At 60.0% G+C, this 57671-nt stretch carries 44 protein-coding genes and 16 pseudogenes (1 of these 60 running past the window's edge); 47 read left to right on the top strand and 13 right to left on the bottom strand.

Features of this window, described 5'->3' with window-relative positions; genetic code table 11:
* The coding region (locus NKH13_RS30055; protein ID WP_352916410.1) for an IS110 family RNA-guided transposase at window positions 1-1157 on the bottom strand (1157 nt) is incomplete at its 3' end.
* A gap of 258 nt (window positions 1158-1415) precedes the next feature.
* Between NKH13_RS30055 and NKH13_RS30060 the strand changes: the two are divergent.
* Window positions 1416-1625 (top strand): annotated as a pseudogene (locus NKH13_RS30060) (integrase core domain-containing protein); the annotation flags it as partial.
* 258 nt (window positions 1626-1883) lie between these two features.
* Here NKH13_RS30060 and NKH13_RS30065 read toward each other — a convergent pair.
* A pseudogene (locus NKH13_RS30065) lies at window positions 1884-2210 on the bottom strand (transposase); the annotation flags it as partial.
* A 324-nt stretch (window positions 2211-2534) separates the two neighbouring features.
* Here NKH13_RS30065 and NKH13_RS30070 point away from each other — a divergent pair.
* The 7 genes and pseudogenes from NKH13_RS30070 to NKH13_RS30100 all read left to right on the top strand — a co-directional run bounded on the left by NKH13_RS30070 (window position 2535) and on the right by NKH13_RS30100 (window position 7617).
* Entirely contained in the window at window positions 2535-3530 is a 996-nt protein-coding gene (locus NKH13_RS30070; protein ID WP_352916412.1) for a succinylglutamate desuccinylase/aspartoacylase family protein, read from the top strand.
* A gap of 438 nt (window positions 3531-3968) precedes the next feature.
* Window positions 3969-4403 (top strand): UPF0149 family protein, encoded by a 435-nt coding sequence (locus NKH13_RS30075; RefSeq protein ID WP_352916414.1) that lies wholly within the window; start codon window positions 3969-3971, stop codon window positions 4401-4403.
* Window positions 4404-4576: 173 nt separating this feature from the next.
* Window positions 4577-5250: pseudogene (gene istB, locus NKH13_RS30080) on the top strand (IS21-like element helper ATPase IstB); the annotation flags it as partial.
* Window positions 5251-5654: 404 nt separating this feature from the next.
* On the top strand, window positions 5655-6008 hold the full coding sequence (gene tnpB, locus NKH13_RS30085; RefSeq protein WP_352916416.1) for an IS66 family insertion sequence element accessory protein TnpB: 354 nt from the start codon (window positions 5655-5657) through the stop codon (window positions 6006-6008).
* A gap of 86 nt (window positions 6009-6094) precedes the next feature.
* On the top strand, window positions 6095-6871 hold the full coding sequence (tnpC, locus tag NKH13_RS30090; RefSeq protein ID WP_352916417.1) for an IS66 family transposase: 777 nt from the start codon (window positions 6095-6097) through the stop codon (window positions 6869-6871).
* A gap of 31 nt (window positions 6872-6902) precedes the next feature.
* Window positions 6903-7389, top strand: a pseudogene (locus NKH13_RS30095) (IS66 family transposase); the annotation flags it as partial.
* An 84-nt stretch (window positions 7390-7473) separates the two neighbouring features.
* Window positions 7474-7617, top strand: coding sequence for a transposase domain-containing protein (locus NKH13_RS30100; RefSeq protein WP_352916494.1), 144 nt, complete (start codon window positions 7474-7476; stop codon window positions 7615-7617).
* Between the two features lie 37 nt (window positions 7618-7654).
* Here NKH13_RS30100 and NKH13_RS30105 read toward each other — a convergent pair whose 3' ends face one another.
* Both NKH13_RS30105 and NKH13_RS30110 read right to left on the bottom strand, forming a co-directional pair.
* Window positions 7655-7846, bottom strand: a complete 192-nt coding sequence (locus tag NKH13_RS30105; protein WP_352916419.1) for a hypothetical protein — start codon at window positions 7844-7846, stop codon at window positions 7655-7657.
* A 156-nt stretch (window positions 7847-8002) separates the two neighbouring features.
* On the bottom strand, window positions 8003-8425 hold the full coding sequence (locus tag NKH13_RS30110; protein WP_352916421.1) for a helix-turn-helix domain-containing protein: 423 nt from the start codon (window positions 8423-8425) through the stop codon (window positions 8003-8005).
* Here NKH13_RS30110 and NKH13_RS30115 point away from each other — a divergent pair.
* A complete protein-coding gene (locus NKH13_RS30115; RefSeq protein WP_352916502.1) occupies window positions 8392-8631 on the top strand; it encodes a hypothetical protein in 240 nt (79 codons plus the stop codon). The genes NKH13_RS30110 and NKH13_RS30115 overlap by 34 nt on opposite strands.
* On the opposite strand, the gene NKH13_RS30120 is transcribed toward NKH13_RS30115, so the two are convergent.
* On the bottom strand, window positions 8622-8879 hold the full coding sequence (locus tag NKH13_RS30120) for a hypothetical protein (protein WP_352916504.1): 258 nt from the start codon (window positions 8877-8879) through the stop codon (window positions 8622-8624). The two genes, NKH13_RS30115 and NKH13_RS30120, sit on opposite strands and share 10 nt — an antisense overlap.
* A gap of 102 nt (window positions 8880-8981) precedes the next feature.
* A pseudogene (locus NKH13_RS35775) lies at window positions 8982-9200 on the bottom strand (transposase family protein); the annotation flags it as partial.
* 365 nt (window positions 9201-9565) lie between these two features.
* Between NKH13_RS35775 and NKH13_RS30125 the strand changes: the two are divergent.
* Window positions 9566-9995, top strand: a pseudogene (locus tag NKH13_RS30125) (transposase); the annotation flags it as partial.
* Window positions 9996-10052: 57 nt separating this feature from the next.
* Here NKH13_RS30125 and NKH13_RS30130 read toward each other — a convergent pair.
* Window positions 10053-10769 (bottom strand): SDR family oxidoreductase, encoded by a 717-nt coding sequence (locus NKH13_RS30130; protein WP_352916423.1) that lies wholly within the window; start codon window positions 10767-10769, stop codon window positions 10053-10055.
* Window positions 10769-11590 carry an SDR family NAD(P)-dependent oxidoreductase gene (locus tag NKH13_RS30135; RefSeq protein WP_352916425.1) on the bottom strand — a complete coding sequence of 274 codons (822 nt, stop codon included), beginning with the start codon at window positions 11588-11590 and terminating at the stop codon, window positions 10769-10771. Before NKH13_RS30135 ends, NKH13_RS30130 begins: the two co-directional genes overlap by 1 nt.
* 1771 nt (window positions 11591-13361) lie before the next feature.
* Here NKH13_RS30135 and NKH13_RS35780 point away from each other — a divergent pair.
* The 6 genes and pseudogenes from NKH13_RS35780 to NKH13_RS30170 form a co-directional block, all read left to right on the top strand.
* Window positions 13362-13667, top strand: a complete 306-nt coding sequence (locus NKH13_RS35780; protein WP_502914599.1) for an HNH endonuclease — start codon at window positions 13362-13364, stop codon at window positions 13665-13667.
* A 482-nt stretch (window positions 13668-14149) separates the two neighbouring features.
* A complete protein-coding gene (locus tag NKH13_RS30150; protein ID WP_352916427.1) occupies window positions 14150-15478 on the top strand; it encodes an aspartate aminotransferase family protein in 1329 nt (442 codons plus the stop codon).
* 14 nt (window positions 15479-15492) lie between these two features.
* On the top strand, window positions 15493-16572 hold the full coding sequence (locus tag NKH13_RS30155; RefSeq protein ID WP_352916429.1) for a phosphotransferase: 1080 nt from the start codon (window positions 15493-15495) through the stop codon (window positions 16570-16572).
* A gap of 277 nt (window positions 16573-16849) precedes the next feature.
* Window positions 16850-17122, top strand: coding sequence for an aminopeptidase P family N-terminal domain-containing protein (locus NKH13_RS30160; protein WP_352916431.1), 273 nt, complete (start codon window positions 16850-16852; stop codon window positions 17120-17122).
* Between the two features lie 154 nt (window positions 17123-17276).
* Window positions 17277-17984 carry a M24 family metallopeptidase gene (locus NKH13_RS30165; RefSeq protein WP_352916433.1) on the top strand — a complete coding sequence of 236 codons (708 nt, stop codon included), beginning with the start codon at window positions 17277-17279 and terminating at the stop codon, window positions 17982-17984.
* 205 nt (window positions 17985-18189) lie between these two features.
* Window positions 18190-19108: pseudogene (locus tag NKH13_RS30170) on the top strand (IS110 family transposase); the annotation flags it as partial.
* 183 nt (window positions 19109-19291) lie between these two features.
* On the opposite strand, the gene NKH13_RS30175 reads toward NKH13_RS30170, so the two are convergent.
* Complete coding sequence (locus NKH13_RS30175) at window positions 19292-19594, bottom strand: hypothetical protein (RefSeq protein ID WP_352916437.1); 303 nt, start codon at window positions 19592-19594, stop codon at window positions 19292-19294.
* 308 nt (window positions 19595-19902) lie between these two features.
* Between NKH13_RS30175 and NKH13_RS30180 the strand changes: the two genes are divergently transcribed.
* From NKH13_RS30180 to NKH13_RS30190, 3 genes are all read left to right on the top strand, one after another.
* Window positions 19903-21156: a methylaspartate ammonia-lyase gene (locus tag NKH13_RS30180; RefSeq protein WP_352916439.1), complete on the top strand. Its 1254-nt coding sequence runs from the start codon at window positions 19903-19905 to the stop codon at window positions 21154-21156.
* A 15-nt stretch (window positions 21157-21171) separates the two neighbouring features.
* The gene (locus tag NKH13_RS30185; protein WP_352916441.1) at window positions 21172-22323 is read left to right on the top strand and encodes a CaiB/BaiF CoA transferase family protein; all 1152 of its coding nucleotides are present in this window, start codon (window positions 21172-21174) and stop codon (window positions 22321-22323) included.
* A 133-nt stretch (window positions 22324-22456) separates the two neighbouring features.
* On the top strand, window positions 22457-23359 hold the full coding sequence (locus tag NKH13_RS30190; protein WP_352916443.1) for an HpcH/HpaI aldolase/citrate lyase family protein: 903 nt from the start codon (window positions 22457-22459) through the stop codon (window positions 23357-23359).
* Between the two features lie 48 nt (window positions 23360-23407).
* On the opposite strand, the gene NKH13_RS30195 is transcribed toward NKH13_RS30190, so the two are convergent.
* Entirely contained in the window at window positions 23408-24298 is an 891-nt protein-coding gene (locus tag NKH13_RS30195; protein WP_352916445.1) for an IclR family transcriptional regulator, read from the bottom strand.
* A 113-nt stretch (window positions 24299-24411) separates the two neighbouring features.
* On the opposite strand from NKH13_RS30195, the gene NKH13_RS30200 reads away from it, so the two are divergent.
* From NKH13_RS30200 to NKH13_RS30250, 11 genes and pseudogenes are all read left to right on the top strand, one after another.
* The gene (locus NKH13_RS30200) at window positions 24412-24573 is read left to right on the top strand and encodes a hypothetical protein (protein ID WP_352916447.1); all 162 of its coding nucleotides are present in this window, start codon (window positions 24412-24414) and stop codon (window positions 24571-24573) included.
* A 25-nt stretch (window positions 24574-24598) separates the two neighbouring features.
* The gene (locus NKH13_RS30205) at window positions 24599-25915 is read left to right on the top strand and encodes an aspartate aminotransferase family protein (protein ID WP_352916449.1); all 1317 of its coding nucleotides are present in this window, start codon (window positions 24599-24601) and stop codon (window positions 25913-25915) included.
* Between the two features lie 48 nt (window positions 25916-25963).
* Complete coding sequence (locus NKH13_RS30210; protein ID WP_352916451.1) at window positions 25964-27661, top strand: hydantoinase B/oxoprolinase family protein; 1698 nt, start codon at window positions 25964-25966, stop codon at window positions 27659-27661.
* Window positions 27662-27663: 2 nt separating this feature from the next.
* Window positions 27664-29724, top strand: coding sequence for a hydantoinase/oxoprolinase family protein (locus NKH13_RS30215; protein ID WP_352916453.1), 2061 nt, complete (start codon window positions 27664-27666; stop codon window positions 29722-29724).
* Window positions 29725-29728: 4 nt separating this feature from the next.
* Complete coding sequence (locus NKH13_RS30220; RefSeq protein WP_352916455.1) at window positions 29729-30133, top strand: aldolase/citrate lyase/malate synthase family protein; 405 nt, start codon at window positions 29729-29731, stop codon at window positions 30131-30133.
* A gap of 119 nt (window positions 30134-30252) precedes the next feature.
* Window positions 30253-31179 (top strand): LysR family transcriptional regulator, encoded by a 927-nt coding sequence (locus tag NKH13_RS30225; RefSeq protein ID WP_352916496.1) that lies wholly within the window; start codon window positions 30253-30255, stop codon window positions 31177-31179.
* A gap of 199 nt (window positions 31180-31378) precedes the next feature.
* Window positions 31379-32806, top strand: a complete 1428-nt coding sequence (locus NKH13_RS30230) for an NAD-dependent succinate-semialdehyde dehydrogenase (protein ID WP_352916457.1) — start codon at window positions 31379-31381, stop codon at window positions 32804-32806.
* Window positions 32807-32812: 6 nt separating this feature from the next.
* Window positions 32813-34357 (top strand): fumarate hydratase, encoded by a 1545-nt coding sequence (locus tag NKH13_RS30235; RefSeq protein WP_352916459.1) that lies wholly within the window; start codon window positions 32813-32815, stop codon window positions 34355-34357.
* 220 nt (window positions 34358-34577) lie between these two features.
* Window positions 34578-35075, top strand: a complete 498-nt coding sequence (locus NKH13_RS30240; RefSeq protein WP_352916498.1) for an Lrp/AsnC family transcriptional regulator — start codon at window positions 34578-34580, stop codon at window positions 35073-35075.
* A 165-nt stretch (window positions 35076-35240) separates the two neighbouring features.
* Window positions 35241-36647 carry an aminotransferase gene (locus NKH13_RS30245; protein ID WP_352916461.1) on the top strand — a complete coding sequence of 469 codons (1407 nt, stop codon included), beginning with the start codon at window positions 35241-35243 and terminating at the stop codon, window positions 36645-36647.
* 251 nt (window positions 36648-36898) lie between these two features.
* Window positions 36899-37136 (top strand): annotated as a pseudogene (locus tag NKH13_RS30250) (acetyl-CoA C-acetyltransferase); the annotation flags it as partial.
* A gap of 622 nt (window positions 37137-37758) precedes the next feature.
* Here the strand turns inward: NKH13_RS30250 and NKH13_RS30255 are convergent.
* Entirely contained in the window at window positions 37759-38658 is a 900-nt protein-coding gene (locus NKH13_RS30255; protein WP_352916463.1) for a MurR/RpiR family transcriptional regulator, read from the bottom strand.
* 174 nt (window positions 38659-38832) lie between these two features.
* On the opposite strand from NKH13_RS30255, the gene NKH13_RS30260 reads away from it, so the two are divergent.
* From NKH13_RS30260 to NKH13_RS30300, 9 genes and pseudogenes are all read left to right on the top strand, one after another.
* Window positions 38833-40896, top strand: a complete 2064-nt coding sequence (locus tag NKH13_RS30260; RefSeq protein ID WP_352916465.1) for a hydantoinase/oxoprolinase family protein — start codon at window positions 38833-38835, stop codon at window positions 40894-40896.
* A gap of 5 nt (window positions 40897-40901) precedes the next feature.
* Entirely contained in the window at window positions 40902-42653 is a 1752-nt protein-coding gene (locus tag NKH13_RS30265; protein ID WP_352916467.1) for a hydantoinase B/oxoprolinase family protein, read from the top strand.
* Between the two features lie 299 nt (window positions 42654-42952).
* On the top strand, window positions 42953-44206 hold the full coding sequence (locus tag NKH13_RS30270; protein ID WP_352916469.1) for an aspartate aminotransferase family protein: 1254 nt from the start codon (window positions 42953-42955) through the stop codon (window positions 44204-44206).
* An 85-nt stretch (window positions 44207-44291) separates the two neighbouring features.
* On the top strand, window positions 44292-45662 hold the full coding sequence (locus NKH13_RS30275; protein ID WP_352916471.1) for an aspartate aminotransferase family protein: 1371 nt from the start codon (window positions 44292-44294) through the stop codon (window positions 45660-45662).
* Window positions 45662-47377, top strand: coding sequence for an acetolactate synthase catalytic subunit (locus NKH13_RS30280; protein ID WP_352916473.1), 1716 nt, complete (start codon window positions 45662-45664; stop codon window positions 47375-47377). Before NKH13_RS30275 ends, NKH13_RS30280 begins: the two co-directional genes overlap by 1 nt.
* Window positions 47374-48180, top strand: a complete 807-nt coding sequence (locus tag NKH13_RS30285; RefSeq protein WP_352916474.1) for an SDR family NAD(P)-dependent oxidoreductase — start codon at window positions 47374-47376, stop codon at window positions 48178-48180. The genes NKH13_RS30280 and NKH13_RS30285 overlap by 4 nt, the downstream gene beginning before the upstream one ends.
* 12 nt (window positions 48181-48192) lie before the next feature.
* The gene (locus tag NKH13_RS30290) at window positions 48193-49704 is read left to right on the top strand and encodes an NAD-dependent succinate-semialdehyde dehydrogenase (protein ID WP_502914597.1); all 1512 of its coding nucleotides are present in this window, start codon (window positions 48193-48195) and stop codon (window positions 49702-49704) included.
* Between the two features lie 84 nt (window positions 49705-49788).
* Window positions 49789-50025: a M81 family metallopeptidase gene (locus NKH13_RS30295; protein WP_352916476.1), complete on the top strand. Its 237-nt coding sequence runs from the start codon at window positions 49789-49791 to the stop codon at window positions 50023-50025.
* Window positions 49922-50457, top strand: a pseudogene (locus NKH13_RS30300) (M81 family metallopeptidase). Before NKH13_RS30295 ends, NKH13_RS30300 begins: the two are co-directional and overlap by 104 nt.
* 438 nt (window positions 50458-50895) lie before the next feature.
* Here NKH13_RS30300 and NKH13_RS35785 read toward each other — a convergent pair.
* A complete protein-coding gene (locus NKH13_RS35785; protein ID WP_502914598.1) occupies window positions 50896-51159 on the bottom strand; it encodes an FAD binding domain-containing protein in 264 nt (87 codons plus the stop codon).
* A gap of 25 nt (window positions 51160-51184) precedes the next feature.
* On the opposite strand from NKH13_RS35785, the gene NKH13_RS30310 reads away from it, so the two are divergent.
* The 4 genes and pseudogenes from NKH13_RS30310 (at window position 51185) to NKH13_RS30325 (ending at window position 53589) form a co-directional block, all read left to right on the top strand.
* Window positions 51185-51388 carry an FAD binding domain-containing protein gene (locus NKH13_RS30310; RefSeq protein ID WP_352916478.1) on the top strand — a complete coding sequence of 68 codons (204 nt, stop codon included), beginning with the start codon at window positions 51185-51187 and terminating at the stop codon, window positions 51386-51388.
* 28 nt (window positions 51389-51416) lie between these two features.
* Window positions 51417-51569, top strand: a pseudogene (locus NKH13_RS30315) (2Fe-2S iron-sulfur cluster-binding protein); the annotation flags it as partial.
* Between the two features lie 80 nt (window positions 51570-51649).
* Window positions 51650-53344 (top strand): annotated as a pseudogene (locus NKH13_RS30320) (xanthine dehydrogenase family protein molybdopterin-binding subunit); the annotation flags it as partial.
* A complete protein-coding gene (locus tag NKH13_RS30325; RefSeq protein WP_352916480.1) occupies window positions 53344-53589 on the top strand; it encodes a MoaD/ThiS family protein in 246 nt (81 codons plus the stop codon). The pseudogene NKH13_RS30320 and the gene NKH13_RS30325, both read left to right, overlap by 1 nt.
* A gap of 180 nt (window positions 53590-53769) precedes the next feature.
* Here the strand turns inward: NKH13_RS30325 and NKH13_RS30330 are convergent.
* A pseudogene (locus NKH13_RS30330) lies at window positions 53770-53900 on the bottom strand (IS6 family transposase); the annotation flags it as partial.
* Window positions 53901-53919: 19 nt separating this feature from the next.
* On the opposite strand from NKH13_RS30330, the pseudogene NKH13_RS30335 reads away from it, so the two are divergent.
* The 4 pseudogenes from NKH13_RS30335 to NKH13_RS30360 form a co-directional block, all read left to right on the top strand.
* Window positions 53920-54450, top strand: a pseudogene (locus NKH13_RS30335) (IS6 family transposase); the annotation flags it as partial.
* A 1179-nt stretch (window positions 54451-55629) separates the two neighbouring features.
* Window positions 55630-56123 (top strand): annotated as a pseudogene (locus NKH13_RS30345) (Rossmann-fold NAD(P)-binding domain-containing protein); the annotation flags it as partial.
* A 494-nt stretch (window positions 56124-56617) separates the two neighbouring features.
* Window positions 56618-57034: pseudogene (locus NKH13_RS35790) on the top strand (helix-turn-helix transcriptional regulator); the annotation flags it as partial.
* Between the two features lie 124 nt (window positions 57035-57158).
* Window positions 57159-57671: pseudogene (locus NKH13_RS30360) on the top strand (acyl-homoserine-lactone synthase) (it continues 20 nt past the right edge of the window).

Here is a 57671-nt window from a genome sequence, read left to right on the forward strand (position 1 = left end):
CCCCCTCCGCCCCCCCCCCCCCCCCCCCCCCGCGCGGGCCTGCGGGGGGGGGTGTGCTTCGCGGCGCCCGGCCCCGCCGCCCCGCGCCCCCCCCCCACGGCCTTGCTCCCGGCCTTGAGTTCCACATCGCGCAGCTTCTTGGCATGCAGGGAGGGTCGAGCCCACGCGTAACTCTCGCCCTTCATCAACAGATGCCAGATCACGACAGAGAGTTTGCGTGCGGTTGCCACGGCCGCGACATGCTGCCCGCGCCGGGCTCGCACACGCAGGAAGAAGGCTCGCAACGGTCCGGGAGCACGAGCGGCCGCCCAGGCCGCCTCGACGAGCATGCCGCGCGCATGACCACGGCCCTGCTTGGTGATCCGCCCATGGTAGGCCGGACCTGGCCCGGACTGTCGGACGCTTGGGTTCAACCCGAGATAGCTCACGAGCTTCTGCGGATCGTCGAAGCGCGACACGTCGCCGATCGCCGCCTTCATCGCCAGCGCGACGGTCATGTCGACGCCGGGAATGGTCATCAGCCGCTTCACGCCTTCATCCGCGAGAGCCGAGCGGGCAAGATCGCGTTCGATGACCTGGAGGTCTTCGCCCAATCGGTCGAACTCGCGCAGATGCCGATCGATCGCGAGGCGCTCGTCCTGCGGCACGACCTGCTCGCTCAACCATGACCGGCCCTTAGTGCCGCACAGGTCGGCATGCGGGCAGGACGGGATCAGGTGGCTATGAAGGATCGACTGGATGACGTTCTTCAATCGAGACCTCTGCCGGACAATCTGATTGCGCCGTGTCACCTGTCGACGCAGAGCCTGCGTCGGCTCATCCGGAATCCAGACTTCCGGCAGGAAGCCGCTGGCATAGAGCTGCGCCAGAACGCTGGCATCGATCGTGTCCGTCTTGATCTTGGCATAGGCGATGATGCGCACCTGCTTGGGGTTTGCGATCACCACTTTCTTCACATGCGGCGCGACAACCGCGGCGGCCGAGGACGCGTTGCCCGTCGCCTCGATCACCACGACATCATCCAACGACAGCTTTGCGGCGAAGGCATCCAGCAGATCGCGCCGCATGTCGACACGACCCAGCCGCCTGAGCCTGCCGTCCTCCCAAGCTACCGCCTCGGCGAAGGCGCGATGGATATCCAGTCCGATGATGCGCATGCCCGTTCCTCCTTCTTGGCTCGGTCAAAGACGGGAGCTGGCGGGCAACACGACATCTACTGATCCGCGCTCGCAGCGCATCCGGGAAAGTCGCGAGGGGCGGCCATGTAACGAGCTCGGGCTCTCAGCCCACGGTCTATTGACGGCCTGCCTGCACCTTCGTGCTCCCGGTGCCCCACGTCCCGGATGGGCTCACCATAAGGCCGTTCCAAAACAAGAACAGCAGGACGAAAAGGCACCACAGATCACATACCGGATAACGGCAAGGCCGAGCGCTTCATTCAGACTGCCTTGCGCGAATGGGCCTACGCCAGGGCATACGACACCTCAGACCAACGGGCCGAGCATCTGCCTCACTGGCTTCATCGCTACAATTGGCACCGACCCCATGGTAGCCTCAAAGCGAACACGCCCATCAGCCGACTCGGTCTAACTGAGAACAACCTGTTGAGGCTCAACAACTACTAGCGACCCCGTACAGAAGCAGGCCCCCACAACTGGACGGCCCAAGAAAGGATTGACCTATCGAGGCCCGTTACAGGAGCCCGTCTTATGCACGACGATGGGTCTCTGAGGCTGACGGATGTAGTCGACCTTGAACAATTTGGGCTCTAAAGCGGCGACCGGCTTGGGCCGGGGTTGGAGCAGAGAGATCAAGAGCGACAAAAAACCCTTCAGCCATCTGAACAGGAGGGAGAAGTTATTGCCGGCTGCGGCCAGGATGGCGTTGAGGGCCTCGCGCAGTATCTCGGCTTCCAGCGTCTTGCGGCCGAGCATGCGCTCCAGCTCGCGCACGCGTTCTTCGAGCTTCTTGACTTCGGAGTTGCCGACGACAGGTTCGTCTGAATCCACGGCGGCTGCCCCTCCCTCGCTCAACAATCTGCGCCACCGATAAAGGAGATTTGGCGCAACCCCATGCCGGCGGGCGGTAGACGATACCGTCTCGCCCGCCTCAAAGCTCTCCTCGATGATCTGCAGCTTTTGCTCGGTTGTCCACCGCCTGCGGCGGACGTCGCCCGTTATCACTTCAATGCGTCGATACTCGTTGGACATAAGCTTATCCCCAAGCCTGTGCTTGAGCCTTTCTGCCTATGCCGACTGTCCGGTCTAAATGGGGGGCACTTCAGCCGGGCCGCTCGAAGGAGCGGCATCGAAGAGCGCGGTGGTACAGCGCCACGCGTGACGTGCCTGTCGCAGTGCGTTTGTAAACATCGAGCAGCGGGTAGTTTCACAAAGCTACGCGGCGGCCATCTAAGAACGCGATGGTACCGCGCGGAACATTATATTGGCGTATTGAAGACAGTTCGACGCATATTCATAAAACGGAAAAACGCCCGCCGGCGCCTGGTCGCCTGAGTACTCGCAACAGGATGAACAATGACCGAAGCAGCACATCTCACGTTTAATCTCGACACTCCTGGCGTAAGCACGGGGCACCTTGTTGTGCCCAAAGGCGCGGACTGCGAAGCTCTTTCGCTCCCGGTCTTTAGCTGCAATAGAGGGGAGGGTCCGAGTCTACTTATCACTGGCGGAAACCATGGCAATGAACTGCAGGGGCCGATTCTTGCTCGGCGACTTGTTCAATGGCTTCCCGAAGCGCAGAGGTGCGGAAGGATCATTATCGTGCCAGAGATCAATCCACTTGCCGTGCAAGCCTGGACTCGCAACACGCCAATTGATGGAAAGAATCTCAACCGAGTGTTTCCCGGCCGGTCGGATGGCTCGGTAAGCGAACGGATCGCAGATGCGATTTCGCGTCTATTGCTGCCTATGGTGGACACCGTACTCGACCTGCACAGTTTTGGGCCGACCTGGGATTGTGCACCGTCGATCATCACACACCCTATTGCTGATGTCGATCAGATGGCGAAGACGGTCCGCATTTCAGAGGCATTCAAATTGCCGGTGACGTTGCTCTGGGAGCACAACGAAACGGAGGGAATGTTCGATACTTTGGTACATAGACAAGGCAAGACATTCATTTGCACTGAATTTGGCGGCGGCGTGGTCAGCGCCGACGATCTCAAAATCTACGAAGCTGGGGTGCGCAATGGCCTTATTGCGCTAGGGCTGGTCGAGGGCAAAGCCGAGTATCCAACGTTCCGTCAGCAAAAGTCTGGTCAAACACTAGAAACAAATTCCTCCGACCAGGTGAAATCGCCTTCACCGGGCATCTTTGAACCGCGCTGCTCGGTGATGGATGAAGTGAAGCAGGGAGATGTGATAGGCGTCCTACATCCGATGGATTCGCTGTCCGCTGCGTCCATCGATATCCGCGCGCAATCAAAATCTGTCGTGTACGCCATCCGATCGGCAATGTACGTCCAAGGCAACGAAGAAGTGGCGGTACTCGCGCGCCCCTTAGCTCACTGAGGTCGGATGTTCGTCGTCAACCACCCGAGAGATTAAGAGGAAAACGGTAACATGCCGGGCTGTCAGGCGCGGAAGACCGGGTGTCGTCCACATCATGATCTGTCTTTGTCTCGAAGAGATTGGCACTACGATCACCCGATCGTTACTCCTCACTGAGGATGGATACGAGTGAAACATCGAAAGCCCCCGCGCGAGATGAACTTTAAGGACTGACAATTGCGCGACGTGATACTGCAGGACATCTCCCAAAGCTTTTCCGACACGTATTCAAAGCGCCAGAGGTTCCTCGACTTCGCCAAGTGTCTAAAATCATATAAATCGCCAGCCGGGGAACCGGGTGGCGAGGAATTGTTCACCGATGTCGCTCGGTTCGGCAATCCAGCCCGTCAGCTGCATAGGGTCGAGGGCCTCAGATCTTCAAAGTAGATAGCTTGCGCCTTGAACGACGACATGGCGCTGTCGGACGAGGCGCTGGAGGCCTGGATGGCCGTTAAGACCAACCCCCGCCCGCTGGTGCGGACCGTGTCGGCGCTGGATGGCTTCGTAACGGCGGCGGTCACCGGGCCGCGGTTCGCGGACCCGCAAGACTGGATGTGCCCGCTCATGGGGTTGCCGCGCGACGTCTTGACCAAAGGATCTGCAACCGATCATGCCGTGTTTGCCAGCGTCGCCAGGATCCACAACCGGATCAACGAGACGCTCTTCGACAGATCGCAGGATTATGCGCCCCGTTTCGCCACCAAGCCCAGCGGCGGCATCGACCCCCGGCCATGGTGCCAGGGGTTCTACGCGGCCATAATCTCAACATCAAAAAATGGAAACGGCTACTCGACCTTGACAACCCCAACCACGGCCTGCTGCTGCCGATCCTGATCTACTGCGTCGACAAAAAGGGGCGGCCCGTCCTCGGCAAGCCCAGGCCGGGACCCGAGACCGCGCACTTCATCGAGCACGAGGCGTACAAAGACACCGTCTTGGGCGCGGTCAACGCACCCCGCAGTGGGGATAGACGAGCCCCACGGCGTCTGATCGCTTCTTACCTCCCATGGCATCTGCCGCCCGGAAAGACACTCGACAGCTTCGCCTTCGACGCCGTACCGATGGTCTCCAAGGCGCAGGTCATGGCTATGACCGCCGGCGACAGCTGGCTCGCAAAGGTGCCAATATCAATATCCTGTTGTTTGGCCCGCCCGGCGGCGGAAAGTCGCATCTCGCCGCAGCTATCGGGCTCGCACTCATAGAGAACGGCTGGCGTGTTTTGTTCACCCGAACCACCGACCTCGTTTAGAAGCTTCAGGTCGCGCGGCGTGAGCTGCAACTCGAATCCGCCATCGCAAAGCTCGACAAGTTCGATCTGCTCATCCTCGATGATCTGGCCAACGTCACCAAGGACCAGGCCGAAACGAGCGTGCTCTTCGAACTCATCTCCGCAAGATATGAGCGGCGTTCCATCATGGTCACCGCCAATCAGCCCTTTGGAGAATGGAACAGAGTCTTTCCCGACCCCGCCATGACCCTCGCCGCGGTCGATCGGCTTGTTCATCACGCAACGATCTTCGAGATGAATGTCGAAAGCTACCGGCGCAGATCCGCCATGGAAGCCAAACGCCAGCGCGGCAGGCCGGCATCCTACGCGACAATCAAAAACACGCACGAGCCTGTCGCGGAGCGGCAATCAGAAACCGACGAAAGCCTTGCCAGCGACAATCAGCGGATCTAACGCATATTTGGTGCAGGGGCGTCGTTCCCGTGGTTGCCCCGTCTGTTTGTAAGCGCCACGCCGCTCCCCTCGTGCGGGGCATGAGGTGAATGTGCGAAGAATCCTCCCGATCGCGCCGTCCCAACAGCTGGCTACGCAGGCCGGCTCGAGGTTCTGGAAGGTCCGACGGACGGCGGGTTCGCTCGGAGGCCGAGAGAGCCCGGATTGCGGCCGAGAGCCTGATGCCGGGGGTGCAGGTGGCGGCGGTCGCACGCGTCCAAATCGACGTCCATTTTGCCGTCTGCTCCCACGTAGGCCCTCCGTCTCTCGGCGAAGGTGGAGATCGTGATCGACGACATGGTGATCCGAACGGCGGTTGACCTCGAGCAGCTGTCGCAGGTGATCCGAGCGGTTCGGGCCTCGCGATGATTGCACCGGGCAACGATCTGAAGATCTACGTGGCGACCTGGCCGGTTGACTTCCGGCGCGGCATGGACGGATTGGCATTGGCTGTGCAGGAGATGCTAGGCCTCGACCCGTTCTGTGGGGCAGCCTTCGTCTTCCGGGCCAAAAGGGCTGACAGGATCAAGATTTTGGTGTGGGATCGCACCGGCCTTGTGCTCGTTCACAAGCGGCTCGAGGGCTCGAAGTTCGTCTGGCCGCAGGTTCGCGACGGCGTGATGCGCATGTCGCCGGCGATGTTCGCGGCCTTGTTCGAAGGGCTGGATTGGAGACTGGTTCGCCCCGAGCGGGCACGGCGTCCGCAGCTGGCCGGATGAGTGTGGCACAGTGACTCAGGTGCCTTGTCTCCAATGGCGTTATCGGCACTTTAAATCTGACGGTTCTCCAGGAAGAGAACGAGCGTTTGAAGGCGCTCCTCGCCGAGGCGCAGGCAGCTTTGGCAGAGTCCGAGGAGGCGCGCCGCCGCCTGGAGAGCGTCGTCAGCCAGCTCAACCACGAGAAGTTCGGCGCCAAGTCCGAGAAGCTGCATCCCGATCAATACCACCTGCCGCTCGAAGACGTGGAGATCGCGCAGGGCGTGCTCGATGCCGCGCAGGAAAAGGTGCAGCGGGTCATCCGGGGGTGTTCGGACGGCGCGTCCGGTTCGCGCCAGCGCAATCGTGGCCACTTGCCTGCCCATCTGCCGCGGGTGGAGCGGATCATCGAGCCCAAGAGCACGCTGTGTCCGTGCGGCTGCGGCGAGATGGCCAGGATCGGCGAGGATGTCAGCGAGCGGCTCGACGCAATCCCGGCGCAACTGCGCGTGCTGGTCACGCGCCGCCCGAAATACGCTTGCCGGCGCTGCTCGGGCGCCGTCGTGCAGGCGCATGCGCCCGAGCATGTCGTGCCCGGCGGCCTGCCGACCGAGGCGCTGATCGCCCAGGTCATCATCGCCAAGTTCGGTGATCATTTGCCGTTCTACCGGCAGGCCGAGATCTACGCCCGCCAGGGCATCCAGCTGGATCGGGCGACACTGGGCAACTGGGCAGGCCGGGCCTGCTTCCATCTCAAGCCCATAGCCGACCACATGCGCGGGCATCTGGCTGCGGCCGAGCGCCTGTTCATGGACGAGACCACGGCGCCGGTACTCGATCCCGGACGCGGCAAGGTCAAGAAGGGCTTCTTCTGGGCAATCGCTTGACCGCGGCTATGGTAGCCAAGGCCCGCCCATCGTGCTGTTCCACTATGCGCCGGGACGCGGCGGCGAGCATGCCGAACGCTTCCTTCAAGGCTTCGGCGGACAATTCCTGCAGGTTGACGCCTATGAAGGCTATGACCGGCTGACACGCCTGGAGCGGCCACAAGGACCATGGATGCTCGTCCATTGCTGGAGCCACCTGCGCCGACGTTTTGTGAAGCTGGCGCGCACACCAAGTCCCCGATCGCCGAAGCCGCCGTGCGCCAGATCGCTACGCTCTACGCCGTCGAGGCGACGGTGCGCGGCATGACGCCACAAGCTCGGCTCGCCGCCCGACAGCAGTACTCCACCCCGATCATCGCCGCCTTGAAGCCGTGGTTGACAAGCGATTGTCGATGATCTCCTCGGGCTCAAAGCTGGCCGAAGACATCCGCTATGGTCTTGCCCATTGGGAAGGGCTCACCCGCTTCCTCGGCGACGGCCGGCTCGAGCTCGACACCAACCCGGTCGAAAACGCCGTCCGGCCCGTATGCTTGACCAGAAAAAATGCTCTGTTTGCTGGCCATGAGGTCGGGGCCGAAAACTGGGCGCTGCTCTCATCCGTCGTGGCCACCTGCAGGCTCAAAGACGTCAATCCCGTTGCCTACCTCGCCGAAACCCTCGAGGCCATCATCAACGGCCATCCACAGAGCCAGATCGAGGAACTCATGCCCTGGCGATTCCGGAAAACATCAAGCCCAAACCCATAGGTGATCGGCGAGACGCTTACGTCTGTTTCTACGGTCGTTAGGCGGCTGCCAGCAGCCTGTTTCTCAGCAGCGGGTACCCGGAGCGCCCATACATCTGGCGGTTGATGGTCTTGAGACGGTTGATCTGTCCCTCGACGGGACTGGTGCTCCAGGCTTGGGTGATTGCGGCCCGAACAGCCGCAATGTCACGGCCGAGCTGCAAGGGAAGCCAGTTCGCTGTCCGCGGCATCCTCGATCCATTGCTCGAGGCCGGCATCATCGTCGCCGCGTATCAGTGCGGCGAAACGTCGAGCCAGGTCACCCGCCTTCAAGAGCTCCGGCGCGCAGTCATAGAGATGGCCCAAAAATTGCTCGATCTGCTCATCGAGCAAAGTCGGGTCTTCGCTCAGCAACCATGCACAGTTTCGGCGCGATGATGGCCGCCATCGCGCATTTGGCGGAGCGGTCGATGAGCACTGCTGGCGGGCGGCGGACCACCTGTAGACGGTCGCCCTGCTGTCTGCAAAGCCGCCGCGTCGGCCTTCCTGCCAGCGTCCTTCGAGATACTCATGGAAGGGATCCATGAGAACCGAGCGTGCGGGCGGCGCCGGTGCTCGGGCTCCCCGCCCGCTGCAAGCCAGCGCTCGACCGTTCTCACGCTCATGCCGGTCCGGGGCGCGATCTGTCGCGGCGACATGCCGGTCGTCCGCAAATCAAGGACTTCAGCATAGAGTTCACTGCGCTGGTTGCGGCGCGACCGGCGCAGGCCATCAAGCTTCGGGGAAGTCTCCACTGATGGTTCCGGATTGGCGTCGTCATCGCCACTCATCTCGGCATCATCGCCTTTCCGGCGGCACTGACCGCTTTGCGATGGCGGCCGAGGGCCAGACGCAACGCTTCGCCCAGGTTCTGGAGAAGATGCCAGCGGTCGGCGACCTCCGTTGCATCGGGAGCACCGCGACGGGCGCCGTCAGCACAAGCGCCGGCGCGATCGCGAGCGATGACTTCGATGCCCGGATGACGTTTCAGCCATGACGCGACTTGGCATTTCGGTCCGGCAGCAGATCGAGGACGCGGTTGCGCTCAAGATCGCAAATGATCGTTCCGTAGCGCTGCCCCTTGCGCCAGGCCCAGCCGTCGATGCCGACCACCCGCGGCGCGTCCGGCGGCTCGAACCCGGTTGCGCGGATCATCCGCAGCAGCGTGTCGCCGCTTATCGGCATGGCCAGTTTGCGCGACAGGCGCGAGCCGGGTTCACCGCCGACCGCGAAGCCGATCACCAACTGGCTCTCGCCGAGGCGGGCGGTGCGTCTCGCTTTCGGCTGCACCGTTCCCGGCAATCGTTCCGTAAAGATCCGTTGACGGCATTGCGGATCGGCGCAACGGAACCGCCTGGCGTGAAGCCGGATTTCGACAACCCGTCCCTGCCACAGCAGATCAGCCACCCGGCGCATATAGTGGCTGTGGACGCGGCCGGTTCGACAGCCGCAGGAGGGACAGCACGATTCTGTCGCCTTCGGCCGGGCTACCACCTTGTCGGCTTGTGGGAGAATTTGGACAATCGAAAGCTCGGGTGAGACCAGCGAGCGGAAGGCATGGAGCACGGGGGAATCACCGGCGTCGACTGCGATTCCGACTCTATGGACTCATTCGCACCGCCCGTGAATCCCGGCACCTGCACCAAATATGCGGAAGATCCCAATCAAGGTGAGACTCATCCTGATCGTCGCGCTATACCCGCGCCCGCGGACAACAGCACAATCGCGCCCTGCGCGGCATCGGCGTGCGCTGGACCGAGGGTCTGTGGCGCTGCTGGACCGACCACAGGACCTACCAGCCCCACCGGCACCTCACAACGGTCACCGCCCGACCAAGCAGGGTACCCACGTCCGGGCCGACAGGGCTCCGGGCCGGTCAGCCCTGCCCACGATCCTGCCCGCCGCCACCGTTGGGCCGAACGTCGAGGTTGACAGCGGGAGTCTGCATCATCCGCCTGATCCGCGGCTCGTTCCGGTACGCCTCCCGCCGGTACTGGGACGAGCTAGCCAAGGACCCCAAGCCCATCTACTAGGCGGTCAACGCCGCCGCTGCGGGGCACGCGCTCGACGAGCTCGAGGACAAGTGGGGGCGCGATACCCGGCTGGACTACGGCCTCGAGATCCGGCGGGTGGTCTGCTCGACCAACGCCATCGAGTGCCTCAACGCCCGCTATGGCCGGGCGGTCAAAGCCAGAGTTCACTTCCCGACCGAGCAGGCCGCGACGAAATGCCTCTACCTGGTCACCGGTCGACCTCAATGGCACCTGCTAGACACGATGGGTAGTGCGGTGGAAGCCCGCCCTGAATGCCTTCGCCGTTACCTTCGCCGACCGGATGATGCCGGCCGCCGGAAACCACTAACACGATGAAACGCCACTTACACCGTTGATCTGAAAGATCCTCTGACAGTCGCCTGGATCAAGGCTGAACCATTGGGTGGATGGTGAGGCTGTCGATTCGGAGCATCGGTGGTTGGAGGCAGCACCAGATGACCGCGTCGGCGACTTGTTGTACTGACATCCTTCCGGCCTGGAGTCCGGGCTCGGGGTCGGGTGCGGTTGCGATCCATCCCGGTTGGATGACGACGACCCGGATTCCGTTCTCGCGATGTTCGAGTCCGGTGACCTCGGAAAGGGCAACAAGCGCTCTTTTTGTGGCGCAGTAGACGCCGCCGTTGGCGACGGCGCGATAGGCGAGGTCGGAAGCGATATTGATGATCGTGCCCGACTTGCGATCGATCATTGCGGGTAGCACGGCCTGGGTGAAGGCGAAGGGAGCGGCCAGTTCGACCATCGTCGAGTCGACGAAGGTCTGAACTCTCATCTCAAGGATGGGAGCGAAGGACTGCAGCGCCGCGTTGTTGATCAGGATCGTCGGCGGGCCGATTTCAGCGGTGACAGCCTTAACGACCTCCGTAGCGATGGTTGGGTCGCGGAGGTCGGCGGGAAACGCGGCCGCTTTGTAGCCGCCGTCCTGGAGCGCTGCGGTCGTTGCGTCAAGATCATCAGAGGGTCGGGCGACGAGGGCGATGTTCGCGCCCTGTGCCGCCAGCGCTCGTGAGATCGCAGCGCCGAGGCCGCGGCTTGCTCCGGTGACGAGTGCGATCTCACCGTCGAGTGGTCTGCCAGCGTCCATTACCCGAGCCCCATGCCGCCGTCGACGTGCAGCGTGCTGGCGGTGATGAAGGCAGCATCGTCGCTGGCGAGGAAAGCGACTGCGGCCGCGACCTCTGCCGGCCGACCGAGGCGCCTCATGATGTTGTAGCCCTCGTCGAGTTCCGCGTCTTCGAGTTGACGCTTCGTCGCTGCCGGATCCGAGGCGCTGGCGAAGTGCATTTCGGTCACCATCCCGCCAGGCGCGACCTCATTGACCCGGATGCGGTACTGCCACAATTCTGCTGCGAGCGAGCGGGTGAGTCCACCAATCCCCGCTTTAGTCGTGTCGTAGATAGTTTTTGAGGAACGGGGCCTGAAGCCAGCTTCCGACGAGACGTTGACGATCGCCGCGCCCCGGTCGCGCAGTAACGGCAGCAGCGCCTTTGTGAGCAGCAGCGGTGCGCGCAGGTTGACGGCGACCTGCAGCTCCCAGTCCTCATCGCTGATCTCCTCGAACCGCGCCGGGCGGACGACCCCTGCGTTGTTGACCAGCACATCGAGGCCATCGACAGCTGCGGCAGTTTGTTCTGCGAGTTGGGCGGCCGAGTCGGTGCGACCGAGGTCAGCTTCGAGGAAGACGTGGCCGCCGCCCGCCAACGCTGTCGCCAGCTGCTGTCCTTTGCTCGCGTCGATGTCAGCGACCAGCAGGCGGGCGCCTTCGTGAGCGAGCCGTTTCGCAATCTCCGCGCCCAGGCCCATCGCCGCGCCCGTCACAAGCGCCGTCTTGCCGTCAAACCGCCGCAGCGCCACGGAATCCGTCCGGCTTGTCGTCACTTTTCCATGATGGTTCGTAATGTTCATTCCTAATCTCCATTCGAAAGACGACCCGAATTTCGTCTCCAAGATCACTTGATCAATTCATGTTTGGCTTCCCTACGGCGTTCGCGTCTGCGCGCTGCTGAAGAGCGTTGAAATCTAACGCACTGCGTGTTTCGCGGGCTCAGCGACTAGGAATTCTTTCACGACCGCCGTTTACACCTGAACTTCAACATTCTGCTAGACCAACGACCCACCAAACAACAGTCTGTCCAGCACCGAACCCGCATCGTAAAAGATTTTGTTCATGTCGGCTGCTCAAGAGTTGATCAATGCTTCATCATCTTCGCAATCGTCTTGTGCGATCCCGCTTAGATCGGTAGGCGTCAGTTGTTCTTGGTGGCGCGAATACTGGCCAATATGCGCCACGTGGCGTAGAGTTCGCCAATATAATTTCCCGGACAGTACCATCGTGTTTTCAGATGGCTGGCCACGATACGCTTGGACAAAGCCATCATGTGCAGCCCGTGTGGGGACGACCGGACCGACGGTCCGGATTACGCATCCATTCACCCTCTGAAGGCAAGACGTTCAAGGCGATTAGAACGCTTCCGCCGACGACGCCAGCGAAGAGGAGCTGGCCGATCTCATCCTCGGCATTGATCCGGCATGTATTTGCATCGAGCTGGATTTGAGAAGGAGAATTGCAGGAATGATCAGAAGCAGCCCGATTACCCGGGATCTGGAAGACCGCTGAACGACGGTAGCCAGAAAATCGTCGCGCTGTAGCGAGGCGATGGCCGAGGTTTCCGCCAGCCATCCCGCATGCCACCATGAGCAACAGGTGTGCCAATCCATCGAGAAGACCGGCACCGACGGCGATGCCCGAGCTGCGCGCGGGTGAAACGCCACACTTGGGTATTTCAAAGTCACCGCGGGTAGTCGCCACAAAACGCCGTGGCACGGACAAGCAGCTCCCCTGTCGCGTCGACTCTGTGGAGACCTATGTAGAACAGCGCCAAAGCAAGCCTGCCGATAATGGCGGTGATGACCGAGCGGTTCCGCATACTATCGCGCCAGTCGCCGCTCAGGCCTGACAGAAACCTCGCGCCCTAGAGCACGTCCTGGGATCGATGAATCGATTGTGACGTGACGACGGCCTGAGCTGGTGATTCAACATCCACTTTGAGGTGGATGATGGCAAGAGCATTGAGCGACGATCTTCGATCCCGGGTTTTGAAAGCTTCGGACGAGGGCATGTCGGCACGGCAAGCTGCGGCTGACAGGCATGACCGCGCCTTTCGTCTACGACGGCGCCATGAACGGCAATGTGTTCCTCGCCTATATAGACGGCAGCGGCGAGCCCCAAGCCAGACGGCCAGTCAAAGGTCTACCAAAACAAAATCCACGAAAGCTGAGACGGCGATCGCAATGATGGGGGTGATTGGCGCGACCTGGGCCATTTGTTCGGTATTCAGCGTTTGTCGATTGGCCTCCTGTCTTTACCCCTGCTCGCAGCCGTCGATTCGAAAAGACTGATCGCCGTAATGCAAAAACGACAGGCGAGATGCGCTTTAAATTCCGAATGCCTCCCTGGCCAAGCAGTTCGCCAGTCTCGCTGCCTGATCAGCATCTCGCCAATTCGCGTGCAGGCGTTGCAACATGTCCTTCAAAGAAATTCATAGACTCGTAGTCTAAGGCTCAGAAGGTCAGGATCGGGCAGAGCATTTTTCGTGACGCCCTGATGGAATATTGGAACGGTAGTTGCCCGTTGAGCGGGATATCCAGTCCTGATCTCCTGCGAGCGTCGCATATGATGCCATGGGCTCGCTGCGAGACGGACGGTCAGCGACTCGACGTGCATAACGGACTTCTACTGTCCGCCTTGTGGGATGCCGCATTCGACGCTGGCCTGGTGACATTCGGCGATGATGGACAGGTTTTGGTCTCTTATCGCTTAGAAGGTGCCGCCCAAAAAGCGCTAAGCCTCAGCTCTGCGCCGACGTTGATGCTCCGTAGGGAGCATGGGCCTTACCTCGCATTTCATAGAAACCGCATCTGGCATGAGATTGAATCTACCAAACTAGAGGTCGTGTGCGAACAAGGCCCGATCGATGCCTGATGGGTCGCCCGCATCGTCCTTGAGGCTGTGCAAGACATGCTCTTGCGTCTCGCCTTGCAGATGGCGCGCGACGACTACGAGACCCGGCGGGAACTTCAGCGCCAGGGCATCGAATTGGCGAAACGTGGGGGCAAGTAGGCGGCCGACCTATAGCGCGTCGATCTGGAAGAGACCTGCGCGACTTGTTTGTCGCCGCGCATCCCACGTCATCTCGTCGCGAGAAGACAACAATCTGTAAACTCGATTGGACTGCGGCGGCCGATGGCTTCTATTCTAAATCAAGGGCATGGATTTGATTGCAGCCTACAGGGCACCTCGAATGAGCGAATTTTTTTTTGCAGCAGTTAGCGTAACGATCGCAACATCTCGCGTCGAGGCTGAGCCTGCCGATCTTATGCGAAACGTAGCTCGGATTCACAAGATAGCAGCTGACTCGACGAAAACTGCGGCCATTTTCTTCGATCGTCCGATGTCACACTGAGATGAGCTCGCGCAACCCCAAGCAGATCGATGCGATTGGTGTCAGCCATCTGCCAGAACGACTCCAGCACATCATCCGACGCCGTGACGCAGTGCTCGGTCCTGGCTACCAATTTTCCGAGACGATTCCGGTGGAGTTTGTCTCGGGATTTGGTGCTCACTTAGTAGACATCGACGGCAATGACTATCTCGACGCGTTTAACAACGTGCAGGGCGTCGGCCACGCGCACAAGCATGTTGCGGACGCCGTTTCCCGCCAGATTGCCACAGTCAACACTGATACACGCTACCCCCAGGAAGCGCTGGTCGCCTATGCTGAGCGGCTACTTGCAACATTCCCAGCTGAACTGTCGAGGCTAAGCTTGCCCTGCACTGGATCTGAAGCAAATGACCTTGCAATTCGGGTCGCGAGGTTCCATACGGGCGGCGAGGGTATCATAGTTACTCGCTGGGCGTTTCACGGTCGCACTCGTGAAGTCGCCAGTTTTTCCCCAATGCTAGGCGCAGGATCCCCGCTCGGACCAAACGTCCGACTTATTGCCGCTCCTGACCCCAGGTTCTGCGGACCCGAACAATCCCTCGAGAAATATATGCAGGATCAAGTGCGTGCCGCGATTCTTGATCTCGAGCGGCACGGATACCGGCTAGCAGCCTTGATTGCTGATTCCGCTTTCACCTCCGACGGCATTTTTACTCATCCTGTAGGCTTCATGCAGGCAATGGTCGACGAGGTCCATGCCGCTGGCGGCCTCCACATTGCTGACGAGGTTCAATCGGGGTTCGCTCAGCTCGGGGATTCGATGTGGGGGTTCAGTCGGCACGGCGTGGTTCCTGATATCGTCACAATGGGCAAGGCGATTGGGAACGGTTTTCCCATCTCTGGCGTTGCCTTCCGCCCGGAGGTCTCTGATGAATTCGGACGAAAAGTCAGCTACTTCAACACACTGGGTGGCCGATCGCTTTCGATAGCTGCAGCGTCCGCAGTGCTCGATGTGTTGGAGCAGGAGAATGTGCGCGAACGCGTTGCCGTGAACGGAGCGACCCTGCTGGCAGGGCTTGAAACGCTGACAAGGGATTCTCCTTATGTTGCGGAAACCAGGGGCAGTGGCCTGTACCTTGGCGTTGAGATCGTCAAGGACAGAAGGACGCTCGAGCCCGATCCTATTCGTTGTGAAAGCGTCATCAAGGACCTCCGCGATCGGCGAGTTCTGATCAGCCGGACCGGGCCCGCAGGTAACGTGTTGAAAGTTCGACCTCCAGTCGCTTTCACCGCTGCGGACGTGTCTCGATTCCTTGAGACATTTGCCATCGTAGCGAAACAGCGGCTCTAGAGGGTTCTAGCAACATGAACAAATCACCCGGCCCTGTGTTACAACGGCTCTTGGAGGAGAGCAGCCTTCTTGCATCAACCCAACCTATCGACCCCTTGCTGTTGCAGATCATGCTTGAGACTCACTACGGGCTCAATGGAAGCTTTTCACGATTGGGCAGCGAAAAGGGCCATACGTTCAGGCTTAAGGCCAAAACGAATGAATACCTTGTAAAGGTGTCACCGTCAGACGAGCCTGAACCAATTACGGCGTTGCAAATTCGAGCGATGCGCTATCTTGATGATGTCGCTCACGCCTTGCCCGTCCAGCGGATCAAGCCCACCCTTGACCGAAGGGATAGCGTACCAATCGACGTGGGGGATGGAGCTTGTCGAATACTCAGCGTCTTCTGCTTTGTTGAAGGCCTGCTGTGGGAGCAAATGGAAGCCAACGTCGAGCAGTTGACCAAGGCGGGAGGCATACTCGGGAGCCTAAACGTCGCGCTGCGATCATTTGAGCATCCGGCTGCCATGCGCAGCTTAGTTTACGACATTCGGCACTTTCTCCATTGGGGGGGGCTTGTTGAGTACGTGCCAGACCCGAAGCACCGACTGCTGGCCCAACGGGTCTTCAGGCTGTTCGAAGAAGTCATACAGCCGAGGCTGTCTAGCCTTGAAATGCAAGTGATCCATGGTGACTACGCTCCCAACAATGTTGTGGTGGATCCGCATATGGATGTCTTCGTCATGGCTATCCTTGACTTTGGTGACGCTGTCCATAGCGCCGCGATCTTTGACCCTGCCAATACGGTCGCGCACCTGATCGGCCGCTCTCAGGATCGCCCCTGGGAGGATGCCTTTGCCTTTGTCGCCGGGTACGAGCAGAGCCGGCCGATAAATGAGTCAGAACTTCCACTTTTGCCAGTTGCGGCTCTCGCGCGGCTCACCATGCTCGCTTTGATAAGGTACTGGAAGGCTGAGCGCGCACCTGACCAAAGCGAGGAGCTACTGGCTAGTGCCGAGTATTACTGGGCGAACCTAGAGCGGGCCATGGGCATACCACTGGATGACGTGGTCGCGCAATTCCGCTACCGCGCCGGTGAGCTTGGTGCTTGAGCCCAGCGGTAGGAAGTAGGTGGCGCTTGAGGGAACGTTGCCCACCACCACTATACAATCGAGTACCTCGGCGATCGTATACGATTCTAGATGTTTAGGCCCGACATCCGTGAAGTCCAGAAATGGGGATTCTTATTTGTTCATGATATCTGGACGCAAAAGTGCATCTGGAGCGCATATTGGTTGGCCGACGCATGTCCGTGGCCGTCGAGTAGCGAACGTAGCCCAAGGGCGTATCTCTTCCTTGCCGACTACAACCAAAGATAAGGAGTTATTTATGACTACGGCCGAATCGATTCCCTTCACCGGCGCACCGTTTCCAAAATCGGAGTACGAACGACGGCAGAAGAAGGTGCTTGAAGAGATCGCCCGGTCCGAGCTGGATGCACTCGTGGTCACCGCCCACGGTCATCTCCAGTATCTCAGCGGATACGATGGAACAGGTGCGTACTTCATGCCGTTTCCGTTGATTCGTGCCGGGACGGGCTCCAATATGGGTAGTTCGGGAATACGAGCTCACTGGCGTTCGCGCGGAGAGCTGCATCGATGAGTTGGTTGGTTATACAGAGCAGCCAGATTTTGCCAAAGTGTCTGCGGACGTTTTACGCCGGTTGGGATTGGCCGGCAAGAGGGTAGGTTTCGAGCTGGGCTGCTGGGGCCTCGCGCCGGCCGATGTAATCGCGTTGCAGGCGTACCTCCCGGATATGAAGGTCACCGATGCCTCTCGGCTGGTCTCATCTGTGATGGCCGTGAAGGACGAGCTGGAAATCAAAGCAATGCGCGATGCGATGGCCATGACAGACATGGCCGTGCGGGCATTTCAGCAGTCGCTCCGGGCTGGCGTCACCGAAGCTGAAATGGCGGTGGCCATCAAGAGTGAGGTTACCAACGCCGGCGGCGAGGACGTTAGGCTTGTCTCAGTCGGATTTGGTGAGAGGACGAAGCTACCCCACACGAAACTGACGCGCCATCCAATGGACAACAATGAACCTGCGATGGTGGAAGTCGGCGGCATGAAGCAAGGATACGCCGGGCCGCTAGTCCGCGGCGCCGTGCTTGGCACGCATGCTGAGACCGAAACCTTGCATGCTTTGGCGGAGGAGGCACTTGAAGCCGCCATCGCTGCTATCAAGCCAGGTGTAATGGCTGGAGAGGTGGACGCGGCGGCCCGCAGGGTGATCGAGCGATCTGTTAGACCCAAGGCTCTTAATCATCGAGTTGGATACCAGACCGGGTCCCCATGGGGCGAACGCGGCAATATCAGCCTGGAGCCCAGCGCAATGGACGTCCATATGCCCATTATTCTCATTGGGGAAGGTCGTTACTTGTTTGGCTGCAGCGAGACTGTCTTGGTGACGGAACACGCAGCAGAAATCCTTAGCAGTACACCACACACACTCTATCGCGCGTGATGCGTGGCAGCGACCAAAATCGTCTTTTCTCATGCGGCGTAGCGACACGGGGGCATTGTGGAAGTAGCAGGTCCCGTCAGGTGGTGCAGCTCGGCGGTTACGTAGCTGCTAGCGAGCGCCGGTCATCGGCGCTGTAGATGCTATGGGCGGCGGCGAGCGCGTGGCACCCTCGGCGCTGTTGAGCAGCTATCTAAGGAGCGCCCCCATGTCACCATTCTTTGATGCAAGCAGATCCCTTACCGCCCTTGATCAGGACAGCACGCTAGTCGCAGTGATTGAGATGAGCCAGACAAAGTGGCTCATTGCTGCGACGGTCCCTGGCTTTGAACGTAGTCCTCTCAAGAAGCTCGATGCCGACCCGGATTCGGTGCTCAGGCTGTTGCGCCGCTGGCGCAGCGAAGCCATCCAAGCCGGGCGCGAAGTCCGGCGCATCGTTGTCGCCTATGAGGCTGGACGCGACGGCTTTTGGTTGGCGCGCTGGCTCCAGGCGCGCGCTGTCGAGGCTTATGTCATACATCCATCGAGCGTCGCGGTTTCCCGCGAACATCGGCGCGCCAAGACCGATCGCCTCGATACCGAACTGCTGATGCGCGCCTTTCTTGGCTGGCTGCGGGGCGAGAAGCGCCACTGCAGCATGGCAGCCATCCCAACCATCAATGAGGAGGAGGCTCGCCGTCCGAACCGTGAACGAGACAATCTCGTCCGCGAACGTACACGGATCGTCAATCGCATCAAGGCAATCCTCGCTCGCTTCGGCATTCGCGCCTTCAAACCCAATCTGCGCAAAGCTGCCGAGAAACTGGAGGCTCTGCATACGGCGGAAGGTATGCCCCTACCGGAACGAAGCCGAGCAGAGTTGCGCCGTAATCTCGGACGGCTTCACCTGTTGCGTGAACAAATCCACGAGATCGAACAGGAGCGGTTGCGGCAGCTCTCGGTGGTTCCAGACACGGAGAAGGGTCCGCTCGCAATGGTTCGCCTTCTTTCGCGGATCGTCGGTGTCGGTATCGAGACTGCGGACATGCTGGTGAATGAGATTCTCACGCGGCCTGCGTGATCGGAGAGCCGTCGCTCGCTATGCCGGACTTACCGGGGCGCCGGATGAGAGCGGCCAACGCAGGCGGCGTATGGCTGCATCATGGTTTTTGATCCGCGCGGATCAACCGCATACAAGCTTGCGGCGCATCGGCGGCGAAGCCCCGGGCGGTGGGCCCATTCTACAGCGCGGCGTCGTAAGGCCATGTGAGCGACCGGGATCACCACCACCTCGGATCGTTATCGGCAGACGCTATTGCAGCTGCCAGACTTCAATGCCTCGTCCTGTCGAACGCTCCTCCATGCTCGGCCACTCCCGTCGGGATCTCGCCGGTCGTGACAAGTCGCCAGAATGCAATCAGTAGCTTGCGCGCCAAAGCCACGATCATTGTCTTGCGCGTACCGCCACGGCCATCGCCCTGCGTCCGGTATAAAGCCGAGCTCCCCTCGGGTTGCAATTTATAGACCTCTACAAACAGGGCCACCTGCCGGCTCAATGTAACGCTGCCGCCGTGCTCGTGACCATCAAGGGCAAGTCGCTTCGCGATGGCCCAAAGGACACCCTTGACGGTCACTGCGCGCGGCGCCCCAATGGACCCCTCGGAGCCAAAGCAGGAACAAACGGCCGCCACCGCTGAACAAGGAGACGGAACGACTGAAAGATCACGTTGACAAAGATCACCCCATACAAGCGAGTGAGCGGCGCAAAACAAAAGAGGCGACGGCGGCCCTAAAAATAGGCACTGGCCATCTCAAAACGCGATGGTAGTGCCCGGAACATTATATTGGCGGACCCAATGCCAACTGGCACATACTTCGTAGTTAACGGAACCAACTGCATCCGCCCGTCAACACCGTTCCGGCAGAAATCGAGCGAACTGAAGTGCAGATCAAAGATGTACTCCTCGTGCCAGGAAACGGCGCGTTCTTCTACGACGATCAGGCAGCCATAAGAGCGGGGGCCTCGCAAGAGGGTTTTGTCTATGTGGGCGAACCCTTGACGCCGGACTTCCAATCCATTCGCGTTCCGGCAACTTCGCTAAGTATCGGGCTTGTCCTTGTCGACGAAGCCGTCGTTTGGGGCGATATGATGAGCGTGCAGTATTCTGGTGCCGGTGGACGCGATCCGTTGTTTGAAACTGCTCAAATCTCGGATTTGACGTCGCGGGTTGTGGTGCCTCGGCTCATCGATGTGGATTTATCTCGTTACCTTGATGCCTGCGCGAAGGTTTTCGAGCCCGTCGGGCACAAGCGGTTACCTCTCGCGATTGAGTATGGGGTCAGTCAGGCGCTCCTACGCGCAGCAGCCCACCTTCAACGTACGACAATGGCAGAGATCGTATGCAGTGAATTTGGCCTACCGCTGCCAACCCGCAGGGTTCCGATCTACTGCCAGAGCGGTGATGCTCGGGAGCTTAACGTCGACAAAATGATTTTGAAAGCCGTGGATGTGCTTCCCCACGGTCTGATCAATTCACGGCAGAAATTTGGCGTCGACGGCCAGACCTTCATGGAATTCGTGAAGTGGGTTGCAACGCGTACTCGCCAAATCGGGCGCCCGGGGTATCATCCGGTGCTGCATTTCGATGTGTATGGCTGGATCGGCCAGGAAATCGGCCTGAAGCCGCAAAGCATCGCCGACTTTATCTGCAGAGTTGCAGATACCGTCCCAGATTTCACGCTCAACATCGAGTCCCCAGCGGATTTTGGTTCGACGCAAGCCCAAATTGAGAACTACGCCAAGATCGTATCGATCTTGGACGACCGGGGTTCCAGCGCGCGCATTGTAGTGGATGAGAGATGCAATACACTTGAAGATATTCGGCTGTTTGCCGAAGCCAAGGCCACGCATCTCGTTCAAATCAAGACCCCCGATGTCGGGTCAATTGCCGACACAGCGCGGGCAGTTCTCATCTGCAAGGCGAATAAGGTAGGCGCATATGTCGGGGGAAGCTGTACCGAGACAGATCTCTCCGCCCGAGCTTCTGTCCACGTAGCGGTGGCGACCCAGGCCGATATGATGCTTGCAAAGCCCGGAATGGGTGTCGACGAGGCATTCTCAATTGTTGGGAACGAACAAAACCGGCTGCTGGCTATGCTGAACCGTCGCCGGACCCAAAACGAAAACGTTGGATGAAAAGCACGGTGTCGCATGCAGAACTCTCTTGAGGGGATCACTGTCGTAGCCGTGGAGCAGGCCGTGGCCGCGCCTTATGCATCTTCCCGTCTTGCCGACGCCGGCGCCCGTGTCATCAAGGTCGAGAGGCCCGAAGGGGATTTTGCCCGAAATTACGACAAGTTGGTGCGGGGACAGAGCGCTTACTTCGTCTGGCTCAACCGGGGTAAGGAGTCGGTTTGTCTGGACCTGAGGTTAGAGGCGGATCGCGCCGTCCTGGACACGCTCATCGCTAATGCTGACGTCTTTATCCAGAATCTGAAGCCAGGCAGTATCGAAAAACTGGGCTTCGCGTCTGCTGATCTGCGTCGACGTTTTCCGCGGCTGATTACGTGCGACATCTCTGGTTTCGGGGAGACAGGCCCGTATTCCCATTTGAAGGCTTATGATCTCATCGTCCAGGCCGAAACAGGTCTATGCGCGATCACCGGCAACCAACAAGGGCCCGCGCGTGTAGGTGTTTCCGTTTGCGACATCTCGGCCGGCATGACAGCGCATAGCGCCATTCTTCAGGCGCTGTATCATCGCGAGGTCACCGGCGATGGGACAGGCATCCAGGTGTCACTATTCGATGCCGTCGCTGACTGGATGAACGTGCCTGTTCTGCAAAACGACTACAGCGGCTACCACACGGTACGCGCGGGTGTGAAACACCCGTCGCTGGCGCCGTATGGCGCATATTGTTGCGCCGACGGCAAAGAGGTCATCTTTTCGGTTCAGAATGACCGTGAATGGGTGAATTTCTGCGAGAAGTTCCTGAATCAGCCGGCGCTCACACGCGCACCTGGTTTTGCTGACAACATGGAGCGTCTCGGTCACCGTGCGCAACTTGACGAGATCATTGAACGGCGGTTTTCTGAATTATCCTGCCACAATGCAATGCAGGAGCTCGAGGCGGCCGGCCTAGCATATGGTCGACTGAACGAAGTGGCGGATGTTTCGAAGCATCCACACATTCGAAGGGTCGAGGTTGGAACACCCGAAGGAACCGTCGAGACGATAGCGCCGGCAGCGATTTTCAATTCTGAGCGCCCCTCGCTTCGCCCAGTTCCGGCTCTTGGTGCTCATACGGAGGCTGTCCGCGAGGAGGTTCTGGGGCTTTTGCGCGAAAGAGCCGCGTCAGCGTGAGTGCGCGTCTGAGTAAGGTGAGTGCGGTCGCGAAATACGAAGAGTCTATGTACCTCGGATCGTCCCAGCGCATCGGCCATCCAGCAAGCCTACTGCCGTCACGCTCGCTAAAATCGATCGCAGAGCCAACTCTATGATCAAGGACACATTTCCGGCCGTTGAAAGCGCGATGTCTGTACCCCGCTGGAGATCCCTGCTCTTCGTACCCGCTCACGTTCTGCGCTTTGTGGAGACGGCGCATGAGCGGGATGCAGATGGCGTCATTCTCGACCTCGAAGATTCCGTTCCCCAAGATCAAAAGGGCGAGGCACGGCGGCGGCTTTCCCAATCAGTAGCAAAGGTTGGGCGCAAGGGCGGATCTGTTTTGGTCCGCGTGAATCGTGGTTTGCGCGCCTTGGTGGCCGATCTCGATGCAGCTGTGATGGCGGGCGTTGATGCACTGGTTCTTCCAAAGACGGATTCGGCGGAGTGGGTTTTAGAGATCGCCAAAGCGGTTTCGGAACTTGAGCGGGAAAGAAATCTCCCGCTGGGACGCATCCGGTTCCTTGCCCAGATCGAGACCCCGAGCGCCTTGCAAAAGCTCGCAGCCATTGCGTCGGCACATCCCAGGATGGTCGCAATGGCGCTTGGTCCCGAAGACTTTAGTGCCGCTGTTGGCGGCTCCCCAGAGTTCGACCTTCTGTTGGCGCCGAACCTTTCTGTTCTGTTTGCCGCCCGTGCGGCCGGCTTGCTCCCGCTAGGCTTCATAGGAAGCATTGGCGAATTCTCGGACACGCATAAACTTCGTGAAGCCGCGGTGAGTGCGCGGCGGCTTGGCTTTGCCGGAGCCTTGGCGATCCACCCGACCCAAGTGGCCATATTCAATGAGGCTTTCTCGCCAAGCGCCCGGGAACTTGAGTGGGCCCATCGTGTTGTTGCGGCGGAAAACGATGCCGCCACGCGTGGCCTGTCTGCATTCTCACTGGATGGCAAGATGATTGATCCGCCAGTGGTGCGGCGCGCCCACGAGATCCTGGGTCTCGCTAGCAACAACTGAGCTATGCCTCTGGTCACAGTGCCTCAATTGCGCTCTACAACGATGCAGTCAAGATGCTTCCTCGGCGTCGTCACACCCGGAAGCCAGCGAGGCTCGCCGGCTGCCTAGGGCAAGCTTCGTAGCGAGTAGTGCTGCCGTCGTGGTCAGGGCTGCGATGCGTTGCGATAGCTGGTCGTTGACGATCCGCTGCAGTGGGCCGGTCATGCCCAAGGCATGGAGCACCAACCCGTTCGCCTGGCAAATCGGAACGGCGATTGCTCCCAGGCCCTCGTCGATCTCGCCGATGCAGGTGGCATAGCCGCGTTCCCGCACCAGCGAGAACTCTCGCCTGATCCAACCGTGGTCGTTTCGCGTGTTCACAGTGAGTTTTGGCAAATCAGTCGCAAGCACCTGAAGAATTAGCCTCTCATTCTGATAGGCCATGATTGCCTTGCCGGTTGCTGCCGCATGGGGCGGCATCTCAATTCCAGGTTGAACATAGCTGCGCCAGCGAACTTCTGGCGCTTGTGACACGGCGACAACGACGCGGCTGCCGACGAGCTTGGTAAGATAGCAAGCCTCTCCGGAATCCTCGGCCAACGCGGCGAGAAAGGGCCGAACCAGCGCTTCGAGCCACCCGTCGTCGGCTGTGGCATGGAGAATGCGCGAGAGACGGGGCCCGATAGAATAGGCGCGACCGCCCTGCCCACCAATGGCAAGCTCCGCCTTCACTAGGCCTTTCAGCAATCGGTGTGCCGTGGTCTTAGGGAAATCGGAAAGCGTCGCAACATCCGCAAGGGCCAACTGGTCGGGAAATGCGGCGATCAGCTCGAGCAGCCTGACGTAACGCTCAAGCGGGCTGTCGACGTCTATTTGCTCCGTCAAATCAAACTCCATCTTCGGCTGGCCCTGTTGACAAGGAAAACCAATGCTAATACTTTGCCTCAATTTCCGGGACAATATTCCGGAAATCGGAATGCGTCAAGCGCGAACCGCATCTTACGTCCAGGCTTGGGCGCACCATGACGTCGAAGGACAGTGTGACGATGACGACATCAGTTTTCTGAGGAAAGTTGGCGCTACTGCCTGTTCATCCTTGTGGTGAGCAGAACACGGTGCTGGCGCTCGCCTTAGCCGATCGCGGCCATGTGCTGGAGAACGGCCGTGGCCTGCTCGAAGGAGCAGCCGGTGAACTAAATAGGATGTTCGTTCGCGAGGCCTATTTCGGTCCCTAACGAAGCTCAACGCAAGGAACGAGCGATGACCTACCCAGACCCATCTTCCAGCTCGAGTGCGCTTTATGCCCGAGCGCTGAAGAGTCTGCCCGGGGGCAATACACGTACCACCGTTTTCATGAAGCCATACCCGATCTATGCGGCACGAGGCGAAGGGTGTCGGGCTTTCGATGTCGACGGCGTGGCGCGCATCGACTGCATCAACAATTTCACGGCTATGATCCACGGCCATGCGCACCCGGCGTTGGTTGAAGCCGCCACGCGTCAGATCGCGCTAGGCAGTGCGTTCGGTATGCCCACTGAATCCGAAATCGAACTCGCAGAGCTGATTGCCGCTCGTCTTTCAAGCGTGGAGCACGTCCGCTTTTGCAATTCCGGAACCGAAGCGGTGATGATGGCGCTCAAGGCGGCGCGCGCGCATACAGGTCGGCCAAAGATCGCCAAGTGCGAAGGCGCCTACCATGGCTCTTATGATTATGCCGAGGTGAGTCTCGATCCATCCCCCGCCGCCTGGGGAAGCAATGCACCTGTCTCGGTGGCCTACGCGAAAGGTACTCCGGCGAGCGTTTTGGCCGACACCCTTACTATACCCTTCAATGATATCGATGCCGCGGTGAGCCTGATACGAGCACATGGCACAGAGCTCGCTTGCATCCTGGTCGATCCGATGCCTAATCGTGCCGGGCTCGTTCCGGCCGACAAGACCTACCTTCAGGCCTTGCGCGAGGTCTCACGTGAGGTAGGCGCCGTCCTGATCTTCGACGAGGTCATCAGCTTCCGTCTCGGTTTCCACGGCGCCCAGGGACGCTGGGGTGTGTACCCTGATCTAACGACGCTGGGCAAGATCATCGGCGGTGGTTTTCCGGTGGGAGCCATCGCCGGTGGTGCCGAGTTCATGGAGGTGTTCGACCCTACCGCCGGCAAGCCCTCTCTGCCTCACGGCGGTACGTTTTCGGCTAATCCGGTGACGATGCGCACCGGTTTGGCCGCTATGGAACTGCTTGACGAAGCAGCGTTATTGAGGCTCGAGTTCATGGGCGACCGCTTGCGCACCGGCGTCAATGAGGCGTTCTCCCGCCACGGTGTGCCCGGCCGCGCCGTTGGAGTCGGATCGCTCGCGAAGATTCATTTCAACGAGCGCGAGGTGCGCGATTATCGCACTGCGTTCGCCGGCCCGGAGGAAACAGCGAAGCTAGCCCGGTTCAATCTCGGGCTGCTCAATCGCGGCGTACTTGCTGCCGGATACGGGCTGCTAGCTCTCTCGACCCCCATGGCCGACACGGACATCGAGACGGTGCTCGCCGCGATCGGGGAATCTATCGCAGACGTCGCTGCCATGTAACCCCCGCCGCCATCCTGCGCTTCCCATCGCTGATGTTTGAACCGGCGCATGATTGCGCCGCTGGACCAACTGAAAGGCATGCCCATGTCCACCACGGTCGATCCCATCACCCGCTCCGTAGTCCAGCATCGCCTCTCTTCGATCGTGGCCGAAATGGGCGAGGCGATGCTGCGCACCTCCTATTCCCAAATCCTGAACTCGAGCCGAGACTTCTCGATCGGTATCTGTGATACCCGCTCGCGACTAATCGCCCAGGCGGACCATATCCCGGTCCATGTCGGGGCCTTACCATGGGCGGCGCGGGCCATCGAGGCCCGTTTTAAGGACATCGTCCCGGGCGATGTGTTCCTATTGAACGACCCCTATCACGGCGGCAGCCATCTGCCGGACCTTACCGCCTTCGTCCCTGTTTTTGCCGAGGGACAGCGCATGCTCTGGACAATCGTCCGGGCGCATCAGAGTGACATCGGCGGCGCTACCCACGGCGGCTATAATCCGCTGGCAACCGAAATTTGGCAGGAAGGTTTGCGTCTACCGCCGCTCCGGCTCTACGAGGGCGGCAAGCTGCGCGACGATCTGCTCGACATGCTGGCACTCAACGTGCGGAACGCCCGCGATTTTCGCGGCGATCTCGCGGCGATGGTCGGTGCCGCCAATCTTGGTCAGCGCCAACTTGACAAGCTTTTCCTCGAGTTCGGGCGTGAGGTTGTCGATGCGGCAATGGAAAGCATCCTTGATGCGGCAGAGGAGCAAGCCCGCTCGGTCGTTGCGAATTGGAAGGATGGCGTCTTCTATGGCGAGGCCTTTCTCGATGACGACGGACGTAACCGCCAGAACCTTCGTATTGCCGCGAAAGTGACCAAGCGCGGAAGCGATATTGAAGTCGACCTGAGCGAATCGGATCCGCAGACTGACAGCTTCGTGAACTCGTCTCACGCTAATACTCAGGCAGCGGTGGCAATGGCCTTTGCCTATCTGATCGACCCCGATACCCCGAAGAACGAGGGCGCGTTGCGCCCGCTTAAGGTGGTCGCCAAGCAGGGCACGATCGTGTGGGCCGATCCCGGGCTACCGGTGACGATGTGCACGAGCCATCCCTCTAACGAGATTGTCGAGGCCGTGGTCAAGGCTCTCTCAGCTAGTTGTCCAGATCGGGCGATGGCTGGCTGGAGCCGCCGCTTCCGCGTTGCCATTCAGGGACAAGATCCCCGCAATGGCCGCTCTTTCATCTGGCACATGTTCCATGCGCGGCCGGGGGGAGGGGCGTCTTCCGGCGGTGATGGTTGGTCGTCGATCGGTGAATGGCATACCGCGGGTGGCATCAAGTTCGGCTCCATCGAAGTGGCTGAGGTGCGCTTCCCGCTGCACTTCCGTCATCATGAATTCAGGGAGGATTCTGGGGGGCGCGGTCAGCATCGTGGTGGGCTCGGGGTCGCGCTTGACCTTGAACTCGAGATCGCTGAGCCAGCGCTCGCCAATACGGCTGGCGACGGTGTCAGACACGGTGCTTGCGGTCTGCAAGGGGGCGAGGATGGTGCACCCCACGACTATCGACTTCTGTCTTCTGGAAAGCCGCCGCGCGCGCTCAAGACCAAAGAGGTCGGCATCGTGCTGTCGCCGGGCGACGTCCTTGCAATCCGCTCCTCGGGCGGCGGCGGTTGGGGGCCTGCAGATAAGCGCGCACCAGCCGCGTTGGCGCGCGACCGCACCCAACACCTTGTGACAAATACTCTGAAGGACATCTGACAATGTACACAATCGGCATCGACGTCGGTGGCACGTTCACTGATTTCGTCCTGGTCGAACACGATCAGACGGCCGCCTTTGCAAAGTCGCCGTCAACGCCGGCGGACCAGTCATTAGGCGTGATGACTGGACTCGCCGAACTAGCCCGAAAGGTCGGCCTAGACCGATCCGAACTGCTCGCGAAAACGGCGCGTCTGGTTCATGGCACCACGGTCGCAACGAATGCGCTGCTGGAGCGTAAGGGGGCAAAGGTCGCACTCCTTACCACCGAGGGTCATCGCGACGTTCTGGAAATGCGCGAGGGACTTAAGGAGAACCGCTACGACCTGCGCACTCCGCCGCCGGAACCTCTCGTCCCCCGAGCGCTGCGCATTGGCGTCAGGGAGCGGGTGAATCCAGACGGTTCGATCCGCATCCCGCTGGACGACGCTTCGTTGGACGCAGCTATCGAGGCCATCCGGCGCTTAGGCGCGACCTCCGTTGCGGTTTGTTACCTCCATGCCTACCGAAATCCTACTCACGAACTCGCCACGGTCGAACGCCTGCGCTGCGAACTACCTGATGTCTATGTCTCGCGTTCCAGCGATGTCTGGCCTCAGATCAAGGAATTCGAGCGAGTCTCGACAACCGTCGTCAACAGCTATGTAGGTCCGTCGGTCAAGCACTATCTCAGCAATCTTGAGCGTCGGCTCGCTGAAGATGGTTTCAAGGGAAGCCTGTTCATCATTTTGTCGCATGGTGGGATGGCCCCTATTGAAGAAGCCTCGCGTCTCGCTGCCGGAACTGTTCTTTCAGGGCCCGCTGGCGGTATCTCTGGCTGCCGCCGCTGTGCTGAATTGCTCGGGATCGCCGATCTCGTCCCCTTCGACATGGGTGGCACAAGCACCGACATCTCATTGATTGCGGAAGGCCGAGCGATGCTTACAGCCGATGCTGGACTGGCCGGTGAGCGCATCGCCTTGCGCAGTCTCGATATCGCCAGTATCGCTGCCGGCGGCGGGTCAATCGCGTCGGTGGATGCGGGAGGTTCTCTGAACGTCGGACCGGCCAGTGCAGGCTCTCAGCCAGGACCAGCCTGCTACGGCACCGGCGGAATTGCTGCGACCGTTACAGATGCAAACGTTGTGCTAGGCTATCTAGGCGTTGATACCTTCATGGGTGGTCGCCGGCCGCTTGACAAGGCCGCAGGGGAAGTCGCGGTCGGCCGAATTGGGTCGGCACTCGGCATTACGGTTGAGCAAGCCGCGGCCGGAATCTACCGCGTGGTCAACCTCCGCATGGCCGACGGCATCAGGCTTATGACGCTGCGGCGCGGAGTCGATCCTCGCCGCTTCACCATGGTGAGTTTCGGAGGAGCCGCGGGACTACATGCCGTCGAAGTGGCACGAGCGTTGGAGATCCCGCGGGTTATCGTGCCCATTGCCGCGTCGGTTCTGTCGGCTTGGGGCATGCTTGCGAGCGATTTGCGGTACGAGATAAGCCGGACAAGCATTGGAACCGGCCACGTGGACGCTACGACGGTCCGCGAGGTCTTTTCCGAATTGGAAACAACCGCTCTGGCGAGGATGAAGAGCTGGTTCGATGGGCCGCTGAGGATCGAGCGATCCGCCGAGATGCGCTATGGCGAGCAGATATTCGAGATCGACGTGGACCTTGATGGGCTCGACCTCGGCTCTCCTGATCTAGTCGAACAGATGGATCAGCGTTTTCATCGTCGCCATGAGGAACTCTATACTTACGCATCGCCCAACCAAGAGGTTGTGTTTGTCAACGCCCGTGTCTCGGCTGTCGGCGACGTGGCTCGGATCGCCGACAAGACGATGGTTGAAAGTCGAGCTAGTCCTATCGCCGCCTCCTCCTCGCGAACTATTTATCTCGACGGGCCGCAGCGGGTCCTGGTCTTCAATTTCTCCAGCCTGGCGCCTGGCCATCGCATAACCGGGCCAGCCCTGATCGAATCCGAAACGACCACAATTCTCATTGGGCATTCCGATGTATTGACGGTGAACAACCTGGGTTGGCTGGATATCGAGATCGGGCCTGGCCGGGCCGCCGCTGAATGATTGGTTGCTGCGTCGCTACTGGAACGAGCGATGTCTGAAGGAGCCATCTGCGCCTAGTCTACACGCTGTTCTGTTTGCCACCCGTGCAGCCGGGTTGCTCTCGTTGGGCTTCATAGGGAGCATCGGCGAGTTCTCCGAGACTGATAAACTTCATGAAGCCGCGGCACATGCGCGGCAGCTTGGCTTTGCCGGAGCTTTGGCGATCCATCCGACACAGGTGGCCATATTCAATGAGGCTTTCTCGCCAAGCGCCCAGGAGGTCGAGTGGGCCCATAAGGTCGTCGCGGCTGAAAATGATGCCGCCACGCGTGGACTCTCCGCATTCTCATTGAATGGCAAAATGATCGATCCGCCAGTGGTGCGGCGCGCCCACGAGATCCTGGCTCTCTCTAGCGACAACAGAGCCTGAACTCAGCGGCCGGATAGGCTGTTCGAACTGGTGCGATAGTTTTTGTGACTTGCCTGCCATCTCGTTTCGAGATAGACGTAATAGCACTGGGAAATATGCCCCGGTTGGATTTGTTCATCGTGGACATCAGGCAGTTAAGATACTTTGTCGGCGTCGTTGAAGCCGGCAGTTTCACAAAGGCAGCTGCGACCCTCAACGTTGCTCAGAGCGCTCTAAGCCTGCATGTGCGTCAACTAGAGGAAGGTTTCGGCACCCAGCTGCTCGTTCGCGACAGGACCGGTGTCAGCGTCACGGCGTCCGGAGACAAGCTGCTTGAGCGCGCGCGGATCATCCTGAAGGAAATTCAGCTCACTGAGGCAGAACTGACCAACTCGGTGGCTGCTCCTTCCGGAGAGGTGACCATTGGCATTCCGTCCGGAGCCGCTCGCGTCCTTAGTGGTCCCCTGCTTGAATCGGTAAGAAGCGAATTGCCGAGGATCTCGCTTAAGATGATCGAGGGCATGACGGGACCGCTGGAGGAGTGGATGGCTGCTGGCCGCTTCAATCTGGCTGTCCTCTATCGCACTGCCGAGAGCGTGGGGCAAATGACGGTGCTGGCGCGCGAAGAACTTTGTCTGGTGGTGCCGCCGGGTGAACCGCCGTTCGAAGATTCGATCCCGCTCGCCGAGCTGCACGCGTTTCCGCTGGCGGTTCCCATGCGCAACAACAATGTCAGGCGTTCGGTGGCTGATGTCGTTGCCCAACATGGCTGTGTGCTGGACGTCAGATTCGAAGTCGACTCCCTTTCCACGATCATTAACATGGTCATGGAAGGGAAAGCCTATTCTATCCTTGCTCCGTCGGCCATTCAGAAAGAGGCATCTCAACGCCAACTACGGACGGTTAAAATCATCGATCCGGTGATCACCCGTTCCGTTGTGCTTGCCGTCAACCCGAAAGATGAGCGCTCTCCAGCCGTGTCTGCGGTCCGCAAGCTGATTCCCAGAGTCGTGAAGACTTTGATCGAGGGCAAGCACTGGTCAGCCACGGTTCCGGACCGGGTTTAGGAAGTCCCAAGCCAAGACCTTCTGGTGTTAACGCTCTTCGCGGCTGCTTGAGCAGTATCTATCTGATTTCGAGATGGTTTTGCGCGACAATCGATATTTGACCGCATGCGACTATCGCGATGAAATCGCAGAGCAGCGAGCCAGGGTTCGGATACCGACCGTTCTCGTACTTGGCAAATTCATTAGAGCGGAGCATGCGATGTCCAACGCCAAGACCTATCAGCTTTTCATCAACGGCAGTTGGCGAGACGGTAGTGGAAGCCTGACGGTGACCAACCCGGCGACAGAGACGGTATTTGGCTCAGTCGCCGCGGCGTCGGCTTCTGATCTGGACGAGGCCCTTGCTTCTGCAGAGCGCAGCCGCCGAGCCTGGTCCTCGCGACCGCCGAAGGATCGCGGCGAAATCCTTGTTGCGGCCGCCAGAATCCTGGCAACGAAAGTGGGAGACGCCGCCAGGGATTTGTCGAGAGAACAGGGCAAGACGATTGCCGAAGCAACAGGCGAGTACGCGCGCGCAGTTGAAACGCTGGAGTGGTACGGCACACACGCCGAAGAATTGTCGGCCCCCATTCCACATGGCCCGAACCGAATGATCGTCCCTGAGCCGCTCGGTGTGGTGGCTGCCTTCACGCCATGGAACTATCCCGCAGTGCTTATCGCCCGCAAGCTCGCCCCCGCATTGGCGGCAGGGTGTCCTGTAATCCTCAAGGGAGCAGAAGAGACACCGAGTGCGGCCATCCACATTGTCGAAGCCCTGCGCCAGGCGGGTATCCCGGACGGCGTGGTCAATCTTGTCTTCGGCGTGCCGGCGCAGATTTCTGAACACCTGCTCAGTTCACCAATTGTGAAAGTCTTGACCTTCACGGGCTCCACCGCGGTTGGAAAACACCTGGCCAAGCTTGCCGCAAATAACTTGCAACGGTGTGTCCTTGAACTCGGTGGACACTCCCCGGTCGTTGTCTGCGAGGATGCGGATCTCGCAAAGGCCGTTCCGGCAATTTCGGAATACAAGTTCGAGTGCGCGGGCCAGAGCTGCAATGCGCCCAGCAGAATCCTTGTCGCGCGGCCCCTCTATGAGGAGTTTCTATCGCGGATGACCGAAATCGCCCGCAAAATCAAGATCGGCCCACCCGACGACCCGACGACCGAGATGGGACCGATGGCAAACTCGCGGCGAATCGAGGCCATGCAGCTTCTGGTCGAGGACGCGGTGGAGCGCGGCGCCCGCATAGAGACCGGTGGCACGCGCCTGGAGCAGCCTGGCTTTTACTGGCCGCCAACCATTCTGACGGAGGTACCCAAGGATGCGAAAGTCCTTCATGACGAGCCGTTTGGGCCGATCCTGACCGTGGCGCCGTTCGACACTATCGAGGAGGCTATCGAAGAAGCCAATGCCACCGAGTATGGCTTGGCCGCCTACTTCTTCACTGGCGCCGCCGATGCGAAACGAGCGCTGATCGACGGTGTTTCAGCTGGCGCTGTCAGTGTAAATTACCTGAAAGGGGTGTCCGCGGACGCGCCGTATGGAGGAGTCAAACAGAGCGGCTATGGGTATGAAGGTGGCGAGCAGGGACTGCGGAGCTTTCAAAGCCTGAAACTGGTCAACGGGCTCGGGTCATTCGGGTAAGAGTTGGTGAACAAAAGGACGCGCACCATTGCCGGGGAAGACATAGCAAGGAGCGTCGCCGACGCCCTCCAGTACATCTCGTATTATCATCCTCCAGACTATATCCGGTACCTTTCGGAGGCATACGAGCGCGAACAGAGCCCTTCGGCAAAGAACGCTATAGGGCAGATACTGCTGAACTCGCGGATGGCGGCATTTGGGCGGCGGCCGATCTGCCAGGACACTGGTCTCGTGGTGGTTTTCGCCAAGGTCGGGATGGGCGTTCGCATCAAGTCTTCGGCCAGTTTCGCCGACCTCGTGAATGAAGGCGTCCGACATGCATACCTCGACCCCGACAATCCGCTTCGACCATCGATCGTCTCGGATCCGCTTGGCCGACGATTGAACACCCGCGACAACACGCCGGCAGTCGTCCACGTCGAACTTGTGCAAGGCAACAAGATTGAGATCACCATCGCCGCAAAAGGCGGCGGGTCGGAAAACAAGGCACGTTTCACCACCCTTAACCCCAGCGCGTCCGTTGCCGACTGGGTGGTCGACACCGTTTCGACGCTTGGTAGTGGATGGTGCCCGCCCGGGCTGATCTCGGTCGGGATTGGTGGTAGCGCCGAAAAGTCGATGCTGCTCGCCAAGGAGGCTATGAACGAACCTATCGACATGTCGGAACTTCTTTCCAGGGGATCTGCCAACGCGGAGGAGGCGCTCCGCATTGAGCTTTATGAACGCATTAACGCTCTCGGGATCGGAGCCCAAGGCCTCGGAGGTCTGACAACCGTCGTTGATGTCAAGGTTGCAACCTATCCAACTCATGCGGCGTCCAAGCCTGTGGCACTCATCCCGCAATGCGCAGCCAACCGCCACCTGACGTTCACATTGGACGGTAAAGGACCAGCGCAACTCCAACCGCCCGACCTTTCCCAATGGCCCCAGATCGGTCCTGAGGACTTGCAAACAACCGGCGTCCGCCGGCTCAACTTGGATGGGCTGACGAGGGAAGAGACAGCATCGTGGCGCTGCGGGGAGACTCTTCTTCTATCCGGAAAGATGCTGACGGGTCGTGACGCCGCCCATAAGCGAATGGTCGACCTGATCGATGCGGGTAAGCCGCTCCCGGTCGATCTGCGAGGACGCGTGATCTACTATGTCGGACCTGTCCGTGCGGTAAGGGATGAGGTCGTGGGGCCGGCTGGCCCAACAACCTCAAGCCGCATGGACGATTTTACGGACAAACTGCTCGCGCAAACCGGGCTTTTGGCGATGGTCGGTAAGGCGGAGAGGGGGCCAGCGGCTATTGCATCGATTGCCAGACACAAGACGCCCTATCTGGTAGCAGTGGGTGGCGCTGCCTACCTGATATCAAAATCGATCAAGGCCGCGCGGCTCGTTGCCTTTGAGGACCTGGGCATGGAAGGCATTTATGAATTCGAGGTCCAGGACATGCCGGTGATCATGGCTGTCGATGTCGAGGGAAACTCGATTCACAATTCCGGGCCGATTGAGTGGCGCAAGCGCATGGCTGCCGATAGCATCGCGCGCAACATCGGCGTTTGATATTCCCGTCAAACAATTGTCCTGCCTCGCTTATCCATGGGCTCCGAAGAGCAACGAGGCTGCGCGCTTGGTTTGGGACAAGCTGCGAATGAGCCCATGCCCACGTCTGCACCATCCGGGACGAACGCAGCGTTTAGTTGGCGCGTCGGCACCATAGATGCAATTGGCACAGACCCATAAGCAGCCTAAACGTAAAGCCGTGATTCAGCTTCGGCAGGCCATGAAGTCTAAACTAAACACCGTACGTCTGGATGCTTGGGACCTTCGGATTCTGTCCGAGCTGCAAGCAGACGGTCGGATATCGAAAAGCGAGCTAGCCAAGCGCGTTCATTTGTCGGCGTCGGCTTGCTCGGAGCGGCTTCGTATACTCGAAGCAGCAGGAGCTATCGAAGGGTATTACGCGCGGCTCAGTCCATCCCTCACTGGGGGCGTGATTTTCGTGATGGTGGAGGTGGTTTTGGATCGTCACCGCCTCGAAGACCAACGACATTTTGAGACCGCAATTCAGGGCGTCCCTGAAATTTTGGACTGCTGGGCCATCGGAGGCCGGGTCGATTACCTCATGCGCGTAGCGGCACCTTCCATGGCGGCTTATCAGGAATTCATGGAAGGATTGCTGCAGCTAGGCCTCGGGATCGACCAATATTATAGCCTCGTCGTGACGAAATCCGTAAAATCCAATTCGCCGATACCCTTGTCCGCACTAAAAGAGCGGTGAGTTTCGGGAGCCCGTGTTTTCCACGGAGATTGACCCAAGTTCCGTGAATTCGGCGGCCGCGGATGCGCATTGCCGTGGAACGTGAGGGGTGTCCGTAGGTATAATCACCACTTGACGAGCGGCTGACCGAGTGTTCTCCGCCGGGCGATCAATGGGAGAGCGGCAATGAGCCTGACCAATCTGGGAACCAAACAAGTTCAAGAGAAGGATCGGAGCTTCGTCTTTCATCCGTCCACGCACTTGGCAAAACACAGCCGCGGCGAGACGCCAAACCGGATTATGGCCGGAGCGGCAGGCGTCTACATCTGGGATACTGGAGGCCGAAAGAGCCTCGACGGTTTCGGCGGGCTCTACTGTGTCAACATGGGATATGGATGCACGGAGATCGCTGATGCAATTGCCAAGCAAGCGTACGAACTGCCGTTCGCTCATGTCTATGCCAGCCAAGGCACGGCGCCTGTTGCCCGTTTGGCGGAGGCCGTGGTCGAATATTTCGGACAGAACATGCGAAGGGTGTATTTTGGCCTGTCCGGTTCCGATGCCAACGAAACCAACATCAAGCTCGTCTGGTATTACAACAACATCCTCGGTCGACCTGAAAAGAAGAAGATCATCTCGCGACATCGCGGTTATCACGGTTCCGGGTTGGTCACCGGTAGCCTGACAGGCCTTCCATTCTTTCACAAGTTTTTCGACCTGCCTTTGAACCTGGTGCGCCATACAACGACGCCACACTACTATCGCCATGCGCACGAGGGCGAAACTGAGGAAGCCTTCTCCAAGCGTTGCGCCGACGAACTTGAAGCCCTTATTGTTGCTGAGGGCCCGGATACGGTTGCAGCCTTTATCGGAGAACCGGCACTTGGGACCGGCGGCATCGTTCCCCCCCCAAAGGGGTACTGGACGGCCATTCAAGAGGTGCTGGACAAGTACGATATCCTGCTCATCGCCGATGAAGTGGTTTGCGGTTTCGCGCGAACCGGTGAGAAATTCGGTTCCCACCTTTATGGCATGCGCCCGGATTTCGTCACCATCGCCAAGGGCGTCAGTTCCGCCTACCTCCCCATCTCCGGGTCAATTATCGGCGACCGCGTCTGGAAGGTCCTGGAAGAAGGAACGGAGAAGCACGGAGCTCTGGGCCATGGCTGGACATATTCCGGTCATACGCTTTGCGCGGCGGCCGCACTCGCCAACATTAATGTCCTTAAGGAAAGAAACATCCTGGAACATGTCCAGGATGTCGGGCCCTATTGGCTTTCCCGCATGAAAGCCGAACTGGAGGGACATCCCATTGTCGGCGAAGTTCGCGGCGTTGGAATCCTGTCTGGCGTAGAGATGATGCGGGATCCCAAAGCGCGCGTACCTTTTGAGCCCGAACTTCAGGTCGGGGCGCGTGCCGCCGCTGCTCTGCTTGAGAATGGCGTCATCGGCCGGGCCATGCCGCATGGCGATATCCTCGGCTTTGCCCCGCCACTGATCATCACCAGGGACGAGGTAAACATCATCGTCGACGCGACGGCGAAATCCGTCGAAACAACCTACCGCGCGCTTAAGGCCGAGGGCGCGATATGATCCTGACCGCACATAGATGAGGAGCAGTACAAGGCAACTCTTGGAGGAGAGCTGCTGGATCACGTGGTTGGCGATAAGCCTTTGAATACCTTGCTCCACCACTTTTGCCGCTGCCGTCCGGTCCTCCCACCGAGCTTTGCGCGGCGCGCCCTGCCGGTTTACCTCCCGATCGGCAGGGCGCTTTTCTGGGATACTGGATGGTTCACTGCATTCTGCAGTGAATGGGCAGAGGCCGGTTGGTCCGTCGGGGACTCGTCGAGGCGAACGAAGTCTTCCCGGCGCAGGTTTGCGCCGTTACGAGGATCTCGGGTGGGATCCGTCGATCGTCAACGCCAATTGCGGTTTAGCGCCATCGTTATCCGATCGGAGCGCCGGGCGCGCCTTCTCAACACGCTCCTCTTCAAGATGACGCCGCGCGGCGTCTCCAAGGGGTTAGCGACGTTCTGCAGCGGCGGCATGGGGATTGCCATGTACGTCGAATCGCTGTGAGTTGGCAGAGCAGTTTCGATGGCCGGCGCCGTGTTAGCTATTCGTCTGTAGACGAGGAGCCGTAAGTCCAGTTCAGGCGGGGACACGCCGAGGTCTGAACTGATTTGCAGCTAATCGCGCCCGGATCGAAAGACTATGGCCATAGTGAGAGGTGTCGGACGCCAGCGACTTAAGGAGGGGCAAACGGACGAGCAAGCGAACCTTGAGGTCGCGGCGATCGTGCTGTAACGGCCATTTGCGTCATGGCGCTGTACCAGGCTCGCATTCCGGGGTCGGCTCGATACGTGGCGATGGTTGTCATGGCGAAAGCGGAAGACGGGGTGGAGGTTCCGATCTCACTGGTCGCGCGGCGCGATCGAACAAGCCCTGGGCCGGTGTTGTTGGGTGTGTACGGCTGCTACGAAATATCGAAATGGCCCTCATTCATGACCGCGCGCTTGAGCCTGCTCGATCGGGGTTGCTTCCGATATCGTGAACGTACGTAGGGTCGGCGCGTGCGACCGCCCGTGGCATAAGGCGGCTACCCGGACGCGCTTCATCGCACTGCCACTGATCCACCTCGTAGGGGAAGGATCGCGTATTCGGCTCAAGAAACAGAAATCAATGTCAATCGCCTTGATTCTCAGGTGACGGCCTTTGAGCGCCGCGCGGGTTCGGCCAGATATTCTCCCGTTTCGCGGATCTCTAGCTCATTGCGCTGGATGCGCGCTAGTGCATCTGAGCCTAGTCTCGAGACCGTCAGGGCGACAAGAATGTTCGCGATAACATAAGCGCCTGCAACGGAGTCCGGAAAGGCGTAGCTTCGCGCTGTCATGAGGAAAAGATGGTCCGAAAACCGTGCAATTGGCGCGTTCTCACTGTCAGTGACAGCAATAACCGTCCCTCCTTGGGCCTTCGCATTTTTCGCCACGTCAAAGGTGACCCTGCTATAAGGGTGGGAAGTAAACCCGATGACCACGTCATTTTGCGTGAGGTCATCGAGTTCCAATCCTGATCCTCCACCGGTGTCGAGCAGGTGAGTGTTTGGTTTGGCCTTCCGCAACGAATAGGAAAGCGAATAGGCGGGGGCAAAGAAGGGGCGGCGTCCGATCACATAGACCCGTGAGGCTTCGACCAGTGCCTGTACCGCTGCTTCAAGCTGCTTCTCGCTCAGCGCAGTAACCGCTGCTCTTTGCGCCTCGATTTCACGCTCAGCGAACTGTGCAGCAAAACCAAGTGCACCTTCCTTCTGGCCAAGGGATATAAGCTCAGCAGCGCGGCCCCTGTTGCTGCCCTTACTGTTGATCAATTCAGCAATATGGACCTCGCGGAATTCATCGAAACCCTTAAAGCCAAGATTCTGCGCCAACCGCACCAGCGTTACTGAAGGCACCCGAGCGCGCTTAGCAAGCTCGCGCATGGAGCGAAAGGGTATCTCGTCGCGGTGGGCAATAAGGAACTGGATCGCAGCAGCCGCAGGCCCACGAGCCTCCGGCATGAGTTGCCGCAACTTCGCGTCTATGTCGGACGGTTTGGGATTCATGAATACGATCCGCATTGCTGATCATACGCTGCCACGATTCTCAGTTAGAAGCAATTGATCCATATTGACGAACAATGAACTGTATGATCCAATGATCCTGACTGCAGACCGGGAGGGTCTTCGAACGATATGTCACCACCAACGCACAAAGATAAATCCGTAGGAGAAAAGGAATTGGCGAAAGAATCTTGGCGAGTTGGGATTGATGTCGGCGGCACCTTCACCGATGTCGTCGCCATTGGATCCCGTTCCGGTATTCGCATTCATAAGACCGCATCTACGCCAGACGATCCTTCCGTGGGTGTTCTTGCCGGGGTTTCCGCGCTGGCGGAGAGCCAGGGTCTTACGATCCGGGAATTCCTGTCGGCATGCACCCATTTCGTCCATGGCACCACCGTCGCCACCAACACTCTTCTCGAAGGAAAGGGTGCCAAGACGGGTATGCTCGTTACTCGAGGCTTTCGCGATGCAATCGAGATCCGCCGCGGCTTTCGCGAGAACGTATGGGACTATCGGACGCCTTGGCCCGATGTGCTGGTGCCACGCTGGCTGCGCAGGCCGGTAACCGAACGGGTGCTGAAGGACGGACGCATCGAAGCTGAAGTCGATCGGGCAGATCTCGATGACGCCATAGCACGGTTCAAAGCGGCCGGCGTTCAGTCGGTCGCCGTCTGCTTCATCAACAGCTACCTTAATGATGCCAATGAAGAACTTTGCGTTCGTTACCTTCGAGAGGCAATGCCGGATTGCTTTGTGTGCGGATCGGCGAAGCTCGCGGCGGTCATGGGCGAGTACGAACGTTCCTCGACGGCTGTCGTCAACGCCTATATCGGTCCAAGGGTCGTTCCCTATCTCCGACAGCTCGACGAGCGTCTTGGTGAACTCGGGATGTTAAACAGGCTTCTTCTCGTTCAAAGCAACGGAGGCGCGGCCTTTATTGATGATATAGAACAGCGCCCGGTTTCCCTGCTCCTCTCAGGACCGGCCGCTGGTGTCGGCGCGCTTGACTATTTTTCGAAGAAAGATGGTCTTGGCGGTCTCATCACAATGGAGATTGGCGGTACGAGTTGCGATGTCATGCTGTATGACCGGGGGAAAGTTGGTGAGACCACCCGGCTCGACATCGCCGGGTACCCGGCGATCACGGCGAGCGTTGAAATCAATACGGTCGGCACCGGCGGCGGCACGATCGCCTATGTCGATGCAGGCGGCATGCTCCAGGTCGGACCGCAGGGCGCCGGTTCGCGCCCGGGCCCGGCCTGCTACGGGCTTGGGGGAACGATGGCCACGGTCACCGATGCCCACGTGGTGTTGGGGCGGCTGCGGCCCGGCGCCTACGCGGACGGATCGGTCAACATCCGCTCGGAACTCGCGCATCAAGCGATCGCCGAGCACGTGGCGCAACCACTGGGTCTGACGGTGGAAGGGGCAGCGATCGGCATCATCCGCCTCGCCGAACAGAACATGCTGCACGCAATGGAACGGATGTCTAGCGAGCGCGGCGTCAACCCTCAAGCCCTGACGCTCGTTGCTTGCGGAGGCGCCGGAGCGCTCCACGGTGTGGCAGTCGCTCGACTTCTGGGATGCCGGTCGGTGTTCGTGCCCCGGCTTGCCGGCGTCTTCTGCGCGTTTGGAATGTGCAATTCCAATATTCGTCACGACCTCATTCAATCCTGCATGGTCGAGCTTTCGGATGAGACGCTTGCGCGGATTTCCGAACAGGTTGCTAAGCGTGAGGACGAACAACGCGGCCGGCTTCTTGAAAGCTTCTCCAGCGAGGCAATCGTCATCGATTGCTTCTTGGAGCTGCGATATCGCGGCCAACAATGGACAGTGCGCGTGCCGTTCTTCGGCGGTACGGACAGCAAGCAGACGCTGCGGCATCGCTTTGAGGAAGAATTCTCTAGCATCTACGGCTACGTGCAGGAACGCAACGAGGTACAAATCGTAGCTTTTCATCTTATCGGCAAGGGCCGGTTCCCTGCGCTTGCGCTGGAAGCCGCCGGCGCGACGGCTGAAAGCCTGCACGCAAGTAGCGCCCGCAGCATATGGATCGATACTCGCACTGGGTTCGTCGATGCGCCCGTGTTCTCTCCCTCGACGCTAAGTCCCGGGGCGAGGATAACAGGCCCAGCCGTCATTGAGGAACTGACGACGACCATTCTCCTCGGGGCAGCGGACATGCTGCTGGTCGATGAGGGCGGGAACTATTCTATTCAACTTTCTATTTCGGAGTGATGACCATGGCCGTCGACCCGATCACGATGACGCTGGTGCAGAAGCGTTTGGATCACATCTCTCGCTACATGGGCTGGGCGATGACGCGGACCGCGCAGAGCCCGATCTTCAGCGAGAGCCACGACTTTTCTTGCTTTCTGAGCAATGCTCGAGGCGATGCGCTATCCGTCGCAGACGGTCTTCCGATCCACACTGGCGGAGGGGATTTTGCCGTTCGCGCGGTGCTTCGCGATTATGGCGGTGATCTCCACGACGGCGACGTCTTCCTCCTGAGCGATCCCTACGAAGCGGGAGGAAACCATCTTCCGGACTGGACTATAATCCGCCCGATCATCGTCGATGACAGGTTTCTTGGGTTTGCGAGCAACAGGGCGCATCAATCCGACATCGGTGGGGGTGCAGCGGGAACCTACAATGCTGCGGCGACCGAGATTTTTCATGAAGGCATCCGGCTTCCCGTCCTCCGCCTCTTCGAGCGCGGGCGTGTGCGCGAAGACCTTTGGCGCCTCCTTCTGCTCAACAGCCGCACCTCGGATCTTCTTGACGGTGATCTTGCCGCGATGGTTGGCTCGACGCGCACCGGGCGCGACAGGGTTGTCGCGCTCGCTCGCGAATATGGTCTCTCTGAAACTGAGGGGGTTTTCAGCGCGATCCTTGATCATGCACAGACGCTGATGAAGGAGATGATCCGTACAATTCCCGAGGGGGTGTACTATGGCGAGGATGTTTCCGACACCGACTGCTTTGAGGCGATGGACGTGCCCGTTCGCGTCACCCTTACGGTAAAGAATGAGCATCTGCATGTCGACTTCTCTGGCAGCGCGCCGCAAATCCGCGGCTTCAAGAACAGCTCGATTGCCAATACGAGTTCGGCGGTCTTCCTCGCGGTGATGTCGTTCTTCAACGGGCGCGTACCGCAGAACCAGGGCGCCATGCGGCAGATGACGATTGAGGCACCGCCCGGCACTGTCGTAAATGCCCTTCCGCCGGCGCCAATGACGATGAACACCGTGCATCCGACGAGCGAGATAGTTCACGCCGTCTGGCGCGCCCTTGCGACGGCCATGCCTTTGGAAGGCTATGCCGGCTGGGGAAAGACTTGCTACTGCATTTCGTCGGGACGGAAAGACGACGGCAGAACGTACGTGATGTATCACTGGAACGGGTCATCCGGGGCAGGAGCCGTCCGGGGGCGCGATGGCTTCCCTGCGGCCGGACAGCTCTGCACCCTCGGCGGGATGAACCTGCCCAATGTCGAGACCTACGAGCAGATCTATCCGGTAAAGATTCATCGTTCCGAGATGCGAAAGGACAGCGGGGGGGCAGGCGAGTTTCGCGGCGGAACCGGCCTTGAATATTCCGCCTCGACATATCAGCCCGCAGAGTACTCGTTTCGCAGTGAAGGCAGCCGCAAACCAACCGGCTATGGCATCGTAGGCGGCGAGCCAGGGGTGAAAGGCACAATCGCCGTGACGCTGTTGGACGGCGGCGAAGCGATTGCCGTTCCACAATATGGAATCATGCAATTGGGATCCGCAAGGGTGGACGTCAGCTCTCCAGGTGGTGGCGGCTTCGGAGATCCGCTCAGGCGGGATCCCCTCGCCGTTCAGCGCGACGTGGTAGACGAGATTGTGAGCCCCGAGATGGCCAGGGATGTCTACGGCGTCGTCCTCAGCTCCAATTTGCTTGCAGTCGATCTTTTGGCCACCGAAGCGCGAAGGCAAGAGCTTTTGGGGGTACGCTGCCCCACGCCTTGAGGCCTGGCCGCGCAAGTCAAAAGTCGCGCTGCTCGGCCCTCTAGTTTGCCGGGCAGCGGGGGTTAGTCCCGAACGTAACCTCGGAGCTGAGTAGGAGAATATGCGTGTATGGAAATGAAGCATTTGATCCTGATTGACATTAAATGGTTCATGTGAACCAGTCGCCATCTCAACAAAAGTGGTCAAGGAGTTCGGACATGCAGCCCATTTCAAGCTTAGGCCATAACCGGGGAGAGGTCGTTGGGCCGAAGTCTCGCGACGAGTTTCAACGAGCACGAAGGATAACGCCAGGCGGAAGCATGCGTGCTGCCCCTTTTTTCGCTCCCCAGCCGCCTTATGCCGTGTCTGCAGCCGGCTGTTGGATCACCGACGCGGACGGCAGAAAGGTCTTCGACTGCGCAAACAACTTCTTCTCGCTCGTTCATGGCCATACCTTTCCGCCGGTAATTGAGGCGCTGCACAAAGTGCTGGACGACGGCACCGCATTCGGGCTTCCGACCACACGTGAGACCAGCCTTGCGGAAGCGATCAGCGCGCGCTCGCCGAGGCTTGAGCAGGTCCGCTTCACCAGCTCCGGCACCGAGGCTGTCATGTACGCCGTCAAGGCCGCGCGCGCGATTACAGGGCGCCCGATGATCGCGAAGTTTGAGGGCGCATATCACGGCGCTTACGATCATGTGGAAGTCAGCCTTGATTCTGCTCCAATGAACTGGGGCGATTCATCGCCCAAGAGTGTGCTCTACGCCAAGGGAACTCCCGTCTCCACCGCCGCGGAGGTTCTGGTCCTCCCCTACAACGAGCCCGAGACGTGCAGAGAGCTCATCCGTGCACACCATGAGCGTCTCGCCGCGATCCTCGTCGATCCGTTCGCTTCCCGCGTCGGCATGGTTCCGATGGACGCGGATGTGCGGGAGGTCATCCAGGATTGCTGCAACCGTTACGGCATCCTGCTTGTGATCGATGAGGTCGTTTCATACCGCATCGGTTATCATGGCGCCCATGCTACGTTCGGCTTTGAGCCGGATTTAGTGGCTTTGGGAAAGATCATCGGCGGAGGCTTGCCTGTTGGGGCCGTCGCAGGGCCTGCGTCACACATGGCGGTCTTCGATCACACCAAGGGCAAGCCAGCCGTCTCCCACGGCGGCACGTTCAGCGCCAACCCGCTCAGCATGACAGCTGGGCTGGCGGCGCTGCAATCATACACTATGGATGCCGTGGCCCGTCTTAACCGGATGGGCGATATGCTTCGTAGCGAAATCACTGAGCAACTCAGAAGGCGGGAACTCCCCGCGCAAGTTACGGGCATGAGCTCCCTCTTTCGGCTCCACCTGAAGACTGAAGTTATCCGAAACTACCGGACCTCGTTCCCGAGCGCCTTGCAGAAGACTGCGCTGGCAAAGGTACACCTCGCAATGCTGGAACGGGGTTTTCTGATGACGCCGAGTTGCTCCGGCGCGCTCTCTACACCGATGAGCAAGACCGATGTCCAAGATTTAGCCACCGCCCTCGTGGATGCCATTCATGAAACTTGGAAACAATCTCCGTGGGAGTGATCGAGCAAACGGCGGAAAGCGCAGTGGCGGCAGCGCTCGCACCGGCGGCCTTGCAGATATGACTTGAGGTGCGAGGGGGATGTCAATGACCACGCAACTAAATGCAGAAGTTCGGCACGAAACACCTGCCTCGACTCGGTCGGAGGAAGCGTACGCACGCGCGTTGTCGGTATTTCCCGACGGTACGAGCCGGGTAACGATCGAACGCGATCCAATTCCGAAGTACATGGAGCGAGGCGAGGGCGCTTATCTCTTCGATGTCGACGGAAACCGTTATCTTGATTTGAACGGGAATTTTACGACCCTCATCCACGGACATGCATTCAAACCTGTCGTCGAGGCGGTCTATCGGCAGCTGGCGAGCGGCAGTTGCTTTGCCAATCCGACGAAGATGGAAATCGAGCTTGCGAGCATCCTTTGCGAGCGGATTCCGAATGTCGATCGGGTTCGATTTGTAAACACCGGCACTGAAGCCGTAATGTTCGCTATCAAGGCGGCACGAGCCTTCACCGGCAAGGCAGGGATCGCCAAGTTCGAGGGAGCCTACCACGGCGCCTATGACTGGGTTGAAGTCAGCCAGTCGGCAAGCCCAGACAACTGGGGACCTGCCGACGATCCGGTCTCGGTGCCGTTGTACAAGGGTATGCCGGAAAGCGTTCTCCAAGAGACGCTTGTGCTGCGCTTCAATGACACCGAGCTGCTTGAGAAGAAGCTCCAGGCCCATGCACAGCGGATCGCGGCCGTCGTAATCGACCCGATGCCGAGCCGGGCTGGCCTGATAGCGCCGAACACGGACTTCCTGGGGGCGCTGCATCGGCTCTGCCGCCATCACGGCGTGCTCATCATCGCTGACGAAGTGCTGAACCTGCGCCAAGGCTACCACGGCGCATCGGCGCGATACGGACTGAAGCCCGACCTGATCACCATGGGCAAGATAATCGGAGGTGGGCTGCCCATTGGCGCGATCGGCGGACGCGAGGAGGTCATGCAGGTCTTCAGCGCCAAGTCCGGGCGCCCTCTCCTGCCACAGGGTGGAACGTTCTCGGCCAATCCACTCTCGATTGTAGCCGGCATCGCCGCAATGCGCGCTTTGGACAAAGCAGCGTTCGCTCGACTCGACGAGCTGGGCGACCGGCTGCGCGCCAACCTCACGGAGATTATTGCCCAACGCGACGCTCCGTTTGCCGTGACCGGAGCAGGCTCCCTGTTTCGAATTCATCCGATGCGGCGGAAGCCGAGTGAGTTCAGGGACACGGCAACCAATCCAGCCCAACCCGCTATCCTAAGGACCCTCTCGCGCTTCTTTTCCCGTCACGGCGTCATTTTGCCGAATGGGGCGGCCGCGTGCCTGTCAACGCCGATGGGAGAGACTGAGGTCGACGCGATATCCGACCTGTTTTGTCTCTTCCTCCAAGAACACGCAGCAGACATCAACAATATGGAGACATCGGAGTAATGTCCGTGGAAACTGTAGCAGAACGGATTGCAGCAGCACTGCAACGCAACGGCGTCGAGATGATTTTTGCCCAGAGCCTACCCTCGGCGGTGGTTCTGGCATGCGAAAAGATCGGAATCCGGCAAATCGCCTATCGCCAGGAAAATATGGGTGGGGCAATGGCCGATGGCTACTCCCGCATGTCGGGCAAAGTCGGCGTCGTGTGTGCCCAAAATGGGCCTGCCGCTACGTTGCTCGTACCGCCGCTTTCCGAAGCGCTTAAGGCGAGTATTCCGGTGGTGGCCTTGGTGCAGGAGGTCGAGCGCCACCAGCTCGACCGTAACGCATTCCAAGAACTGGACCACATCGCCCTTTTCTCGGCCTGCTCCAAATGGACGCGACGGGTGATAACGGCTGACCGGATCGAGGACTATGTCGACTCCGCGTTCATCGCTGCCGCCAGTGGCCGGCCTGGCCCAGCCGTGCTCCTGCTTCCGGCCGACCTGCTCCGCGAGAATGTTCCGACTGGCGCGCGCGGCCGGACAGGGAAATACGGCACGTGGCCCCTCGACCCCATCCGCCCGAGCGACGAGGCGCTCGAGGCTGTGGCCAAGTTGATCGCTCACGCCGAGGCGCCCGTGGTGCTGGCCGGAGGCGGTGCGGTTTCGCCGCAGGCGAGCAAGGCGCTCGCCGAGCTGCAAACCATGGCCCATCTACCCGTCTTCACAACAAATATGGGCAAAGGTGCTGTCGATGAGCGCGCGCCCCTTGCTTGCGGCGTCCTTGGGGCTCTGAATGGCCCCAGGTCCCTCGGCTACCGCACGCGCGCCATCATGGATGAGGCAGATCTCGTCTTTCTCGTCGGCACCAGGACCAACCAGAACGGAACCGATAGCTGGCGTTCGATTCCTTCTACAGCGACGGTCGTTCACCTCGACATCGATCCTTGCGAAGTCGGCAGGAACTACGAGTCTGTCCGCCTCGTCGGAGACATAGCCACTACAATTCAAGCCCTGACTGCAGCGCTTCGATCGGAGGATCTCTCCAATCGCTCGGCCAAGAAGGTTTCGCTTGAACGTCGCATCGCCGAAGCCTGGGAGCGATTTGAGCAGGATCGCAGCATCTTCAGCGGCAGCAACCAGACGCCGTTGAGGCCAGAACGCATCATGCGCGACCTGCAATCGCGTATGACGCCGGAAACCATCGTCGTGGCGGACGCGAGTTATTCTTCAATGTGGATCGTCGGCCAGCTCCGCACACTTCGGGCAGGGCAGCGGTTCATCGCTCCGCGCGGCCTGGCAGGTCTGGGATGGGGCTTGCCACTCGGCATGGGCGCCAAGCTGGCAAGACCCGACAGTCCTGTTGTCGTACTCGTCGGAGACGGCGGGTTTGCCCATAGCTGGGCAGAACTCGAAACGCTCCTGCGGTCCGAAATCAATCTCACGGTGATCGTGCTCAACAACGGCGTGCTCGGCTTCCAAAAAGATGCCGAGACCGTGAAGTTCGGCGGCTATACGACAGCCTGTCACTTCGCTTCCGTCGACCATGCTGCTCTCGCCAAGGCCTGCGGCTGCGAAGCGATCACAGTCAAAAATCCGGGCGACATTGGGTCTGCCCTTGACCGCGCTCTGTCCTCGAAGACGCCGGTGCTCATCGAAGTCATCACCGATCCTGATGCGCACCCACCGATCTCCCTTTTTACGGGCACCCTTGGCGAACCATCGGAACTGGTATGACGACGGCGCCTTTCACGAAGGTTGCCGTTGTCTCAGGAGGGTCATCGGGAATTGGTTTGGCCTGTGTTCGCCAACTGCGCGTCGCCGGTTGGGACGTGGCCTTTTTTAGCCCGAACGCGAATTCCACGCGAGCCGCCGAGCTGGCGGTTCACGAGGAAATACCGACCGGCGGCCGCCTGCTTGCCGGCGCCGCCGATCTTCGAGATCATGCGTCGGTTCGTAACTTCTTCTTGCGGGTCCATTCGGAGCTAGGAGCAATTTCGGGCCTCGTGTGTAACGCCGGATATTCACCGAAGGGCCCGAACGGTCGCACTGCTATTTCCGACATACCTCTCGATGAGTGGGATGAGGTCATCAAGGTTAATCAGACCGGGACCTTTCTCTGCTGTCAACTATCGCTGCCCGATATGGTGACGATGGGAAATGGGCGCATCGTCGTTATCGGATCGGTTGCCGGCCGAACCGTGCCACGCATTGCGGGGGCGAGCTACGTCGCATCCAAGAGCGCTTTGGTCGGCCTGGCTAGGTCGATCGTCAGCGAATACTCCCACCAAGGCGTCACAGTAAACACAGTTTGCCCGGGCCGAGTCCTGACCGAGATGACTGGAGCACCGGACGCGCCCGCGAACCTTTCCGCCCTAGAGCGCATTCCAATCGGGCGGCTGGGTCGTCCAGCCGACATCGCGCGGGTGGTCGATTTTCTCATGCGCGAGGACTCCGACTTCATCAATGGAGCGATCATCGACGTGAACGGAGGGGAAGTTCGTTCCCGCATGAACGTCCAGTATCATCACCCCGACTAAGGTTGGAACCACATGACTATGCCTGACTTTGAACTGGCGAAACGTGCCGCTGACGAAATCGCTGAACGCACCAAGACAACCAAGAAGTCTGAAATGCGACAGCGCTGGCCGACGCAATGCCTCGTGGATGGCGAATGGGTGGGGGAGCCTGAATTGCCGGTGCTCAATCCCTCAACCAACGAAGAAATCGCGAAGGTTCCCGATTTCGGCGCGGCAGAGACTGCCAAGGCCATCGCAGCGGCCAAGCGGGCGTTCCCGGCTTGGGCAGGGCTCCTTGCCAAGGAGCGATCGACGACTTTGCGCCGATGGCACGATCTTGTGGTGGAAAATGCCGACGAGTTGGCTCGGATACTAACCAGCGAACAGGGCAAGCCGTTGTCTGAAGCCAAGGCCGAAATCCTCTACGCGGCCTCCTTTTTGGAATTCTACGCCGAAGAAGCAAAGCGGATCTATGGCGAGACAATTCCAAGCCACATCCAGGACGGCCGCATTGTGGTGATCCGTCAACCAGCGGGCGTCGTTGCCGCAATCACGCCCTGGAACTTTCCGGCGGCGATGGTAACCCGCAAAGTTGGCCCGGCCCTGGCGGCTGGCTGCACGGCCATCGTCAAACCTGCGCTGGAAACACCGCTCACGGCATTCGCCATTGCGGCCCTGGGTCAGGAGGCAGGCTTGCCCGCCGGCGTCCTCAATATAGTGACGGGAAATGCTCACGCGATCGGAAAGGCACTCTGCGACAGCTCGGATGTCCGCGTGCTGAGTTTCACCGGTTCCACGGCGGTCGGGAAGCTCCTGATGGCGCAGTGTGCGACAACCGTGAAGAAACTCGCGCTCGAATTGGGTGGTAACGCTCCCTTCATCGTCTTCGATGACGCCGATATCGATGCGGCTGTCGCCGGAGCGATGGCGTCGAAATTCCGCAACATGGGCCAGACCTGTGTTTGCGCGAACCGCATCTATGTCCAGGATTCCATCTACGATGCGTTTGCCGACAAGCTTGCGACCGAAGTTACGCGGCTCCAGGTCGGGGACGGCATGGCCGAAGGCATTGCCCAGGGACCGCTGATAAACCAAGCCGCGGTTGCGAAGGTGGAGGAGCATATTGCCGACGCAGTGGCGAAGGGTGCGCGCATACTGACGGGGGGTACTCGTCATGAGCTAGGTGGCACCTTCTACAAGCCGACCGTGCTTTCCGACGTCACCCAGTCGATGAAGGTCGCCCGAGAAGAGACGTTCGGACCGCTTGCCGCTCTGTTCCGGTTCAGCGGTGACGAGGACGTGATCGCGATGGCGAACGACACCGAGTTCGGCCTCGCCGCCTACTTCTATGCACGCGATATCGGCCGCATCTGGTGCGTCGCAGAGGCGCTTGAGTACGGCATGGTCGCGATCAATAGTGGACGTCTCTCAACCGAGCTCGCTCCCTTCGGAGGCATCAAGGAGTCGGGCATCGGTCGCGAAGGATCACGCCACGGCATCGAAGAGTACACGGACCTGAAGTTGATGCTTATTGCCGGCATCTAGTCAAACACCGCCTCTGCTCCCCAGACAGACAAGCGATGTTAACATTATATGATTAGCGCTATTTGGTGCATGATGGAGAGCAAAATGGTCCGGGTGTTCGTGTCAAGCCTGTTCCACGAGGGCAATAGCTTTAGCGCGATCCAAACGACGTTTTCCAGCTTCTGCGTTGTTCGCGGGCCTGCGCTCACGGCCAAGGCACAGGTCTCCAACGCATCGCTTGGCCGGCCCACAGACGTCTCGAGCGTGCAGGAGCGCGCATCCTTACCTGGCCTCTCAGCAGTGGCTCCGCCGGGCGGGGCCGATTGTCGATGCCGTCTATGAACGCCTGCGTGATGACATTGTCGCAGCAGTACGAGAGGCGGAGCCAGACGGTGTTTACCTCGACCTTCACGGGGCCATGGTGACCGAAACGCTAGACGATCCTGAGGGCGATCTCATCGCCGAATTCGGAAAGCCATCGGGCCGCGGGTCGTCATCGCCGTCAGCCTCGACCTGCACGCTCACGTCACCGACGCCATGCTTGGGAACGCCGACTTCTTCGTCGCCTGCAAGGAGAACCCGCATACAGACTATGCTCTCGCGGGGGAACGAGCCGCGGAACTCATGCTCGCGATGCTCCAGGACAGGATTCTACCGGTTACGGCCGCCGTGCGCCTACCTATGATCGTAGGCGTCCAGATGGAAACCGCGCGCGGGCCGCTCTGGTACACCGGTTGCGTCGCCAGATCTCGGCGCAGGGGCCGTCCGTCCTAGACATTTCGATTACAACACGACGATGCTCGTCGACGTTTCCGACGGCGGCCAGTGCATCACGGTGACCACTGATGGAGCGGCGGATTTGGCCGCCAAGATCGCAGCCCGGCTGGCACACGAGCTTTGGCTGAGACGGTTCGCCTTCAAGCCGGATTTCGTGCCTCTCGAGGACATGCTCGCGGATGTGGCGGCGGGAAGTCTGCAGGGGCCGGTCATCGTTGGCGATCAGGGCGATCGAGTGCTCGCAGGGACGGCGGGAGATGGAACCGTTATCATCAGTGAACTGCTCTCGCACGCCAGGGCATTAGCCGGGCCGGGAGGCAGGCGCACGGTTCCCGTGGAGGCCGTGCCGACCGGGCCAGGCAAGACGTCGCTCGCCAAGGGAGAGATCATCGAGGCGATCCTGCTCGACAGGCGCGCGCCTCGCTCCGGCGATGCCTATCTGCGTTTCATTCCACGCACGGAGATGGACATCGCCGTGGTCAGCGCCGGGGTGAACCTGACGCTGGATGAGCAAGGTGTCGTCAAGGCGGCCCGCGTGGCGCCTGCGGCTACCAGTGCCGGCACGCTGTCGGCCGCCGGCGAGGCGTTGCAGAGATTGCCGACGATTGTGCAGCGTCCCTGCACCTGTTTCGAGCCAATCAGCTTCGCCGCTTCGACGACGCCCGGCCACTGCCTGTTCAAGGCCGCGCTCTCTCCCATCAGGGCGCAGGAGACCGCCGCACCGATGCTGAAGGTGGGTGCGGCCGCGCCCACGGTGCTGCTGGTCGAAGAGGCAGCCGAGGCCCTTATCGGCAGGAAGCTGGACGAAGCGGCACTCGAGCGGCTGGCCAAGGTCTGTTCGGGCGCCTGCCGCCCCATCGACGACAAGCGGGGCACGATCGAGTTCAGACGGAAGGTTGCGGGCGTGCTGGCCAGGCGGCCGCCATGACCGCCTATGCGCGTGCAGGAGGCAAATGATGGCTGGTGTAGCGGTTTCAACGACAATCAACGGCGACAGCGTCGAATATCTCTGCCAGCCTGACGAGACGCTGCTCGACGTGCTGCGCGATCGGCTCGGGCTGACCGGCGCCAAGGAAGGCTGCAGCACCGGCGACTGCGGCGCCTGCAGCGGCCCTCCGCCGTTTCCCTGATCTCGCCCAGTCCGTCGATCGCCTTGATGTCGACGATCAGGTCGGGTTCGACAAAGCCGCCCTTCATCGTCGCCGAACGCTCCTTCAAGACCGAGCAGACGCACCAGGGCTATATCGAGCCGCATGCCTGCGTGGCGAGCGTCAGCTCCGACACCGCCGACCTCTGGGTCTGTACGCAGGGGCATTTCGTCTACCGCCAGCATTGCGCCCAACTGCTTGGCATGGAAGCTTCCAAGCTGCGCGTCACCTCATCGGAGATCGGCGGCGGCTTCGGCGGCAAGACCCATGTCTGGGCCGAGCCGGTGGCGCTGGCGCTGTCGCGCAAGGCCGGACGGCCGGTCAAGCTGGTGATGACGCGCGACGAGGTGTTTCGGGCCTCCGGGCCGACCAGCGCCACCTCGATCGACGTCAGAATCGGCGCCCGCAAGGACGGAACGATCACCGCGGCCGAGGCGACGCTGCGCTATTCCTGCGGCCCTTATGCCGGTATGTGGGCCGAGCTCGGCGCCATGACCGCGTTTGCCTGTTACAATCTCGCTAACGTCAAGACGGTCGGCTACGAAGTGCTGGTCAACCGGCCGAAGACCGCGGCCTATCGCGCGCCATCGGCGCCGATGGCTGCGTTTGCGGTGGAAAGTGCCGTCGACGAGCTGGCCAAGGAGATCGGCATGGACCCGGTCGAGTTCCGGATCAGGAATGCGGCGCAGGAAGGCACCAGATCCTCCTACGGCCCGGTATACGGCCCGATCTGCATCGGGCCGACGCTGGAGGCGGTGAAGAACCACCCGCATATGAAGGCGCCGCTCGGCAAGAATCAGGGCCGCGGAATGGCCTGCGGCTTCTGGTTCAATTTCGGCGGCCAGACCTTCACCGACCTCAACATCGGCATGGACGGTTCGGTCTCGCTTGCCGTCGGAACCGTTGACGTGGGTGGTTCGCGCGCCTCGCTTTCGCTGGTGGCGGCGGAGGAGCTTGGTATCCCCTATGAGCAGATCAAGGCGGTGGTCGCCGATACGTCCAGCCTTGGCTACAACGACATGACGGACGGCAGCCGCGGCACGTTCTCCTCCTCGATGGCGACGATCTCGGCGGCACGCAACGCCATCAAGGTGTTGCGGGAACGCGCCGCACAGACGTGGGACATTCCCGTCGACGACGTGGTCTGGGAAAAGGGCCACGCCATCGCCAAGGGCGAGAAGTACGGCAATCTTGCGGCGCTGTCGCTGAAGGAGATTGCGGCCGCGTCAGGAAAAACGGGCGGGCCGATCGCCGGCCACAGCGAGCTCGTCGCCGACGGCGCCGGCGTCTCCTTCGCCACCCATATCTGCGATATCGAGGTCGATCCGGAGACCGGCGCGACAAGGGTCCTGCGCTACACAGTCGTGCAAGATGCCGGCAAGGCGGTGCACCCGACCTATGTCGAGGGGCAGTACCAGGGGGGTGCTGCGCAAGGCATCGGCTGGGCGCTCAACGAAGAGTACATCTACGGCAAGGACGGGCGGCTGCAGAACCCCGGCTTCCTCGACTACCGCATCCCGGTCTGCTCGGACCTGCCGATGATCGACACGCAGATCCTCGAGATCCCCAATCCCAACCATCCTTACGGGGTGCGTGGCGTCGGCGAGACCTCGATCGTGCCGCCGCTGGCGGCGATCGCCAATGCGGTGTCGAACGCCGTGGGCGTGCGGATGACGCATATCCCGATGTCGCCGCCGCGGATTCTCGCGGCGATCGAGGCGGAACGGGGAGGCTGATGGTCGAAGTAACGCTCTGGGGATCGCTCGGCGCAATTGCCGGAGGCAAGAGCAAGGTCGAGATCGAGGCGAAGGATATTCGGGAGCTGTTCAGGAAGCTGGCTGAGCAGTATCCTGGCCTCGAGCCCTTGATCGACCGCGGCATCGCCGTCGCCATCGACGGGACGATCTATCGCGACACCTGGTCGAAGGAATTGCCAAAAGGCGCCGAGATATTCCTGCTGCCGCGTCTTGCCGGAGGATAGCTGGACAATTGTCAACGGCGGTCGCAATCTCTTCGTCCCATCCCAGACCAACCGCTCCGCAGCACAAATTCGAACCCATCGACGCCACGCCATGGCCGCGTGGGAAGCCGTGAGTGCACGGCCTGTCTGAAAAGCGCGGTGTAGGCCTCACGCGGCTACATTTTAAACAACGTGACCACGCCGGCGCGCATAATCAGGGCCGTGCTTCGGCACTATCGGCGGATAGTCTCGTAGGAAACGACGATCCCGCGATCGAACAGCATTTCCTCGACATCGCGCAAGCTCAGATTGAAGCGGAAGTAGAACCAGACACCACCGCTATCCGACCGAAAGCCCGGCCCTGATTATGCGCGCCGCATACGCCGCAAGGCACCAACGAAAGACGATGTCTGGCACCTGGATAAAGTCGTGGTGCGCATCAACGGTCAAAAATGCTGGTTGTGGAAGGTTGATCAGGACGGATATGTGCTCGACGAGACTGTCCAGACGCGTCGCAACACCAAGGCCGCCAGGCGCCTGCTGACGCGACTTCTGAAGAAGCAGGGTCTACCGCCAAAGCGTGTGATCACCGACACGTTGCGCTCCTACGGGGCGCCAAACGCCAGCTCATGCCGAACGTGGAATACGCTCGCATAAAGGCTTGAACAACCGGGCGGAGAATTCTCACCTGCCGTTCCGAAACGGGAACGAACGCGACAGGGTTTCCGGTCGGTCGGCTCAATGCAGCATTTCGTGTCGATCTTCTCCGCCGTCCGAAATCTCTTCGTCCCATCCCAGACCAACCGCTCCGCAGCACAAATTCGAACCCATCGACGCCACGCTATGGCCGCGTGGGAAGCCGTGAGTGCACGGCCTGCCTGAAAAGCGCGGTGTCGGCCTCACGCGGTCACATTTCAAACAACGTGACAACGCCCCGCCAGCAATTCGCCGGTCGACGGGTTATGAACCTCGAATGGTCCCCCTACTAACTGGCGTGCCAAGTGCCGGCATTGAGGTCGATGGCGCCAAACAGGTCCGGGGATTTCAGGTGGCGAATTATCGATTGGAAAAGCGGCAATACTGGTAATGCGGTACCTTGGTCTTGGCAGGTTGTCAGACTGCCCTGCGCCTCCGGCTTTCCCATAGAGCCTTGGACGGATGGCGGGTAGACCCACCATGAATCCTCAACCGGAGGGGCCAACGAACGTGAACTCTAGAGGTGACGCAGATGTCGCCACCGACCGCAGCCTGAAAGGCCTATGCCAATACCAGCCAAACCCCGGCGTGCCCCGAAAGCGCCTGGCCAACCGGATTCTGCAACGATGTCTGCCGACGCCGGTCCTATCGTGTCAGGGTCATATGGAGGGCATCGCGATAAAAGTACGCCATACAACGCCGCCTTTATCAACCAAAGACAGCTACGGCTGACTTGATGATGATTCCGCCGTCTGGGCTTCGGCGCATAGATGACCGCTCTCCAGCCGTCTCTGCGGTCCGCAAGCTGATCCCCAAGGTCGTCAGGACATCGATCGAGAGTAGGCACTGGTCAGGCACGGCTCCGGACCGGGCTTAGGCACATCCATCAAACCAAGTTCCAGTGCACGCTCTTCCGCGGCTGCCTGAGCCGTATCAATCTGGATTCGAGATGGTGTTGGGCGATATTCCATATTTGACCGCCGCGACCATCGCGATGAAACTGCAGAGGAGGGAGCCCACGGTTCGGATATCGGCCGGTCTCGCACTGGCAAGAATTCACTCCAGCAGAGCATGCAAAATGTCCAACGCCACGAGCTATCAGCTTTCATCAACGGTAGGTGACGGCTGGATATACCGGCAAACACGGCGGACCGAAGCAGTGAAGAACAGATCTGCCGCTCAACCGCATATATCGTTGTGGCCCGCATCGTCACGACCCTTGGGCGCCGGACGTGGTGGTTGGTGGTCTGAAGGTTGTTGAATTCGCTGACGGAGCAACCGAGGGAACAGTTCGCGCCGCTACCGAAGTGAAGACCCTCAACTAACGGAAGCGCGCGCGCGAGAAAACCGACCTCGAACAGGGATGCAGAATTGGAGAACGCCATTCACATCGACAACGCCGAGCGCATCAAGGCGCATCTCATCGTCGAAGCCGCTAATGGCCCGGTCACCTTCCAGGCCGATCAATCCTGCGTTCCCGAGGCGGGACGATCCTCACCGATCTCTATGTCAACGCGGGCGGTGTGGTCGTGAGCTATTTCGAACGGGTGAAGAACCTGACCCACATTCCATTCGGCTTGATGGAAAGGCGGCGGCGGGAACGGCGCAACCAGACGATCGCCACTGCGCTCGAGCGGATGACAGGCAAGACGTTTCCCGCCGATATGCGCGACGAGTTTCTTGAAGGCGGCGCTGAGATCGATCTCATTCAATCCGGCCTAGAGGACGTCATGCGCAGCACCTGGGCTCGTATCGCCGACCTCGTTGAGGAGCAGCCGGAACTCGGCGACTACCGGACGGCTGCCGATGTCGCGTCCATTCGACAGGTCGCAGCCGCATATGAGGCCATAGGCATCTGAGCCGTTAGTTTCGGAGCATCACGAAGGGCGCAGGCGAGCGATGGCGAAATTGATCCAGCCAATCGGAGGGGCGATTTCTCGGGTCCGGCACCTTTCTGTCGGCGCTGCGCAACCCGAAGATTTGGACGCGTCCACCGACTGTCTGCGTCTATGGTTGGTTCACCCCCCCTTACCTACCGGTGGGCGCGAGCGGCCGAAATCGGCCCAGCCGAAGCTACAAACTGCCGCCGCTGTCCGGTCGTCACGCGACCGAGACCTATGCGCGGCGCGCCCTGCCGGTGTCCTCCCCACCGGCAGGGCGCCATTTCCAAGCGCTGGATGGGGGCGTTTACAGCGCGTCGGCGACGTTGCAGGTCCACTGCATCGCGCCAGTAAATGGATATTGAGAAGAACAATATGCTCCATATGAAACGCTTATGATGTCGAGCACCTGGACTTGCTTCCACCTGCAAGCAATTGCCGAAGACCCAAGGAAGGTGCTGACAAGGGCAGACATGCAATCTGTCTTCGAAAGATTTTTGGAACAGCTTTCGGAAGGTGTCGATGAGGTCGATTTCCGCAGCGCCTTGGACGATGTGACCTCACAACTCGACTTATTAGCCTTCGCCTAGCTCTCGCTGCCGCCGCGGTCTAGTGATAAGCCCACGCTGATCTCAAACTATCCGGCGCACTGGACAGCGCGCTATCTTGAGCACCAGTACCAGAGCATCGTTCGACGAAAACTGTCCGCTGACCGGATCGTCGATGGTGTGCCTTTGACGGCGCGCGAATACGAGTGCCTCCAATGGGCAGCACGTGGCAAGACGGCCTGGGAGATCGGCTGCATCCTTGGGATCACGCGGCGCACGGCCGCGTTTCATCTCGATAACGCCCGCAGGAAGCTCGGCGTAACCACCAGAAGCCAGTTGGTTGCGCGTTTCCGTGAATTCGAAATCCTCGCATCACTGACAGTCTACCCTGTGCAACCGCACAGGCTGCGCAAGCGTAAAGCTTCGCCTCCAATACCGGGGAAATTTCCCCGCGAGGACGCTTTTGATGATCCAGCTGATTGCACCCGACTGCTACGAGGACTTTGCTGACGACCTGCATGCAATGCATCGCCTGCGCTACCGCGTCTTCAAGGAGAGGCTCGACTGGGAGGTGCGAGGAAATGGCGGCTACGAGATCGATTCATTTGACGCATTGAGACCGCACTACCTGCTGCTCCGCGGGTTTGACGGTTCCGTCGATGGTTGCGTGCGCCTCCTGCCCTCCACATTGCCTCGTCCGCACCGAAGGGTTCGGGCGGCATTGCGATCGCCACCTACGAACTCTTCGCCGGCATGATCGAGTTAGGCCTCTCGCGCCAGCTCAGCCATATCGTAACGGTCACCGACTTGCGCATGGAGCGCATCCTTCGTCGCGCCGGCTGGCCGCTTAGTCGAATCGGCGAGCCGCAAACCATTGGCGTCACCCGCGCCCTGGCAGGCTATCTCGAAGTTTCACCACCGGTCCTCCAAGTGGTGCGGCAAAACGGTGGCATTGGCGGTCCGGTGCTGTGGGCGCCGG

This window comes from Mesorhizobium sp. M1348 (assembly GCF_040317925.1).
Lineage (GTDB): Bacteria > Pseudomonadota > Alphaproteobacteria > Rhizobiales > Rhizobiaceae > Mesorhizobium.

Excerpts from the sequence above, each read along its gene's own strand:
- NKH13_RS30115 (WP_352916502.1), top strand. The coding sequence starts at position 8,392 with ATGGTTCCGGATTGGCGTCGTCATCGCCACTCATCTCGGCATCATCGC.
- NKH13_RS30240 (WP_352916498.1), top strand. The coding sequence starts at position 34,578 with ATGAAGTCTAAACTAAACACCGTACGTCTGGATGCTTGGGACCTTCGG.
- NKH13_RS30070 (WP_352916412.1), top strand. The coding sequence starts at position 2,535 with ATGACCGAAGCAGCACATCTCACGTTTAATCTCGACACTCCTGGCGTA.
- NKH13_RS30275 (WP_352916471.1), top strand. The coding sequence starts at position 44,292 with ATGACCACGCAACTAAATGCAGAAGTTCGGCACGAAACACCTGCCTCG.
- NKH13_RS30280 (WP_352916473.1), top strand. The coding sequence starts at position 45,662 with ATGTCCGTGGAAACTGTAGCAGAACGGATTGCAGCAGCACTGCAACGC.
- NKH13_RS30110 (WP_352916421.1), bottom strand. The coding sequence starts at position 8,425 with ATGAGTGGCGATGACGACGCCAATCCGGAACCATCAGTGGAGACTTCC.
- NKH13_RS30290 (WP_502914597.1), top strand. The coding sequence starts at position 48,193 with ATGACTATGCCTGACTTTGAACTGGCGAAACGTGCCGCTGACGAAATC.
- NKH13_RS30205 (WP_352916449.1), top strand. The coding sequence starts at position 24,599 with ATGACCTACCCAGACCCATCTTCCAGCTCGAGTGCGCTTTATGCCCGA.
- NKH13_RS30210 (WP_352916451.1), top strand. The coding sequence starts at position 25,964 with ATGATTGCGCCGCTGGACCAACTGAAAGGCATGCCCATGTCCACCACG.
- NKH13_RS30190 (WP_352916443.1), top strand. The coding sequence starts at position 22,457 with ATGATCAAGGACACATTTCCGGCCGTTGAAAGCGCGATGTCTGTACCC.
- NKH13_RS30155 (WP_352916429.1), top strand. The coding sequence starts at position 15,493 with ATGAACAAATCACCCGGCCCTGTGTTACAACGGCTCTTGGAGGAGAGC.
- NKH13_RS30230 (WP_352916457.1), top strand. The coding sequence starts at position 31,379 with ATGTCCAACGCCAAGACCTATCAGCTTTTCATCAACGGCAGTTGGCGA.
- NKH13_RS30310 (WP_352916478.1), top strand. The coding sequence starts at position 51,185 with ATGCTGAAGGTGGGTGCGGCCGCGCCCACGGTGCTGCTGGTCGAAGAG.
- NKH13_RS30245 (WP_352916461.1), top strand. The coding sequence starts at position 35,241 with ATGAGCCTGACCAATCTGGGAACCAAACAAGTTCAAGAGAAGGATCGG.
- NKH13_RS30325 (WP_352916480.1), top strand. The coding sequence starts at position 53,344 with ATGGTCGAAGTAACGCTCTGGGGATCGCTCGGCGCAATTGCCGGAGGC.
- NKH13_RS30105 (WP_352916419.1), bottom strand. The coding sequence starts at position 7,846 with ATGCCGCGGACAGCGAACTGGCTTCCCTTGCAGCTCGGCCGTGACATT.
- NKH13_RS30165 (WP_352916433.1), top strand. The coding sequence starts at position 17,277 with ATGAAGGTCACCGATGCCTCTCGGCTGGTCTCATCTGTGATGGCCGTG.
- NKH13_RS30130 (WP_352916423.1), bottom strand. The coding sequence starts at position 10,769 with ATGGACGCTGGCAGACCACTCGACGGTGAGATCGCACTCGTCACCGGA.
- NKH13_RS35780 (WP_502914599.1), top strand. The coding sequence starts at position 13,362 with ATGCCATGGGCTCGCTGCGAGACGGACGGTCAGCGACTCGACGTGCAT.
- tnpB (WP_352916416.1), top strand. The coding sequence starts at position 5,655 with ATGATTGCACCGGGCAACGATCTGAAGATCTACGTGGCGACCTGGCCG.
- NKH13_RS30270 (WP_352916469.1), top strand. The coding sequence starts at position 42,953 with ATGCGTGCTGCCCCTTTTTTCGCTCCCCAGCCGCCTTATGCCGTGTCT.
- NKH13_RS30135 (WP_352916425.1), bottom strand. The coding sequence starts at position 11,590 with ATGAACATTACGAACCATCATGGAAAAGTGACGACAAGCCGGACGGAT.
- NKH13_RS30215 (WP_352916453.1), top strand. The coding sequence starts at position 27,664 with ATGTACACAATCGGCATCGACGTCGGTGGCACGTTCACTGATTTCGTC.
- NKH13_RS30285 (WP_352916474.1), top strand. The coding sequence starts at position 47,374 with ATGACGACGGCGCCTTTCACGAAGGTTGCCGTTGTCTCAGGAGGGTCA.
- NKH13_RS30185 (WP_352916441.1), top strand. The coding sequence starts at position 21,172 with ATGCAGAACTCTCTTGAGGGGATCACTGTCGTAGCCGTGGAGCAGGCC.
- NKH13_RS30255 (WP_352916463.1), bottom strand. The coding sequence starts at position 38,658 with ATGAATCCCAAACCGTCCGACATAGACGCGAAGTTGCGGCAACTCATG.
- NKH13_RS30295 (WP_352916476.1), top strand. The coding sequence starts at position 49,789 with ATGGTCCGGGTGTTCGTGTCAAGCCTGTTCCACGAGGGCAATAGCTTT.
- NKH13_RS35785 (WP_502914598.1), bottom strand. The coding sequence starts at position 51,159 with ATGGGAGAGAGCGCGGCCTTGAACAGGCAGTGGCCGGGCGTCGTCGAA.
- NKH13_RS30160 (WP_352916431.1), top strand. The coding sequence starts at position 16,850 with ATGACTACGGCCGAATCGATTCCCTTCACCGGCGCACCGTTTCCAAAA.
- NKH13_RS30265 (WP_352916467.1), top strand. The coding sequence starts at position 40,902 with ATGGCCGTCGACCCGATCACGATGACGCTGGTGCAGAAGCGTTTGGAT.
- NKH13_RS30150 (WP_352916427.1), top strand. The coding sequence starts at position 14,150 with ATGAGCTCGCGCAACCCCAAGCAGATCGATGCGATTGGTGTCAGCCAT.